35 protein-coding genes, 1 tRNA gene and 1 pseudogene are annotated in these 40,846 nt (G+C 37.3%); 32 read left to right on the forward strand and 5 right to left on the reverse strand.

The annotated features are described in order from the left end of the window. Both E0946_RS07245 and E0946_RS04495 read left to right on the forward strand, forming a co-directional pair. Positions 1-687: pseudogene (locus E0946_RS07245) on the forward strand (hypothetical protein); the annotation flags it as partial. Positions 688-771: 84 nt separating this feature from the next. Further along, a complete protein-coding gene (locus tag E0946_RS04495; RefSeq protein ID WP_165942084.1) occupies positions 772-1,479 on the forward strand; it encodes a phosphatase PAP2 family protein in 708 nt (235 codons plus the stop codon). A gap of 67 nt (positions 1,480-1,546) precedes the next feature. On the opposite strand, the gene E0946_RS04500 is transcribed toward E0946_RS04495, so the two are convergent. Beyond that, entirely contained in the window at positions 1,547-3,415 is a 1,869-nt protein-coding gene (locus E0946_RS04500) for an ATP-binding protein (protein WP_133201278.1), read from the reverse strand. 397 nt (positions 3,416-3,812) lie between these two features. On the opposite strand from E0946_RS04500, the gene E0946_RS04505 reads away from it, so the two are divergent. The 15 genes from E0946_RS04505 (at position 3,813) to E0946_RS04575 (ending at position 21,569) form a co-directional block, all read left to right on the forward strand. Beyond that, the gene (locus tag E0946_RS04505) at positions 3,813-4,289 is read left to right on the forward strand and encodes a ribosome maturation factor RimP (RefSeq protein WP_133201279.1); all 477 of its coding nucleotides are present in this window, start codon (positions 3,813-3,815) and stop codon (positions 4,287-4,289) included. Continuing rightward, the gene (nusA, locus tag E0946_RS04510; RefSeq protein ID WP_133201280.1) at positions 4,286-5,521 is read left to right on the forward strand and encodes a transcription termination factor NusA; all 1,236 of its coding nucleotides are present in this window, start codon (positions 4,286-4,288) and stop codon (positions 5,519-5,521) included. The genes E0946_RS04505 and nusA overlap by 4 nt, the downstream gene beginning before the upstream one ends. Next, positions 5,521-5,820 (forward strand): YlxR family protein, encoded by a 300-nt coding sequence (locus E0946_RS04515; protein WP_133201281.1) that lies wholly within the window; start codon positions 5,521-5,523, stop codon positions 5,818-5,820. Before nusA ends, E0946_RS04515 begins: the two co-directional genes overlap by 1 nt. Further along, positions 5,810-6,133, forward strand: a complete 324-nt coding sequence (locus E0946_RS04520; RefSeq protein ID WP_133201282.1) for a L7Ae/L30e/S12e/Gadd45 family ribosomal protein — start codon at positions 5,810-5,812, stop codon at positions 6,131-6,133. The genes E0946_RS04515 and E0946_RS04520 overlap by 11 nt, the downstream gene beginning before the upstream one ends. Before the next feature lie 15 nt (positions 6,134-6,148). Beyond that, entirely contained in the window at positions 6,149-8,833 is a 2,685-nt protein-coding gene (infB, locus tag E0946_RS04525) for a translation initiation factor IF-2 (protein WP_133201283.1), read from the forward strand. Between the two features lie 3 nt (positions 8,834-8,836). After that, positions 8,837-9,337 (forward strand): 30S ribosome-binding factor RbfA, encoded by a 501-nt coding sequence (gene rbfA / locus E0946_RS04530; RefSeq protein ID WP_133201284.1) that lies wholly within the window; start codon positions 8,837-8,839, stop codon positions 9,335-9,337. A gap of 85 nt (positions 9,338-9,422) precedes the next feature. Next, positions 9,423-10,436 (forward strand): DHH family phosphoesterase, encoded by a 1,014-nt coding sequence (locus tag E0946_RS04535; RefSeq protein ID WP_133201285.1) that lies wholly within the window; start codon positions 9,423-9,425, stop codon positions 10,434-10,436. Continuing rightward, positions 10,429-11,295, forward strand: a complete 867-nt coding sequence (gene truB, locus E0946_RS04540) for a tRNA pseudouridine(55) synthase TruB (protein WP_133201286.1) — start codon at positions 10,429-10,431, stop codon at positions 11,293-11,295. Before E0946_RS04535 ends, truB begins: the two co-directional genes overlap by 8 nt. A gap of 1 nt (position 11,296) precedes the next feature. Beyond that, entirely contained in the window at positions 11,297-12,205 is a 909-nt protein-coding gene (locus tag E0946_RS04545; protein WP_133201287.1) for a bifunctional riboflavin kinase/FAD synthetase, read from the forward strand. Then, the gene (locus E0946_RS04550; protein WP_133201288.1) at positions 12,193-14,103 is read left to right on the forward strand and encodes a T9SS type A sorting domain-containing protein; all 1,911 of its coding nucleotides are present in this window, start codon (positions 12,193-12,195) and stop codon (positions 14,101-14,103) included. The genes E0946_RS04545 and E0946_RS04550 overlap by 13 nt, the downstream gene beginning before the upstream one ends. Positions 14,104-14,109: 6 nt before the next feature. Beyond that, entirely contained in the window at positions 14,110-15,060 is a 951-nt protein-coding gene (locus E0946_RS04555) for a 3'-5' exoribonuclease YhaM family protein (RefSeq protein ID WP_133201289.1), read from the forward strand. 3 nt (positions 15,061-15,063) lie between these two features. Further along, on the forward strand, positions 15,064-15,849 hold the full coding sequence (locus E0946_RS04560; protein WP_133201290.1) for an MBL fold metallo-hydrolase: 786 nt from the start codon (positions 15,064-15,066) through the stop codon (positions 15,847-15,849). Between the two features lie 597 nt (positions 15,850-16,446). After that, positions 16,447-18,345: a DNA topoisomerase (ATP-hydrolyzing) subunit B gene (gene gyrB, locus E0946_RS04565; protein WP_133201291.1), complete on the forward strand. Its 1,899-nt coding sequence runs from the start codon at positions 16,447-16,449 to the stop codon at positions 18,343-18,345. A gap of 13 nt (positions 18,346-18,358) precedes the next feature. Then, a complete protein-coding gene (gene gyrA / locus E0946_RS04570) occupies positions 18,359-20,953 on the forward strand; it encodes a DNA gyrase subunit A (protein ID WP_133201292.1) in 2,595 nt (864 codons plus the stop codon). After that, positions 20,907-21,569 carry a hypothetical protein gene (locus tag E0946_RS04575; RefSeq protein ID WP_133201293.1) on the forward strand — a complete coding sequence of 221 codons (663 nt, stop codon included), beginning with the start codon at positions 20,907-20,909 and terminating at the stop codon, positions 21,567-21,569. Before gyrA ends, E0946_RS04575 begins: the two co-directional genes overlap by 47 nt. A gap of 1,213 nt (positions 21,570-22,782) precedes the next feature. On the opposite strand, the gene E0946_RS04580 is transcribed toward E0946_RS04575, so the two are convergent. The 4 genes from E0946_RS04580 to E0946_RS04595 form a co-directional block, all read right to left on the reverse strand. Next, positions 22,783-23,223: a thioredoxin family protein gene (locus E0946_RS04580; protein ID WP_165942085.1), complete on the reverse strand. Its 441-nt coding sequence runs from the start codon at positions 23,221-23,223 to the stop codon at positions 22,783-22,785. 98 nt (positions 23,224-23,321) lie between these two features. Then, the gene (locus E0946_RS04585; RefSeq protein WP_133201295.1) at positions 23,322-23,750 is read right to left on the reverse strand and encodes an OsmC family protein; all 429 of its coding nucleotides are present in this window, start codon (positions 23,748-23,750) and stop codon (positions 23,322-23,324) included. Next, positions 23,747-24,205: a MarR family winged helix-turn-helix transcriptional regulator gene (locus E0946_RS04590; RefSeq protein ID WP_133201296.1), complete on the reverse strand. Its 459-nt coding sequence runs from the start codon at positions 24,203-24,205 to the stop codon at positions 23,747-23,749. The genes E0946_RS04585 and E0946_RS04590 overlap by 4 nt, the downstream gene beginning before the upstream one ends. Beyond that, a complete protein-coding gene (locus E0946_RS04595; RefSeq protein WP_133201297.1) occupies positions 24,189-24,458 on the reverse strand; it encodes a glutaredoxin family protein in 270 nt (89 codons plus the stop codon). Before E0946_RS04595 ends, E0946_RS04590 begins: the two co-directional genes overlap by 17 nt. A 175-nt stretch (positions 24,459-24,633) precedes the next feature. On the opposite strand from E0946_RS04595, the gene radA reads away from it, so the two are divergent. The 15 genes from radA to E0946_RS04670 all read left to right on the forward strand — a co-directional run bounded on the left by radA (position 24,634) and on the right by E0946_RS04670 (position 40,815). Continuing rightward, on the forward strand, positions 24,634-25,977 hold the full coding sequence (radA, locus tag E0946_RS04600; RefSeq protein WP_133201298.1) for a DNA repair protein RadA: 1,344 nt from the start codon (positions 24,634-24,636) through the stop codon (positions 25,975-25,977). Between the two features lie 30 nt (positions 25,978-26,007). Then, a complete protein-coding gene (locus E0946_RS04605; protein ID WP_133201299.1) occupies positions 26,008-28,122 on the forward strand; it encodes an HD family phosphohydrolase in 2,115 nt (704 codons plus the stop codon). Further along, positions 28,119-28,580: an rRNA maturation RNase YbeY gene (gene ybeY / locus E0946_RS04610; protein WP_165942086.1), complete on the forward strand. Its 462-nt coding sequence runs from the start codon at positions 28,119-28,121 to the stop codon at positions 28,578-28,580. The genes E0946_RS04605 and ybeY overlap by 4 nt, the downstream gene beginning before the upstream one ends. Further along, the gene (locus tag E0946_RS04615; RefSeq protein ID WP_243713751.1) at positions 28,561-29,838 is read left to right on the forward strand and encodes a hemolysin family protein; all 1,278 of its coding nucleotides are present in this window, start codon (positions 28,561-28,563) and stop codon (positions 29,836-29,838) included. Before ybeY ends, E0946_RS04615 begins: the two co-directional genes overlap by 20 nt. Before the next feature lie 26 nt (positions 29,839-29,864). Beyond that, positions 29,865-30,272 carry a VanZ family protein gene (locus E0946_RS04620; RefSeq protein WP_133201301.1) on the forward strand — a complete coding sequence of 136 codons (408 nt, stop codon included), beginning with the start codon at positions 29,865-29,867 and terminating at the stop codon, positions 30,270-30,272. Continuing rightward, positions 30,244-30,990, forward strand: coding sequence for an ABC transporter ATP-binding protein (locus tag E0946_RS04625; protein WP_133201302.1), 747 nt, complete (start codon positions 30,244-30,246; stop codon positions 30,988-30,990). Before E0946_RS04620 ends, E0946_RS04625 begins: the two co-directional genes overlap by 29 nt. Position 30,991: 1 nt before the next feature. Further along, complete coding sequence (locus E0946_RS04630) at positions 30,992-31,522, forward strand: Gx transporter family protein (RefSeq protein WP_243713752.1); 531 nt, start codon at positions 30,992-30,994, stop codon at positions 31,520-31,522. Next, on the forward strand, positions 31,515-33,575 hold the full coding sequence (locus E0946_RS04635; protein WP_133201303.1) for a penicillin-binding protein 1A: 2,061 nt from the start codon (positions 31,515-31,517) through the stop codon (positions 33,573-33,575). The genes E0946_RS04630 and E0946_RS04635 overlap by 8 nt, the downstream gene beginning before the upstream one ends. Positions 33,576-33,598: 23 nt before the next feature. After that, on the forward strand, positions 33,599-34,804 hold the full coding sequence (locus tag E0946_RS04640) for a putative sugar nucleotidyl transferase (protein WP_133201304.1): 1,206 nt from the start codon (positions 33,599-33,601) through the stop codon (positions 34,802-34,804). After that, positions 34,797-35,672: a PSP1 domain-containing protein gene (locus tag E0946_RS04645; RefSeq protein ID WP_133201305.1), complete on the forward strand. Its 876-nt coding sequence runs from the start codon at positions 34,797-34,799 to the stop codon at positions 35,670-35,672. The genes E0946_RS04640 and E0946_RS04645 overlap by 8 nt, the downstream gene beginning before the upstream one ends. Next, positions 35,666-36,712, forward strand: coding sequence for a dual-specificity RNA methyltransferase RlmN (gene rlmN, locus E0946_RS04650; RefSeq protein ID WP_133201306.1), 1,047 nt, complete (start codon positions 35,666-35,668; stop codon positions 36,710-36,712). Before E0946_RS04645 ends, rlmN begins: the two co-directional genes overlap by 7 nt. Continuing rightward, complete coding sequence (deoC, locus tag E0946_RS04655) at positions 36,709-37,482, forward strand: deoxyribose-phosphate aldolase (RefSeq protein WP_133201307.1); 774 nt, start codon at positions 36,709-36,711, stop codon at positions 37,480-37,482. The genes rlmN and deoC overlap by 4 nt, the downstream gene beginning before the upstream one ends. Positions 37,483-37,493: 11 nt before the next feature. After that, the gene (gene thyX / locus E0946_RS04660; RefSeq protein WP_133201308.1) at positions 37,494-38,927 is read left to right on the forward strand and encodes an FAD-dependent thymidylate synthase; all 1,434 of its coding nucleotides are present in this window, start codon (positions 37,494-37,496) and stop codon (positions 38,925-38,927) included. A 30-nt stretch (positions 38,928-38,957) separates the two neighbouring features. Continuing rightward, positions 38,958-39,034: transfer RNA gene (locus E0946_RS04665), tRNA-Arg, on the forward strand. Between the two features lie 11 nt (positions 39,035-39,045). Further along, positions 39,046-40,815, forward strand: coding sequence for an ABC-F family ATP-binding cassette domain-containing protein (locus E0946_RS04670; RefSeq protein ID WP_133201309.1), 1,770 nt, complete (start codon positions 39,046-39,048; stop codon positions 40,813-40,815). Positions 40,816-40,846: the final 31 nt, after the last annotated feature.

Raw genomic sequence — 40,846 nt, forward strand, 5'->3', positions numbered from 1 at the left:
TTCTTCTCTCGTGACCCCAGATTGCAAGAAGAATATATTGCTCTACACGAACAGTATATGCGAGATCGCATTGCTAAGTTATTGAAGAAAAAAGCAGAGCATAAAACCAGAGAAAGAAAACGCAGTCCCGCTCAGGGTGAAACCACCACTCCAGCAGAAGCAGCAGGGTCTGAAAAAGAAGAAACTGAGACAATCACAGAAAGTCCTGAAACTACAAAAGAATCACCAGAAACAGTAGATTCTGAGAAAGAAAAAACTGTCTCTGCATCAGAAAGTGCTGAAAATACAGAAGAAACAAAACCTTCCTCAGAGGAAGAAAATATACCTCCTGCTGAAGAATTAGAAAAAAAGGAAGAAACAGAGATACTAAGCAGCGTTGCTACAGAAGAAACAATATCCGAACCAGATCTTAATATAGTTTCAGAATCAAAAGAAGTTCCACCTTTTACTGAGGAAACCGTTTCCATTCCCGAACCTAATCCTGAAGGTATAGATGAAGAAGAATTGACCAGCTATGAAGAAGAGATAGAAATTGTTTCTGAAAGCGTTAACTTAGAGGAACAACCACAACCTGAGACTTCAGAAAATCCAGAACCTACTGTTGAAGAAGAAGCTGAAAGTGTTATTACTAAAGAAACTGAAACAGAAGAAAAAAAAGAACAGGATATAGAAACTAAATCTGAATAGGACTGTTTCTTAAACTATGTTCAGAAAGAACTTTAATTAAAGATTAAATTATGCTCATTAAAGACTATGAGAAATAAAATAAATATGGCGGTTCTTAGGGACCGCCATATAGTTTTGTGGCTGGATTTTCTTATTCCGGTTGCTATTCTGGTAATCGGAACTTGGCTAATTCGTAACTACTTTTGGGACCTCAAACTCTCAGGATTGTTTTATTTGGGTAATAATAATTGGTGGGGAATGCATAATGCCTTGTGCACTTTTATGTATCGCTATGGCACGATTCCAGCTCTTGCGCTCTCTATTGCAGCTCTCGGATTCTTTATAGTTAGTTTTTTCGCTTATAATTTCTATAAGTGGCGTCGCATCTGCCTCTTTCTAATGCTGGTAATGTTATTAGGACCGGGATTACTCGTAAATGGAGTTTTGAAAGAATATTGGGGTCGTCCCAGACCAAGAAATATAATTCCATTCGGAGGGAAATATGTCTATGAAAGACCTTTAGAAATAGACCTTTCCAGTCCAGGAAGTTCTTTTCCCAGTGGTCATTCTGCTATGGGGTTCTATTTCTTCACTCTATATTTCCTGGTGCGCGGGAAAAGAAAAAAATGGACCGCTCTCGCATTTATTATCGCTATCCTCTATGGATTTTTTATGGGTTTTGTACGCATCGCTCAAGGAGGTCATTTCCTCTCAGATATATTATGGTCCGGAGGGATAGTCTACCTTTCTTCCGCTCTCTGTTATTATCTATTAAGAATCAATTCAACCTTAGATTTAACCTCCTCTCAGTAATATTCATCTCCCTTTAAGGTATGGTTATATTATAATAAAAGGTTAAGGGAAGCTTTAATATCATAGCTCAATTTCTAAATCCAATTTTTTTATTCCTCTTATCCAGATTGCTACTGGATTCCATCCGAGCATAATAATATAAAATATCATAGGTTAACTCTTTTAAGTCTGGATTAGATATTAAGTGATGACAGGCATTAAGGACAACATTTCTTATTTCTCCTCCCGTGAGAGAGAATTCCTGAGCTAAAGAAGTTAAATCAATTTTAGCAGAACCTGGAATTTTTTCATTTAGATGTAAATTCCAGAGTTTTAAGCGACAATCATAATCAGGAACAGGGATCTCTAGTTTATAACGGAAACGACGAAATATCGCATAGTCAAGGTTTTCTCTCAAATTGGTAGTTACTATTAAAATTCCGGGGAAAGTTTCCAATTCTTCCAGAAATACACTTTGCAGAGCATTTTCTTCACTATCAACGGTAGTTGTTATATAAGTATTTCGGCAGTGCATCAGACTATCACCTTCGTTGAGTAAAAAAACAGGCGCTATTTTCTCATGTAGCTGTCGCATATTTTTAAACAATTTCCTGGCGGATTTTTCTGTATCACTATAGTAATGGCTTCTAACTGCTTCCGTATTAATTTTTAATAGAGGCTTGTTCAGTTCGTTGGCAATAATTCCAGCAATATAAGTTTTTCCCGTACCAGGTTCACCGTACAACAGAATATTACATCCATTTAGAGTTTCTTTTCCATCCGATAAGGATGCAGTAATTAACCCCCAGCTGGCTAAGGTATCTAAATCTGGATTTTTCAACTGATTTATTATAGAAACTACACTTTGAAAACTATCTGCAGGTAAAATGAGTTGATTTAGGGTCTGCTCAGGTGAAATGAGCGAAAAATAGGGTGAAGAACTAATATAAGTCCTGATATCTATATCCTCATAATGGTATTCAAATAACTCTTTTATAGCAGAATTGCTCAGAACAAGTCCGTTTGAGCTAAATAATCCCGGTTTTTTCAGTAATTCCGCTTGCTGCAGCGGGTTATTATGTAGCATTTTCTCTGTAAAGTGGTTAAATTGCTCTTTATTCTCTGAAAGCAAAGCAGATAATATTCTATAATCAATGATTTTCTCGGATTTGTTATATTTGTATATTAAGAGCAGACACTTTTGCCAGAAAGAATCTAATCCATAGGTATGAACAAAAATCTTATAGGGATTATCCGATTTAAGTTTATGGGAAACCCTCAAAGCTGTAGATAATAATTTATTTATGGTTCTACCATAATACATAGTACATTCACTATCAACCAGATTTAATTCATTATAACTATCAAATAAATGGTTTAGTGCATAACAGACTGTTTCAATAAAGGGTCGCTTTTCATAATCAATGAGAATAATATTTCTGGCTTCTTTGATGGGGGATTTTCCCAGCAGAATATGAAAAATTAGGCTATTTAAACTGTAATGTTTATAAAGTATTAAATTTATATCTTCAGCTGAGCCATATAAGGGATTATTACTAAAACTCAGGATTTCTCTATATATCAGGCTTTGAATGAATTCAATTTGCTCTCTAAAATCCCAATCTTTATCAGGGAAAATTCTGATTATTTCTTCAAAAGAAAATTCCAGTTGATATTCTTTAGAAATTTTATAGCAAAAGAATGAAATTACTGCTATATCATCACTATTTAGATTATATGACTTTAATTCTGGATGTTCATATATTATTTGAAACAAGTTATTAAAGACCAGCTGGCTATCAATAGCTGGTTGTTTTTCTTTAATATTCCTTACTTTTGAGGTTCTTTCTCTCCTGTAATCACGAATTTGATAATTCTCCTCTTCCCTTTTTTCTACTTTTTGAAGAGTTGTGTAATAAAGGCTAAGCTGAGTAATTAGATTATTTGTATTGCCCATTATTCCTCCACTTATTTTTTTCTACTATACCCTATTATAACAAGAAAAAAACGAAATAGCGGAAAAATTTTAACTTTTTTTGGATTTGATGCGCTAACTGCTTATTTATGATTTGATTATGACTCTAACTAAGCTCTCCCTTAGCGGACTTAAACCATAATTTATCTATTTCCAATTTATTACTAACTTTAGCCACTTAGTTTTAGGTAAGATGTCTTATAATTGTGGGAAGAAATTTCTACTTGACAGATTAAATCCAGATTAGAATTTGACTTTGCATACAGAAATGAATATAAATCATTTCGGTGAAGAGAGTTTATTGTTTAGAAAGATAGCTAAGAGAATTAGCTATTTTTTTTAGCATAATATGTATATAAGGTGAGGAGAAAGATAGAAGATGGTGTATTATCGGTCACAAGTAGAAAATATAGCGAAAAAGCTATGTGCTGAACAGCATCTTGCCCTTTATGATATAGAGGAAAAGATGTCTGCAAAGGGAAGAATTATAACCGTTTACCTGACCAAAATTGGTGGTGTGACCGTGGATGATTGTGCCTACTTCAGTCGTGCTCTAAGTGATGAACTGGATGAACTGGATATCATACCAGAGCGCTATTTCCTGGAAGTGTCCTCACCAGGGTTGGAAAGGGTTCTTAAATTGAAGAGCCACTATGCAAGTGCTATTAATGAAAAAGTGGCTGTACAATGGACAGAAGGCGATGAAAAGCACTCTGCTATGGGAACCTTGATTGAAGTTAATGCAGACACTATTACACTGGATGACCGTGGAAAGATAGTGGAAATAAACTTCAAGGATATTAATCGTGCAAAAACCGTCTTTCTTGATAAAGAAAGGAGTGAAAAGAAAAGATGAGTACAAATATACTGGACGCAGTGGTCAAACTTGCAGCTATCAAGCAGTTAGATAAGGAGACTATCCAGGCAATAATATTGGAATCTATATATAATATATTGAATAAAAAACTGGAACCTGAAAATCAACTGGAACTTATAGTAGATGAAGATACTAATGCCATCAAGGCAAATTTCCTCTGTAAAGTGGTGGAAGTAGAGAAAAATCTGGGTGAAATTTCTCTGGATGAAGCCCGGAAAATTTATGGAAAAGATGTGGAAATAGGACAATATGTGCCCAAAACTATGGCAATGTATGAATTTGAACCCAAGTTGATTAAAACTGCGCAAAAAGCTATTCAGGATAAGATACACCAGCTGGAAGAAGAAAAAGTCCGCAATGATTTTGATAAGCAAAAAAATACCATTGTCAGTGGTAAAATTAAATCTATTGATGATAATGGAAACTATAGAATTGATATTGGTTATTCTGATGCTATCTTGCCCGTAGATGAACAAATAGAAAATGAGTATTACCGCGTGGGTGATAACATAAAAGCCTATGTGGTAAATATACAGGTGCATAAAAATAATAATGCCATCATTCTTTCTCGCACTAATCCTGAATTTGTGAAAAAGCTGTTTGAAACTGAAATACCCGAGATTTATGATGGAACTATCAAAATTTTGAAAATCGTTCGTGAACCTGGTGTTAGAACTAAAGTAGAGATAGAATCAACCGACCCCAAACTTGATCCTGTAGCTGCTTGTATCGGAATCAAAGGAACTCGTATTGATAGTATTCGGAGAGAACTTCACGGTGAACAGATTGATTTGGTAGTTCATGATGAAGACCCTGAAAAGATGATAGTTAGAGCTCTCGGTTTAGAAAATGTTAAAAGGGTTATATTAGAACGCAATAGAGCTGCCAGCGTTATTGTAGATGATGAGGATAAGGTTATGGCTATCGGAAAAGGTGGTAAGAATGTTAAACTTGCTGCTAAATTGACCGGAATGAAGATTGATATTTACACTATGGATGAATTTGAAGAAAAAATGGCAAAAGAACGCAGGACTATCAGTCACATAACCGAACTGGATGGAGTAACTCCCAAGATAGCGGAAATACTAAGACATGCAGGATATACCTCAGTGCAAGACATCTATGCTGCATCTATTGAAGAGCTCTGTAATCTTGAAGGTGTGGGTGAGAAAACTGCCCAAAGGCTGAAAGAGGCAGCCAAAGATTTCTAATGCCCAATAAACATAGTAAAGCTCAGCATATGCCGCAGAGAACCTGTGCTATTTGCAAGTCCAAAAAAGACCTGGATGAGCTCTATGCCTTCATTATTATGCCTGAGGGTATCATTATAGACCCCAAGAGAAGATTACAACGACGCAGACATTATATATGTAAGAATATAAATTGTCTTTCCAATTTAGAGGATTGGGAAAAGCGTTATTTTAAAAAACATTTTGGAATCAAAAAAGATTGGTCAGAACTGGACCTGCAGAGCAAGAATTCAGTTCAAGGAGTAAACAATGGACAATGAAGAAAAAAAATCTCACATAATTAATTTAATGCAGTTTGCTCGTAAAGCAGGTAAGATGGTTTCTGGCACGGATGCTTGTCTTCGGGATTTACGGAAAAATAATCTTAAATTGATTATTATTGCCGAAGACACATCACCTAAGACAGTTAAAAGGATAACTGATGCAAGGAATGTTCTGGAAAACTTCGTTCCCATTATTCGCTGGGGAACACAAAAAGAACTAAGTATGGCTTTAGGACTACCTGTTTCCGGAATATTCGGAATTAAAGACGGTCAATTTGCCGCCAAATTGTTGGAATACTATTCCAATTAAAATTAGAGGGAAAAAGTGCAAATAAGAGTACACGAATTAGCTAAGGAACTTAAAATAAGCAATATGGCTTTAAGGAAACACCTTAATGATATGGGGGTTAATGTTAAAAGTCATATGAGCCTTATTGATGAAGAAATAGCCGATAAAATTCGGAAAAAATATTATGAGCAAGTGGACGCTGAAAAAAGAGCTGAAAAAGATAGAAAACGCTTGCAGGAAATGAGACAAGCAGCAAAGGCTAATAAAACTGAAAAAGCACCTCAGGAAAAACCAAGGGAAACTCCAGAGACTAAAGCTGCTAAACCCAGCACTAAAGAATATACTAAAGCAGCAAAAACTCAACCTGCTCACGAAGAAGAGGTTAAAAAAACTGAAGCTCTTGAAGCAGTAGCTCCTCCTGATACAACTGAACCCGCTCCGGTCCCTGAACCTAAACAGGCTGAAACAGTAGAACCAGCACCTTCAAAGCCAAGACCTGAGGAAATGCTGCCGAAAGGAAAACCACCCACTCGTATTATTGTTCCCCATCAGCAAGCTACACCGGTTATTAGCAAAGGGAAGAAAACTACTCCTAAACCTAAACCCAAGCCTGAATCCGTATCAAGAGAGCGAACCACCACTTTTAAAAAATCTCCAAGAGAAGAAAGAAAAAAGGAAGAACCGCGGAAAAAACCTCCTGTTGCGATTACTCCTTTACCTATTGAACCAGTTGAAACAGAAAAAGAACCCGAGATTAAAAAGTTTGGTAAAGTTAGGGTTAATCATGAAGAATTAGGTGAAAAAAGTAAACATAAACGAGCTATCGTTAGCTCAGTTAAGAAAAGCAAGCAAAAGGAAGAGTTCCCCATTGATGTGGATGAAGCGGAAATTTCACGCAATATAAAGAAAATACTGCAAAAAACCAGGAAAAAGAAATATCATAAGGAAGCACAAGCAACCAGTGAAAACACCGAAAATAAGGTTATTATCAGGGAATTTACTTCTGTTAGTGAGCTCGCAAAGATTCTTAATGTTCCTCCGGCAGATATAATCTCCAAATTCTTTGCTATGGGTCAGCTGGTCACAATGAACCAGAGATTGGACCGGGATTCACTTGAAATGATTTGTGATGAATTCAATGTGGACTTCCAGTTTGAAGATGAATATGGAGTTGATATCTTGGATAAAGAAAAGGAACTATATGCTGATGCAGAATATGAACCTCGTCCTCCAATTGTGACCATTATGGGTCATGTAGACCATGGTAAAACTTCTATTCTGGATTATATACGCAATACCAATGTAGTAGCAGGTGAAGCAGGTGGTATCACTCAACATATTGGAGCTTATCAAATTGAGATTAATAAAAATAAAATTACCTTCATTGATACTCCTGGACATGAAGCATTCACGGCAATGCGAGCACGTGGGGCAAATGTAACTGATATAGCTGTCATTGTTGTTGCTGCTAATGAAGGAATGAAACCTCAAACTAAAGAAGCCATTGACCATGCTAAAGCGGCAGGAGTTCCTATCATTGTCGCTATCAATAAAGTAGATTTGCCTGATGCTAATGTGAATAGAGTCATTGCACAGCTTCTGGATTATGGCGTTATGCTGGAACAATATGGTGGAGATGTACCCTGGTGCACTACTTCCGTTGTAACCGGTGAAGGTATCCTGAATCTCATAGAGTTGATTCTTATAATGGCAGAAATGATGGAACTCAAAGCCAGAAGAAAAGTGCCTGGTTCTGGTGTGGTTTTGGAAGCTGAAAAAGACCCACGTATGGGTTCTATCGCTACTATTCTGGTGCAAGAAGGAACAATTAAGAAGGGTGATATTATTGTTTGTGGTCCCACTCATGGAAGAATTCGTAGAATAGAAAATGAGAGAGGACAGGAAATTAAGCAACTTTATCCTTCTGATGTGGGACGCATCTTTGGCTTGAATGATGTACCTAAAGCAGGAGACTTGGTTAATCAGGTTGATTCCGAAAAAACCGCTCGTGCTATTAGTACAGAAAGAAATCAAATCCGATTGGAACGAGAAAAATACCAAAATCAAGCCTCACTACAGAACATCTTTGAACGTATAAGGGATGAACAATTAAAGGAACTAAATCTTATCATTAAAGCAGATACTGACGGTTCCGTGGAGGCACTGGCAGATTCTTTTGCCAAGATTTCTCATCCGCAAGTGATTCTTAATATTATTCATAAAAGTGTCGGTGGTATCAATGAAGCCGATGTAAGTTTAGCTGCTGCTTCTGATGCTGTGATCATCGGTTTTAGAGTTAGAGCCAATCAACAAGCTAAAAAGATGGCAGAAGAAGAAAAAGTTGATATCCGGCTTTATCAGGTGATTTATGATGCTATTGAAGATGTAGAAGCCTCTTTAGAAGGAATGTTACAGCCCGAGTATAAAGAACATATTATTGGGACGGCATCCGTGCGTCAGGTGTTCAAAATTAAAAAAGTTGGCACTGTAGCAGGTTGCCAGATTGAAAGCGGTTATGTCAGGAAAGGTTGTAAGGTTAGAGTCTATCGTAATGATGTGATGATTGCAGAAGATGACCTTGCCACCTTAAAACACTATGCCGAAGATGTGGAAGAAGTTAGAGCTGGCAGTGAATGCGGCATTACCTTAGAGAATTTCTCCGACATCAAAGAAGGCGATATCCTTGAATTCTATGTCCTGGAAGAAAGTGCTAAGAAATAAACTATGAAATCTTATAAAATCCCCCGGCTTCAAGAAGAGTTGCGTAAAATCTTGAATATAACTTTAACCACCAAGATTAACGACCCTTCGTTAGCCTGGGTAACCATTACTGATGTGGTGCTTTCCCGGGATTTAAAGTATGCAAAACTATACTTTTCCCATTATAATAACCCCGCTTCCCATGAAAATATCAGGGAGCGTTTAATAAAAACCTCTGGTTATTTCAAAAAACAAATTGCAGGAGCACATATAATGAGAACAATACCCGAACTATCTTTCTATTACGATGACACAGAAGACCGGGCAGCTCGTGTTGAAACCTTACTCGCAAGCCTCAAAGATAAGTATAATGATGAGGAGGACTACGAAAACTTTGACGAAGATTTTGACTGGGATGAGGAATATGAGGACGAAGATGACGACCTCTTTGACCTTGATGAAGACGATGACGATATTTTTGATGACATAATTGATATCGATGAAGATGAAGGGGAAAACAAATAGGCGTAATCTATAGATTAACTTTGATTCACCTTATCTTCTAACTAAATTAGTACCAAATTAGGCTAAAGGAGGGTTATTATATCCAATGAAAAACCTTAATAATATTCAAGAACTAAAAGATATCCTTAATGGCTTTCTGAATGCTTCCAAGTCGGTCGCTATTATGACACATACCGAACCAGATGGCGATGGATTCTGTGCAAGTTTGGCTTTACAACGACTATTGAGTTATCAAGGAATTGATAGTGAGATTATCATTGATGCTGATAGTCAACTGGAACGCTTCAAATTCTTAATGGAAGGAGCAAAACTGAGTATATTTGAAAGCGGAAATTACTACGAAACTCTCATAGTTCTGGATTGTAATAGCTACACCCTTTTGGGAAACAGAGATGAATTGCTCAGGACCGCTCGTAAAAGATTAGTTATTGACCATCATATTCCTACTGATAAGGAATTAGACAGCGATTACACTTTTGTGGATATCACCGAAGTTTGTACAGGCTCTATCATTTATAAAATGTTTAAATCTGAAATTAATAATCTGCCTCCTGCAGAACAAAGATTTATAGCTAATAACTTGTATATCACCCTTATAAATGATACCAATAACTTTACTAATTCCAATACGGATGCAAAATCGTTATCTCTTGCAGCTGAATTAGTTGACCTCGGTATAGTCCCTTCCGATTTATATAAAGCTTTTTTCCTTAATAATACCACCAGCCAAATGAAATATCTGGGAGAAGTGCTTTCGGGAATGGAACTCTATAATGAGGGTCAGATTTTGTTTTTATATTCTTCACTGGATATGCAAAAGCGCAATCATTTATCTACTAATGCTATTAGTGTGCCTCGTTTTGTCCAGGGTATTAAAGGTGTGGAAGTAATTGCTTTTCTTCGTCAGGATGATAAAGAAGCCTACAATCTCAGTCTCCGTTCAGATACTGTTGATGTTAATGCCATAGCGGTTTCTTATGGGGGTGGTGGTCATAGAAGTGCTTCCGGTGCTATGCTTTATGGGGAACTGGAGGAGCTAAAATCTGACCTGATATCAAAGCTGAAACAGGCTCTAACAGAATTCCCAAATAATGTCTGAAAATCAAGGTTTCCTTCTGATTGATAAAGCTTCCGGCAGTTCTTCTTTTGCCTTAGTGAAACAATTGAGAGCTCTAACCGGAATCTCCAAAATAGGACATACCGGTACTTTAGACCCTTTTGCTTCTGGATTATTAATTTTCGCTCTGGGTTCCTACACACGCCTTTGCCAGTTTCTGGAATTGCAGGACAAAGAATATGAGGCAGTTCTTAAGCTGGGAGAACAAACAGAAACCGGTGACCTTGAAGGAAAAGTGATAGCAGTAAGTGAAAATATACCTAACCAATTAGATAAGGAAGCACTTAGAGAACAAATATTACAAATCAAATCTCTTGCCACTCCAGCTTATTCAGCTGTAAAAATTAAAGGAAAACCAGCATATTCCTATGCCCGTAAGGGAATTAAAGTGGAACTGGAAGACCGCCCTGTTCATATCTCCAAATTTGAAGTGACAGATTATTCTCCTCCTTATTTAAGTTTTTGTTGCAAAGTCTCTAAAGGAACCTATATCCGGAGTCTGGGAGAACTTATAGCTCAACTCTTAGAAACAGTAGGACATTGTGTTAACTTGCGAAGAACCGCTATAGGTCATCTCAGCGTAAATCAAGCCTCTAAAATTGAAGATATTACAAAAGAAAATTTCACTTCTCATTTCTTTCCCATAGAAGAGCTGTTTCCAGACTTTGAAAAACTCTACTTATCCGAAAAAGAGCTAATTCACCTTAGTAATGGCAATCTCATACCCAATACTGGAAAGGACTACGAGAAAATACTGGTATTTGATTCTCAAGGCAGCTTGCAAGGCGTGGCAAAGAGAAAAGATGGCATAATTATTCCTTATATAAATCTGAAGAGTTGATATGAAAACTGTTTTAAGTATGGGCAATTTTGATGGTCTGCATATTGGACATAAAAAACTTCTTTCCAGAGTTAGGGAGCTGGCAGAAGAGCGTAATCTTAAATCTGTGGTTATCACTTATGACAATCATCCTGCTCAGACGCTGAATAATAATTCCTATCCCTATATCCTGCTCCCACCAGAGCATAAAAGAACTAAAATTTTAGATTTGGGTATAGACGAGGTTCAATTGCTGCATTTTGATGAAAAACTGGCAAAAACTTCAGCAGAAGATTTTTTGCGAGAGTATCTGATGGCTAAATACAATCCTGCTATCATTGTGCTGGGTTATGACTCTCATTTCGGTTATCAAAGAAGAGGAAATTACCAGTTTCTCCTGGAGCAGAGTAAAAACTATGGATTTGAAGTGGAATATGTAGAGCCCGTCCTATATAATAATCGCATTGTTAGCAGCTCATTAATCAGAGAAATGCTCATATCAGGTAATCTTTATGTGGCAAATCGCTTACTTGGTTATCCTTACACCCTTTATGGAACCGTGGGAAGGGGAAGAGGAATTGGCAGGGAACTGGGATTTCCAACTGTAAATCTTCAATTGGAAGACACCTGTCAGCTTGTTCCTTATAATGGAGTTTATTTTAGTATTGCACAAACCGGAGATTTAGTTTTTTATGGATTGACAAATATAGGCATCAGTCCAACTTTGAAACATAAGGATAAAGCTGAGATAGAAACCTATCTGTTAGATATAAAAAGATATTTTAATGACTATACTTTTGCCGTATCATTGCTACATTATCTACGAGAGGAAAGGATGTTTCCTGATAAAGATGCCCTGATAAGAGCTATTGAAAAAGATGTCGCACTCGCTAAGAAATTGGTGGATAATAAAATATTATGCGATTTCTAATAACTTTTGCTGTCCTCTTATTTGTATGCTTTTCCTTTGCTCTGGACTTTGTCCCAGGTTCTGGTTCTCAAGTGATTCCAGAGGACAGTAAAGAATATAATTTTGCCTATCATCAAGGAACGGATGATTATCACTTTTATGGCTCAGATAAGTGGGCGGTATTTTTTGATTTTGCATCTGTATATCCCGCTGCTGAAATCTCACAATTTCTTGTCTCTAAAGCCTTAATCTACCTTCCTCAAATAGGTGATTCCATTAAGGTGGAGCTTTTTACCAATGGATATAATAGTCCCGGCACACTTTTAACCTGGAATAAGGTACCGGTCTCTTCCAACTGGTTAGAAATAACTTTCCCTCAAACTGTTCAAGAAAGCTCTTTGTGGATGGTAGCAACATATTCTACCAGTTTTATTGGAACTTTTGTTTCCGCTTCCTATGGTTCTGGAACGCATAGTTATTATTCTAATACCAATGTGCCACAATCTCCTTATTATCAAAGTTTTGCAAATGCAGGATTTAGTGCCGAACTACTGTTCGGACTCACAGGAGAATTTGTGCTGGATTCACAAATAATTGACCTGGAACTAACCTATTTTAACCTGGAAGGAATAGTTGAACCAGGACAAACGGTAGCTCCAACCTTTGCTATCTATAATCATTCCAGTATTCCCATTTCCGATGCGGCTATCCATTTAAATGTTTATTCGCCAGACCCAGACTTTGCCTTCTTTGATGAAATTCCTATAACGGAAACTATTGCTCCTCATTCTCTTTATGAATTTAATGACCAGAATCCAGATTTTCTTGAGCATCAATTCACACTTCCTGAAAGACCTTTACAGTTAAAATTGAGAGCTGCCTTGGTTAGCAGTCATAACGATAATGACCCTCAGGCAAATAATATTAAGTTAATACATCGTTTTAGCTTTGCCGATTCTTATCCTATTTTCCTGATAGAGAATTTCTTACGCTGGCAAAATGCTTCCCAGATATCCTGGTCGCAAGACCAATATAATCTTCCGCAATTTCATATTTTAAACTATTTTCCTATCCTGGGTGATTCTCTTTCCAATCTGGCAGCGCAAAATAGATTTAATTGGTATCATTTCAATTCATTACCTCGTACTGTTATCAATGGAAACCTTAAAATTAATGGTTTCTCCTCTAATTATGGTAATCAGTTTACCCAATTATGCACTCAAGCTCAGAATAGTAAGACTTTCATATCTTCTGCTGATTGTCGCATCATTAGTGAGGAAAATAGTGACCAACTTTCCGCATCTTTAACCCTGAATAATGCACATACTCAACTATATTCTTCTGCGGTGGAGTATGATATCGTCAATCTGTCGCGGCTATTTGTAGGTTTGTTCAAAAAAGAAACTTTCAATAACAGTGAACGCTGGGTGATTGATCGCTGGATAGTGCAAAATCAAGCTTTAAATGGAAGCCTAAATGCCGCTCAAAGTCTCACTTTAGATTTTTCTATTCCTTTAAATAATATTCCTTTAAATGAATTAGAAGAATCCTACCGTCTTTACTATTGGTTGCAGATGTCAGATACCGGAAAAATTCTTTATTCTTCCTTTGCGGAGTTCAGCAATTTCGTTCCAGTCAACGATATTAACTATAGTATCCCCCGATTAAATATCACTTCCAATCCTTTACGCCGGGGTGAACAGATGAAGATAACTCTCAATAATGGAAAGCAATTAGGACGAGTGCAGGTCTATAATCTGAAAGGTCAAAAGATTAAAGATTTTTACACCACTCAACCTGAAATTGTTTTCACATCTGATGAATTTCCAACCAATGGTATCTATTTTCTCCGATTTCCCGAGCTTCCTGCAGCTAAAGCGGGTAATCCTACCACTCATAAAATTATTATCTTAAAGTGAATAACTATGTTTGAACACATTAATATATCCGACCTGAAAGAACATCTGGGAGAAGAAGTAGTCAGTTTTTATCTGGTGACTTCCAAAGAAATTCGTCAGGGAAAGAATGACCGCTATCTATATCTTCGCTTGCAAGACCATAGTGGAAGTATTAATGCCTATGTCTGGAAAGATTTCCAGAAAGCAGCGGAAGAGTTCTCCGAAGGAGATGTGATAAAAATCAAAGCTATGGTCAATAATTACAAAGACCAGGTGCAGCTGAATGTAAGTCAATTACGCTATGCAGATAAATCGGAATATAATATTGAACATTTTATTAGTTCCAGCAGTAAACCTCCAGAATTTCTGGCTGAACAGTTCTTTTCTTTCGTTGATAAAGTAGAAAACCTCTGGATTAATAAGCTCCTACACCTGATTTTTGATGACAAACAATTCTTCAATCTCTTTCTTAATGCACCGGCAGCTAAAAGTTGGCATCACAATTATCGCCATGGACTTATAGAACACACCGTCAATGTAGCTACTCTGTGTGATTCCGTTTGCACTCTTTATCCTGTGCATAGAGACCTGATTATCGCTGGTGCCTTGCTTCATGATGTGGGTAAAGTATTTGAATATAGTCCTGCTCCCAATATTGATTTTACCGATTTAGGTAGATTGGTCGGGCATCTCAGTCTGGGAGACCAGTTTGTATGTGAAAAAGCTAAGGAAATTATAGGTTTCCCCGAGGAAATTCTCTTGAATCTGCGTCATATGATACTTGCCCATCATGGCGAATACGAAAAAGCTTCTGTTCGTCTACCTCAAACCCTTGAAGCCCTTGTTCTGCACCTTTGCGATAATCTTGATGCTCAAAGTGTCGGAGTGGCACAACTTTTAGCGGCTGCTCCAGATGATGCAGTCTGGACTGAATACGATAAATTAAATAATCGTTATTATCACCTGACTAAAATCTGATTGATGTTCCAGCTCGCTGTTTTGGTTAGTAGTTCACAGGGAAATGCCAGCTTCATCCGAACAGATGAAACTGCCATATTACTGGATGCTGGAACCCCTGCTAAAACTATATTTAACGCTCTACAAGACCTTGGGATTGATAGATATGAAATAAAAGGAGTGATACTGAGCCATGAACACTCCGACCATATCAAAGGAGCTGGTGCAGTCCTCCGTTATCTTAAGGTGCCTCTTTATATAAATGAAGAAACTTATCACCAATGTCAGTATCGTTTAGGAAATATTCCAGCTGGCATAAATTTCTTCCAGACGGGAATTCCTTTCCGCATTAATGACCTCGTTATCCATCCTTTTTCTTCTTCTCATGACGCTGTAGAAAGTTGCAATTTTACCTTCCATCGTCTACACAATCAGGAACGAAAACTGGGAATAGCTACCGATTTGGGATTTCCTACTACTCTGGTAGTCAATAAATTAAAGGATTGTACTACCATCGTTCTGGAAAGTAATCATGATGAAAAAATGCTGATGGAAGGACCTTATCCCTGGAGCCTAAAACAACGAATTAAAAGCCCGCAAGGACATCTTTCTAATCAGCAAGCGGTGGGTCTATTGAGCCAAATTATGCACTATGGGTTAGAAAACCTTATCCTGGCTCATTTAAGCGAAACAAACAATAATCCTCAACTCGTATGGGATACGATGAATGACTTTCTACAATCCATACGCAGTAATGTTAACCTCCTGATTGCTGAACCTTATAGGCATACTCCACTGATAAATATTTAAGAAGCATAACTTTTATCCCTTAATTCTTTAATATATCCTCGGTAAACACATTAAACTATAATTTAGCCTCCCTCTCTTTGCATAAGTCACAGTGCTTAAATAGTGAATTACTAATGGATAAATAAGTGATAATGTATTATAGTATATGCAGTTATCCATTACAAACCATTTCCTAAAACATTTAAGTGAAGTCATAATCACCTATTTATCTCTTTCTATACTTTAAGAAACTCAGGTTAAAAGGACAGAAAAATTAATAATTATTTGTAGGATAATGAAATATAGAGTTTTAAATAAGGGTTCTGAATTAAATGAAATAAAGAGCGAATAGAAGAGGATAATGCAATAGTGCTAACTTACTGTTAATCATATAGATAAATTAAATTTTTGTGTTTTTCGGAAATTTATTCTAAGGATGCAGATAATATATTGAAAAATAATAAGATATAATTCAAAAATAATTCACGATTATTCTTGACAAAAAACCCATATTTTATATTCTGACATATAGATATGAATATTATTTTTCTAAGTATGGAGCACCATCCTCTGGAAAAGAAAGATAAGATTAGTTAATATCCAAGGAGACAATGAATTATGACAGATAATAATTATACCTCTAAAAATATTAAAGTTATGAAGGGGTTGGAAGGTGTTCGTGCTCGTCCTGCTATGTATATAGGCAGCACTGGAATACAGGGTCTGCACCATCTGGTTTATGAAGTAGTGGATAATTCCATAGATGAGGCATTAGCTGGATTCTGTGATTATATAAAAGTTACTATAACCACTGAAGGCGAAGTTGAAGTAGAAGATAATGGTCGTGGTATACCAGTGGAAATGCATCAAGAGATGAAACTTCCCGCTTTACAGGTAGTGATGACGATGCTGCATGCTGGGGGTAAATTTGACCAGGAATCCTATAAAGTTTCTGGTGGACTACATGGTGTAGGCGTTTCCGTGGTAGTTGCTCTTTCGGAATATCTGGAAGTTAAGGTGCATAAAGATGGTAAGATATATTATCAGCGTTATGAAAGAGGGAAAGCGGTTACAGATGTTATAGAAATAGGTGAAACTGACCGCTCCGGCACTATTATAAAATTCAAACCGGATAGCACTATCTTTGAGACCACGGAGTTTAGTTTTGACTATCTAACTGCTCGTCTAAGGGAATTAGCGTTTTTGAATAAAGGAGTGCGCATTATCCTTAGAGATGACAGAACTGGAAGAGAACACGATTTTAAATATGACGGTGGAATCGTTAGTTTTGTTGAATATCTCAATCAGAATAAAAAACCTCTCAGTCCTAAGCCACTTTATATAGAAGCAAAGCGAGATGACCTTGAATTTGAGTTGGCTCTGCAATACAATGAAGGTTATCAGGAGAATATCTTCAGCTTTGCCAATAATATCAACACCTTAGAGGGAGGCACACATCTCAGTGGCTTCAAAAGTGGTCTTACCAGAGCAGTAAATACCTACATTAAGAATGCTGACCTGCTAAAGAATGAGAAGGTAAGTCCTTCTGGTGATGATATTAGAGAAGGATTAACTGCGGTTATAAGCGTTAAATTAAAGAATCCGCAATTTGAAGGTCAGACCAAGACTAAGTTACAAAATTCGGATTTGGAAGGAATTGTCAACTCTGTGGTATATGAGAAATTATTGACCTATTTTGAAGAACATCCAGCTGAAGCTAAAGCGATTACGATGAAAAGTATTATGGCTGCACGTGCTCGTGAAGCAGCTCGTAAAGCAAGAGAATTGACTCGTAGGAAATCTGTTCTGGAAAGCAGCTCTCTTCCTGGAAAATTAGCAGATTGCACTATCACTGACCCCAGCAAAACGGAATTGTTTTTAGTAGAAGGAGATTCCGCTGGTGGAAGTGCAAAACAGGGAAGAGACCGTTCCTTTCAAGCTATCTTACCACTTTGGGGGAAGATGTTAAACACGGAAAAAGCGAGAGTGGATAAGGTCCTGAATAATGATAAGATACAGCCCATTATTTTAGCTATTGGAGCAGGAGTAGGACAGGATTTTGATGTCAGTAAAATCCGCTACGGAAAGATTATTATTATGGCTGATGCTGATGTTGATGGCGCTCATATCAGCACATTATTACTCACTTTCTTCTATCGTTATATGCGTCCATTAATAGAACATGGTCATGTCTATATAGCTAAACCACCACTATTTATGGTTCGGAAAAATAAACAGGTAAAATATGTTTTTACTGAAGAAGAAAGAGATGAAGCTATCAAGGAATTTGGTGAAAAAGGAGTGTTTGTCCAGCGATATAAAGGGCTGGGAGAAATGAATCCTGAACAATTATGGGAGACCACTTTAAATCCTGAGAATAGACTTTTAGTTGCAGTAAAAATGGATGATGCAATTGAAGCAGATAGAATCTTTACTATTCTGATGGGAGATGAAGTTGAACCACGCCGAGATTTTATACAGACTAATGCCAGATATGTTCAGAATCTGGATATTTAATTGGGAGTTATAGATGGAAGATAAATCAAGAATTATTGAAGTACAAATAGAAGACCAGATGCGCCAAGCTTATCTGGATTATTCAATGAGTGTTATAGTGTCCAGGGCATTACCAGATATTCGGGATGGATTAAAGCCTTCCCAACGACGTATCATATATGCTATGAGTGAATTAAATCTGGTTCCTGGCGGACATTTTCGTAAATGTGCTAAAATAGCAGGTGATACCTCAGGAAACTATCATCCTCACGGTGAACAGGTGGTCTATCCTACTTTAGTGCGTCTTGCTCAACCCTGGAATATGCGATATCCATTGATAGAAGGACAGGGCAATTTCGGTTCTATAGATGGAGACCCACCTGCAGCAATGCGATACACAGAAGCAAGATTGCAAAAAGTTACAATGGAACTATTGGCTGAATTGGATAAAGATACTGTCAATTTCCGTAGTAACTATGATGAAACACGGAAAGAACCAGAGGTATTTCCTGCTCGGATACCTAATCTGCTAATTAATGGCTCTTCAGGTATTGCAGTAGGTATGGCAACTAATATGCCACCACATAATTTAACAGAAATATGTAATGCCGTGATTGCACTTATTGATAATCCAGATTTAGAGATATTGGAACTGCATAAATATATTAAAGGTCCAGATTTCCCTATGGGAGGATATATCCTTGGCACAAAAGGAATAATGGATTATTTCTTAACTGGTAGAGGGCAATTGCTCATAAGAGGTGAAGCTGAAATTGAAACTAATAAAAATGAACAGGAACAGATTATTATTCGTTCTATCCCTTACCAGATAACTAAGACTGCCCTTATTGATAAGATTGTAGAACTGGTAAAAGATAAAAGAATTGAAGGAATAAGCGATATTCGTGATGAATCTGGCAGAGATGGAATGCGTTTAGTTATTATGGTTAAGCGCAATGCGGATGCTCAAACCGTCCTTAATCAGTTATACAAATACACTCAATTACAGACCACTTTTGGTGTGATTAATCTCTGCCTGGTTAATGGCGTCCCTCAAGTGGTCAATATGAAGGATATGCTCAATAACTTCATAGAATTTCGTCATGAAGTGATTTTGCGTCGCACCAATTTTGAACTAAGAAATGCGGAAGAAAGATTGCATATCCTGGAAGGTTTAAGAATTGCACTGGACCATCTGGATGAAGTTATTGCCACTATCCGTGCATCACAAACTCCACCTGAGGCTAGTGAACAATTACAAGAGAAATTTGGCTTATCTGAAATTCAAGCCAAAGCTATTCTGGATATGAGATTGCAAAGATTAACAGGTCTGGAAAGAGAAAAGATTGAAACTGAATATGAAGAGCTACTGAAAGTAATAGACCATCTGAAAGATTTATTGGAACATAAAGAAAAGAGAATGCAACTCATAAAAGAAGAAACTGCTGAAATAAGAGATAAATATGGAGACCCACGTCGTACTCAAATTCTGGAAAGCTACAACGGTATCTTAAATCCAGAAGATATGATAGCTGATGAACTGGTGGTCGTAACCATTACTCACGAAGGCTATGTAAAGCGTATGCCCATAGATACATATAGAGTCCAGGGCAGAGGGGGAAGAGGTTTAACCGCTGCTAATCTGAGAGAAGAGGACTTTATTCAGTATATCTTTGTGGCTTCTACCCATTCTTATATCCTGCTCTTCACGGATTTAGGTAAATGTTACTGGCTAAAAGTGTATGAGATTCCTGAAGCTGGAAGAACAGCCCGGGGGAAAGCTATCGTTAATTTGGTTAATCTGCAGGATAAAGAAAAAGTGAAGGCTTTTGTCACTCTCAAGGATTTCAATCCGGAAGAAAATATCGTGATGTGCACCAAGAATGGTATGGTCAAGAAAACTCCTGTGGCAGCTTTCAGTCATCCTCGCAGTTCTGGAATTCTGGCTATAAAATTGTTACCAGGAGATGAATTAATAGATGCCAGAATAACCGAAGGCAATGATGACCTCATTTTAGCCACACATAATGGATATTGCAATCGCTTTAGTGAGAGAGAGATAAGACCTACTGCTCGTTTCACTCAGGGTGTTAGAGGCATAAGATTGCGTGAAGAAGATTATGTTGTTTCTATGGCTGTAATATCTCAGGATTTATTGATGGAAAATGGAAATGCGCTAACTAAGACTATTTTAGCGATTAGTGAAAATGGATATGGAAAACGCACTCGGATATCTGCCTATTCTATAACAAGAAGAGGAAGCAAGGGGGTTATTACTCTTAAGACAAATGAGAGAAATGGACATCTCGCAGCTCTAATGCTGGTAGACGAAAACGATGATTTGGTAATAATCACCCAGGAAGGAATGATAATCCGTCAGAAAGTGAGTGATATCTCTATCTTTGAAAGAAACACTCAAGGTGTGCATTTGATTAATCTTCGGGAAAATGATAAGGTGGTAGATATCACCATAATTCCTAAGGAACCTGATGAAGAAGAACTGGATAGAGAAGTGGAAAAGGCAAAAAATGCCCCTTCTATGCAAGCATCTAATACAATGGAAGATGTTACGGAAGAACAAGATGAAGAAGAAGAATTCAAGGATGAAGAATTTCCTGAAGAAGAATGATTTAATATGCCCCCTTCAAAAACGCAAGGGGGCTTTTTATTTTAGGGTAATAAGTTGCTGGTTTATTTTCGTCATCTCTATGCTACTTCTATCTGGATGTGCAGTAAAACCATATGTTCCGGTCCCAGGGGATTTCTATACCCAAGAAGCAGATTGGGCAATTATCAATACCGATAGCCTGAATATTTTTGTCCATCCTCAATCTTATTACGGCGTTGCCCAGAATACTGCCACCAGCTATTTTACTCTCTATGTGCGAGTGAAAAATAAATCTAAAAAGAATATCTCTTTAAATCGTTCCAGTTTTAGCATTTTGGCAGGAAATCAACAGTTTGATTATATCCCTCTGGAAATCATCTTAGGCAGCTTGCAGAATTATAGTCTGTTGCGTTATTACCAGGACCCTTTTGCTTCACCTATTCCAGCTAATTATGATAAATACTTACAAGATATTCAGCAACAATACCTTGAACTGGTTAATTCCTACTTCAGTTTTGGTGAACTACTTCCCGGTGGGAGTAAGGAAGGTTATCTTTTCTATGATAAAAAGATAGAACAATATAATAGTTTTGAATTAGATGTTTGGGGAACAAAGATAAAATTCGTTAGAAAATAGCAAATAAATCCTAAAATATCTCCCACCCGAGCTTACATTATCTTCTACCCAAATATCTAATAAACCGAGGGGTCATTCTCCTGCTTCTTTAATAAATTCGCATAAAATTTAATAAATTCGTAGCCTGTTTTGGACATATATTGCACTTATCTACTTCATTCATATAAACTTATAACATTTATGCCTCACCCTTATACCCCCCTTATCTGTCCCTTATCATTTTAGCTAAGAAAGAGCTAAGGGAGAGCTAAGATAGACTTACTAATTACTTATATTTTAGTTAGTTAAACCTAAAGGGGGTAGTATATATACACAATTTGGGTTAAATATAACATACTAAATGTTTTAGTTCATTATAATATACCTAAAGCTTTGGGTTATATAAATCAATCATATACTTAAAGTTTTTAGTATATATTATACTTAATATTTAGTTATATATTATACCTAAAGGTTTAGGTTATATTTAATATCTAAAGTTGTAGTTTATATTTAAGAAAGTTGTAGTTTATATTTAAGTAGTAGTAGATAATAAAGATAATATGCCTAAATTAGTATAACAATTTTAGTTATGATAACATCAAAATACTATAAGATTAGCTGGGGGGTATAAGGGTATAGCATAATTTCTCTAACTACTTATATAATAATCTTATAACTATATATTATGTCCAAAACAGACTACGAATTTATTATTTTTTTTACGAATTTATTATGGTGGAACGAAAATGGTGGAAGGAGGTCCTCCTCATAAAAGATGGTGGAAGGAGGTCCCCCTCCTTTCAAGCTCCGCAGGAGTTTTCTTTAAAAATAAATAAAAGCCTTACGGCTTTGTGAGATGAGGACATCTCACACCCCATAGCGAGGTCATAAACGTCCTCGTTTATGAAGCTCCGCAGGAGCTTTCTTAATTGAAGGGAAAATTATACTTGTTCTTTATATGGTAATGATGAGAGCTTATATGTTTTTTTATAAAAGCCTTACGGCTTTGTGAGATGAGGACATCTCACCCCCCCCTCCTAATAAGCCTGACGGCTTGGCGAGACGGGGACGTCTCACCACCATTACTAGACGAGGACATTTCACCACCATAATCACTCACCACCATTCTCACCATCTCACCACCATCTCCATAAGCTTCACAGAAATGATTAAATTTCCCCCCTTTTCCTCTTTCAGGAAGTTAATATTATCTAACTAATGAATAATCTATTTATTTCTTAGCCAGTAAGTCCTTCAAATGAGCCACATAACTTTCAGCGCCGCCTTCTTTATAGCCAGTGCGTGCTATTTCTTTTCCTTCCGCATTAACTATAACAACAGTGGGATAGCCTTCAATCCCATATTTTTCTTGCAAAGCTTGGTTAGCTTTAACTTGTTCTGGAGGCAGTTCTTTACGCATAGGGAAATCAATCATTAAAAGAATCAAGTTTTCTTTTGCAAAGTTAATAAAGGCATCTTGAGAGAAGACTTCGTCACGCAAACGAAAACACCAGGGACACCAATCTGAACCAGTAAAATTAATGAGCACAGGTTTACCAGATTCTTTAGATAAACGGAGAGCAAGATTATAATCGGTAAGCCAGGTTCCAGGTTCGTATTTGTCCATTGCTGTTTGAGCAGTTTTTAGAGAATCGGGAGCTTCTGCTTTCATTACCTCCTCCTGGTTTAATTGATCGGGATTGTTCTTAGTGCTGCAGCTTAAGAAAGAAATAGAGCATACGGCTATTATAACGGGGATGATAATGTATTTCATAGCTTAACCTCTATCCTATTGATAAAAACACGGCTAATGATTTCTGTTGCTTTTGAGAGCATAGCATAGACCGGGCAATAGTCAAATGATAGATTAACTGCTTGTGCTATTTTATCTTGAGGTAAATTATCACCGCCAAAATGGAAATTTAATCTAATTTGTTTGTAGACAGCTGGATGTTCAGACACGGGGTCCGCTTCAGCTTCAATAGAGAGATTATAATTTTCTATTTTCATTTTTTTCAGGAGATAGACTATTTCCATTCCGGCACAGCCACTAAGAGCGGCAAGAAGCAAGGGTTTGGGACGAGGTCCCAAATCCTTTCCTCCGCCCTGAGCGTCAGTATCCATAATTATTTTATGGCCATTGACATTCGCCTCAAAAGCCATATCTCCCAACCAATGTGTGGAAGTGCTATGGGTCATTCCATCTCCATTTTAGTATTCTTCAATACTTCTTCATACTTATCAATATAAACTTTTAAAGCACTGAAAATATCTTCCACCTCTTTTTCAGGAAGCATACTCATTATTTTTTTCTGGTGGTCAAGAACAGTCTGACGACTATTTTCGGCTAATTTTTTACCCTTATCAGTTATAATAGCATACCAGCAACGACGGTCCTCATCGGAAGGTTTACGGATAACTAAATTCTTATTTACCAAGTTGTCCATAATCCTGGTTATACGGCTATGTGAGACATTAAGTTCCTTAGCCAGCTCATTCATATTAACCGGTTTTTGCACATTATAAAGATAATTTAGCAGCTGGCACTCCATTTTCCCTGCTTGCAGACAAGCTTTTTGCGCATAATCAATCTCGCTTAAAACGATTTGTAAACGAGTGATTAGATTGTGAAAATCCTCAGGCGTTACTTTCATGATTGTTCTCCTTATTTTTTATATTGAGTAGCCGGTCAATTTTTTCCCGGTCAAAACCGACTACAACTTTATTATTTATCCAGAGTTGTGGTACTCCAGTGTGTCCAGATTTTCTTTCCATATCTTGCAAAGCTTTACTATTTGAACTAACATCAATATATTTAAACTTAAAACCATTACTGGTAAGATAATCTTTTGTTTTTTTACACCAGGGACAAGTTGGAGTGCCAAAAACAATTATATTATTTTTCATCTTTTATGAACCTCTTAAAGCAATAATAATGCAGTCCAGAAAAAAAGCAAGAAAATTTTCAAGGGCATATACATTTTTGTCAGATAAAGTATAAACTTGAAAACTATGAGTTAGAAGCAAGAAAAGACTTGTCATTTTTTTGACAGAAGAAAATATAGATAAAGAGGTAGAAAAGATGGCAAGTCAATTTTTTTGCACTGATTGTGGATATGAAACAAATAAATGGAGTGGAAAGTGTCCTGCTTGTGGAAGTTGGGGCACAATTATAGAGAGTACGCGCATAACCGGAAAAAATCAATCAGGTAAAATTCCTGATTTACAACAAGCAAAACCGGAATGCATCAAAGATATAAAAACCACAGAGATTTCTCGTTGGAAAACCGGAACAGCAGAATTTGATTTAGTTTTAGGTGGTGGAATAGTTCCTGGAATGGTTGTTTTAATAGGTGGCGAACCTGGAGTAGGGAAATCTACTTTGATGTTACAGCTATCGGAATGGATGGGTAAACAAGGCAAAAAAGTGCTCTATGCCACTGGAGAAGAAAGTGCCGAACAGATACAATTACGCAGTACACGGTTAAATATTTCAAGTGAAAATATCTGGTTACTTTGCACCAATGATGCAGAACATATACTGAATGAAGTAGCAGAAAATCATTCTGACCTTCTTATCATTGATTCCATTCAATCAGTCAGTTTGCCCAATCTGGATTCTCTTCCTGGTACGGTTACTCAACTACGAGAAACCTGCAATCGGATTATAAGATGTGCAAAGACAATGCATCTACCGGTATTTTTAGTAGGGCATGTGACTAAAGAAGGGTTTGTTGCCGGTCCTAAAATTATAGAACATATGGTAGATACAGTTTTATATTTTGAAGGAGAGCTCCAGGGTCAATATAAGATTTTAAGAGCAGTGAAAAATAGGTTTGGACCGACCAATGAGATTGGTATATTTGAGATGAGCAATATAGGACTGGTAGAAGTTCCTGACCCCAATCAGATTTTTCTTTCCGAATCAGGAAAGCATAATGGTACAGCCATAGGCTGCGTTATGGAAGGTTCTCGTTCCTTTATTGTAGAAGTTCAAGCTCTGGCAACTAATTCTAACTATGGGACACCGCAAAGAGTGGTATCTGGATTGGAACAGAAAAAGCTGGCAATATTACTGGCAATTCTGGAGAAGAATTTAGCACTCTATCTTCGTGGCAGTGATGTATTTATCAATCTTGCAGGAGGAATTCGTTCCACCGATCCTGGTTTAGACCTTGCCATTTTGTCTGCCATTATTTCCAGTTTAAAAGATAAGCCAGTGCCCGAAAGGTCTGTTTTTATTGGAGAAGTGGCATTAAATGGTGAAATTAGACCCGTGTCACAAATAGAACCTCGCATTAATGAAGCGCTAAAACTTGGCTATGAAAGAGTTATTATTTCAGGACATTCCAAAGTGCGTCAAAAAGCAAAAGTATTAAAGCTTTTCAATGTGCGAGAGCTATATGCGTTTCTGGACAAAACTTGACATTATAACCGATTATATAAATTTAAACTTATGGAAACTAAATATATATTAATAGCTATAATTACTGCCCTTTGCATTATAGGACTATTTCAGCTGGTTAATGAAGGGGAAGGATATCCGGAATATCATCTAAGCGTCGGTAAAATTGCAGATTTTGAATTAGTAGCTCCATTTGACTTTCAGATTTTAAAGAGTGATGAGCAATTGCAAGAAGAATATGCTCAAGCTTTAAGGAAAGCGGATAAACCCTACACTTTCAGCCCTGATATTGAGTTTGAAGCTTATCGCAATCTTGACCAATTATTTAATTATATCTGGGAAGCAAGAGAAAATCCTAATCCTGAATCGGTGATACTAAAAGCAAGAGAGGAAGGTTTTCAATTAGAAAATATCTATTCTTTGCTACACGCTAATGAAGATATGATTAATTCTCTATATAACAGTGTAAGAAATATCTTAACTGAGCTTTATAAGGTGGGAATTTATCAAGGTATTACTGGAGATAGTGTTCTGGTGGTAACCCCAACTGGTAATAAAAAATTTCCCCGAACCAGATATTTTGAAGTGGAAGAAGCAAAAAGATTAATGAAATCCAGGATGGGTCCAATGGCTCAAAATCTCCTACTGGAGAATAATCTTAATAAATTGGTTATGCCTAATCTGGTGGTGGATGCAGTTCAGTATGCTAAACTACAAGAAGAGATAAAAAAACAGATTAATCCTGTGGCAGGAATGGTGCTGCAGAATGAAATAATAATTAGGAAGAATCAACGCATTACGGAAGAAGATATAAACAAAATAAATTCTTTAGTCCGTGAATATAAAGCACGAGGCGAACGAAGAACCTCCTTAATGAAATGGCTAAGCTTTATGGGATTACTTATATATATCTTAGCCTGTCTCTTCGCATTCAATTTGTATTATTGGCATACTCCCTATAGAGAAACCTACGGCAATAATGGCACTTACATTTTAAATCTGGGATTTGTTCTTTCCGTTTTAATGACAATTATTACCTGTAAAATGCTAAATTTAAATGCAAGTCTCATACCGCTGGTAATGTTTAGTGTCACTGTGGCTATTATAATTGGTTTTGATTTTGCCATAATATATTCAATCTTTAGCATCTTAATGATTACTCCCTTTGCAAATTGGGATGCATTTAATCTGGCACTGCTATTAACTTCCATTTTATTGCTTTTATCCTTAATGAGAAATTTCAAGTCCCGTCATGATTTTCTTCGTATTGGAGTGTATTTCTTTTTAATCTTGAATATACTTTCTTATGCTCTGGGAATGGTCTCCTATTCTGGAAATGATCTTGGTGAAAAGTTTCAATCTCTACTGCAGAATACGGGCTATTCATTGATTTCTATCATTATTGCAATTTTAGGAGCTATGGGCTTAGTTCGTTATTTTGAAAGAAAACTTCATCGTGCTACGAAGCAGGTTCTTCTTGAATTGCAGGATTTTAATCACCCTCTTTTAAAAAGGCTCGCCACCAATGCTGCGGGAACTTATCATCATAGCTTGATAGTGGGAAATCTTGCTGAACAAGCAGCTGCTGCCATAGGAGCTAATCCTCTTTTAGCAAGAGTTGGTAGCTATTATCACGATATTGGTAAATCTGTACATCCGGAATTATTTACAGAAAATAATGAAGATTCTTCTGAGTTCCATGATAAATATACTCCCGAAGAAAGTGCTGATATCATTAGAGACCATATTAAAGAAGGAGTAGTTTTAGCCCAAAAATATCATCTTCCTCAACCTGTAATTGATATTATTAATCAACATCATGGGACCAGTTATATTCGGTTTTTCTTGGATGCTGCCCAACGAAAAGGTGAGGTCACAGATTTATCCGCTTTCCGTTATCCTGGACCTTTACCTCAAACCAAAGAAGCAGCTCTGGTGATGCTGGCAGATATAGTGGAATCTACCATAAAATCAAAAAAAGATGTCACTGAAGAAGAGATAGAAAAGATACTTGATGACACTATTCAAAGACTTATTAGAGAGGGACAATTCAATGAAGCTCCGATTACTCTGAAGGACCTGGCTAAAGCAAAAGAAGTTATGCTGCCCATCTTAGCTGGAATCTATCGGAAAAGGATTGAATACCCAGAGGAGATTTCTCCTTGAACTACATAGACTTTAATTTAGTCAATGATACAGAATATTTAGTGGATGATAAACTTCTCCTATCCTGTGCTGAGAAAGTCTTAGAAGAAGAATTACCTGGAAAGAGAGCAGAATTGAATTTACTTCTATGTGATGACGAGGTTATGCAAAATTATAATAGAATCTTTAGAGGTGATAACTCTGTAACCGATGTGCTATGCTTCAATTATTATGATTCTATCTTGGATACGGAAGATGAAGCTTTTCCCAGCCCTTACTGCGATATTATCATTGACATAAAACAGTTAGAACGGCAAAAGGGAAATAAAAGTATGGAAGATGAACTAATTGAAGTTTTTATTCATGGATTATTACATGCTCTGGGTTATGACCATATTAGATTAGAAGATCGCACGGTGATGGAAGAAAAAGAAAAATATTATATTAATAAGATAGTAGGTGATAAGACAAGTGGATGATGGTTCAGCGTTATTAATAATACTTTTACTATTATTATTATCTGCATTCTTTTCTGGTTCTGAAACCGCTTTCTTTTCCCTACCTCGTCTCTATCTAAAGAAGTTAGAGAAGAGTAAGAGCTCAAGTGCCAAAAGAATTCTTAAGTTATTGAGTAAGCCCCGCCAACTTTTAATTACTATCCTCTTAGGCAATACCTTTGTTAATATGGGGATATCCTCATTAGGAGCCTTGCTGGCTATTGGAATTGCCCAAAAACATAATTTTAACACTTCAACCGCTTTGACCATACAAGTCATAATCACTACCATAGTGATTGTCATTTTCGGTGAGATTATTCCTAAGCTTACAGCTCTTGCCACAGCGAATAAATTTGCTCAAATAACCAGTTTACCTCTTCAATTCTTTAGCTATATTTTTTACGGTCCCGTATGGTTAATTGATAAATTCAATTTATTGCTTTCAAGAAAAAAAACGGTTGATAGACATATGGCAGAAAAGGTAACTACAGAAGAGATTCATAACCTTATCCAATCTGAAAGTTCTAAACATACCCTGGATGAACATGAAAAGAAGATGCTGGTAGGTTTGTTTCGCTTTAAAGATGCTAAAATATCCGAAATCTATGTTCCACGAGTGAAAGTTAAAGCCATAGAAGAAAATAGCAGTCTGGAAGAATTAAAAGAACTCATTGTAACTACTGGATATTCTCGCATTCCCGTGTACCGAAAGACCATAGATGAAATTGTCGGAATAATATATGTGAAAGACTTGATTCTCTATCCGGAGAAGAAAACTATAAAAGAATTGATGAGACCTGCCTGGTTCGTGACAGAAAATATGAAGGTGCAGACACTGCTTAATCAATTCAAACAAAAGAAAATGCAGATGGCAATAGTGGTGGATGAATATGGAGGAACCTCTGGAATCATATCTCTGGAAGATATACTGGAAGAAATTGTAGGAGAAATACAGGACGAATATGACCAATATGAAATTCCGGAGCTAAGTCAAATTGACGAAAACACTTATCGCATGCAAGGAACTGTCAGTATTCGCCTTTTCAATGAAGAACTGGATGCTTCTTTAGACGCAGAAGAGTATGATAATATTGCAGAGTTTTTACTCACCCAATTCAATCATGTTCCTGCACCTGGAGAGACCTTGGTCTGGGAAGATTCTTTGCAGTTCAAGGTGCTGGATAGCAATGATAAAAGCATCAAATTAGTAGAGGTGACCAAACTTTCAAAGGAATCATAAATCAGGAGAGGATAAGTTCTGGATTAATGGATAGTAAAACTATGGGAAAACAAAAATCAAAGCGTAAATCTGAATTAAAATTATGGGCATCAGTCGGATGGTTAATTATTATCTGGATTGTATCTTCTATCCCTTCAGAAAAATTTCCTACTCAGGAAATCTTTAGCTTTGATAAAGTTGCCCATTTTGGCGAGTATTTGTTGCTTGCCTTATTAGTAAATTCCAGTTTTAGAGAAAGTAAACTGAGAGGAAGAAATATCTGGTGGCTTTACTTAATCCTATTTATTATCGCAGGATTGGATGAATATCATCAGCGTTTTATACCGGGTAGAACCGTCTGTATAGAAGATTATCTTGCTAATGCTTCGGGGTTGGCTGTAGGCTTGATATTTTTCTGGATACTTTATGATAGAAGTAAAGAACCTGTATCTTAGATTAAATGGCCAGCTTATCTTGGAGGACATTGATTTTGTCCTGGAAGATGGTCATAATATGATTATCTTAGGAAGAAGTGGTGCAGGGAAGACTGTATTAATTAAGACTTTAATGGGTTTTTTCCCCCCGGATAAAGGCTCGGTCTTTGTAGATGGGGTGGATGTTTATCAGGATAAAGATTTTCATAATTCTGGGTTGAAGCACAGTTTTGCTATGGTTTTTCAAAATGCGGCATTGCTGGATTCTTTCACCGTATTCCAGAATGTGGCTCTTTCACTCTATGAACGGGGTGAGATGGATTTATCTGAAATAAGAGAAAGGGTTAGGAAAAGCTTAGCATTGGTAGGTTTGGAATCTGCAGAAAATAAATACCCTTCTGAACTTAGTGGAGGTATGCGAAAAAGGGTGGGCATTGCTCGTGCTCTGGCATATGAACCACGATATATCATTTTTGATGAACCTATATCAGGTTTAGACCCTATAACTGCTTCTGAAATCTTATACTATATAACTCAGATAATTGAGCAAGGCGAAGTTACCACTATCACTATAACTCATGATATTAGTAATGTTCATCAGTTAGGAGACCGGGTATTATTTCTGGAACAAGGAAAACAACTTTACTATGGCAATCTGGAAGGTCTGTATGCCAGTCAAGACCCTATCATTCAAAAATTCCTGAACCTTCATAACAATAAGTATAATTTCAATTCATAAAGTGAAGAAGCAATTAGCCCTGTCTTCTCCTATAACTTTAGCTTTTCTTACGGCTACAGCTTGCACCATCCATATTTTTGAAAGCCTAATTATGCGTCTTTTGCCGCTTCCATTTCTTAGACTCGGATTATCAAATATCATTGTAATGTATTTAATTTTAAAGGGAAAACCTCTTCAAGCGGTATTGGTTAATGTGACAAAATCCCTAGTTGGTGGTGCAGTAACCTTTACTTTAATGACTCCTGCCACACTATTATCTCTGGGTGGTGGTTTATTTGCCATTTTTGCAATGTGGTTGGCTTGTGTTTCCAATCTTGGTTTTACAGAGATAGGTATTAGCATTTGTGGGGCTATTGCACATAACATTATGCAACTTTTCCTGGTGAAAACAATAGTGCTACCAGGAACAAGAGTTTTTGTATTGACACCATTATTGTTATTTTTAGGGTTGTTTACGGGTATAATAACTGCATGGCTTTTGTTGCTTGCCGAAGCCAGATTTAAAATAATTAAGACGGATAGTAATGAATGAAATAAATAAGCAAAAGTGGAACTCGGTGCTCAAAGTTATCGGGATAATCTTCTGTATATGCGTGGGACTATTTTTTGGTATCCTATGGTATTATCAAGATGATTTACCTCCAACCAGCGAGCTAAAAAATTACACTCTTCGCACGGGAAGTGAAGTGTATGATTGTAATGGGAAGATGGTCTATCTTTTTGCCTATGAACGTCGGAAACTGGTATCTTTGAAGGAGTTACCTCAGCATCTGATAGATGCTCTGCTGGTTACTGAAGATAAAAGATTCTATTACCATTTTGGCGTAGACCCTATAAGAATGGTTAAAGCCTTAATAACAGATTTGAAAACAGGAGAATTCTCTCAGGGTGCAAGCACTATCACTCAACAACTTGCCAGAAATATGTTTCTTACATTGGATAAAAAGCTTTCCCGAAAATTACAGGAGATAGTGTTAGCCTTTAAAATTGAATCTACCTTTAGTAAAGATGAAATCCTGGAGATTTATCTCAATAAAATTTTCTGGGGCTCTCAAAATCACGGTATTGAAACAGCCTCACTTTACTATTTCAATAAACATGCACGGGATTTAAGCCTACCAGAGGCAGCTCTTCTGGTAGGAATGATTCAAAGACCTAATTACTACGATCCTTTTAAACACCCGGATAGAGCAAAAAGCAGACGAGACCTGGTGCTGGAAAGGATGTATAAAGCTAAAAAGATTAGTAAAGAAGAATATCTGGAGGCAATTGCTACTCCGCTTAATCCTCAATCAGGAGGAGTTTATGCTCGTTTTGCTTCCGACTATTTTATTGAATATATACGCATCTACTTGGAAAATAAATATGGAACTGACCGTTTATTTGAAGGTGGTTTAAGAATTTATACCACTCTGGATGCAGACCTATCTTCTGCCGCAGATTCTATTCTAAATGCCTATCTTAGAAATGTTGAGAACAGTGGAGGTTTCCGTTATAAATATTCCTCTGTGCCTAAGGATGCTCAGGATATTGATACTAAATATATCCAGGGTGGCTTGGTTCTAATGGAAAATAAAACGGGTTATGTCCGAACTCTGATTGGAGGAAGAAACTTTGAACATAGTAAGTTCAATAGGATGACTCAAGCACGACGGCAACCCGGTTCTTCTATCAAACCTACTTATTATACTCTTGCTATAGAGAGAGGTTACACTCCAGCCACCATTTTAGATGATGCACCAATAACTATCGGAAACTGGAGTCCTTCTAATGCTGATAATAAATATCATGGACCTACCCGAATGCGAGTTGCCTTACAGTGGTCCTATAATGCCTGGGCAGTTAGATGTGCGCAAGACCTTGGATTGAGCACTCTTAACGAAGCCTTTAAACGCTTTGGTTTAAATATATACGCCCAGGATATGACTGCTTCCTTAGGAGCATATGAAGTTGTACCCATCAATCTTATTTCTGCCTATACTGCATTTCCCAATGAAGGAATGAGAGTGAAACCTGTCTTTATCACTAAAGTAGAAGATATGAAAGGGAATGTTTTGGAGCGAGGTTCAATCCAAAAATATTCTGTATGTTCTCCCCAGGTAGCTTATTTAATGACCAGTATGCTCCAAACAGTAGCTTCATCAGGAACTGGTGCTGCGTCCCGTAATGGCTATTTCTGGGATAATGCTGGTAAAACAGGGACTACTGATGCCAATAATGATTCCTGGTTTATAGGATTCAATAAGGCTTATACTCTGGGAATCTGGATGGGATTTGATAATAATAAAATAAAAGCAGGTTCTGCACAAGCAGTGAGAATTTGGGGACCCATTATGACTCAAGCTATCAAGAATGATAATAAAGGACGCACTCCCAAACCAAATGACTCAAGATATTCTTTTACTGTTCCCCCCAGAATAGTTCAACTTAATATAAATCCTTACACGGGCTTAGTCGTCAGTAGTGGTGGTATACCTGAAGTCTTTATTGAAGATAATATACCACCCACAGCTCCGGATTCTTTACGATATGGTAAAACTCCAGGCACTCCTTATTTTAAGGAAGAACTGGAACAGGAATTATAAAAACTAACAATACCGAGGAAACAATGATTATATTTGATGATAAAAAGCAAAACTTATTCTTTCCACTAACCCTGAACCGTAGTGTAGGGGATTTACGTTGTGGAATCTTAAAACTTAGACAAAGATTGGAAGAACTTTTAGACGCAGAGGATACTACTTTCTGGATAGACCCTGATTTACAAGACCTTTATAAAACCAGACATCCTGATTGGAAAATTAATGAACCTGCTAATCAAGGAACTCTGATGGTAAACTCGCGTTTGAAACCAAGCTCTGAATCTATTAGTGCTATAAAAGACTTAAAACCGAATCAAGGTCTGGTCCAAGGAGATGATTTAATTGCATTCTATGCTCCTAAAACAATTTCTGAACTGCCTACTGCTCTTGAATTAAAAGCTGCAGGAATAGAACTCATCCCTTCTCAATTGACCCTCTATCAAAACCTTAGTGAACTCATTAATGATAATGAAAGATTGATTCGTCTTGATTTTGAACAATTCTTTTATGACCAGGATAATTACTTTGAAACTGAACCAGGAGTAACAGTTCTCAATCCTTATTATATCTGGATAGGAGAAAATGTCTCCTTGAACCCTGGTTGTGTCCTTGATGCTTCAGAAGGTCCCATAATTATAGATGAAGGCACAACTGTCCTTCCCAATGCAGTTATCTGTGGTCCTGCTTATATCGGTAAAAAATCTTTAATCAAAGTGGGAGCAAAGATTTATGAAGGAACATCCATAGGACCTGTCTGTAAAGTTGGAGGTGAGGTTGAAGAAAGCATTATACAGGCTTATTCCAATAAGCAACATGATGGTTTTCTGGGACATAGCTATATAGGAGAATGGGTCAATATCGGTGCTGGTTCATCTAATAGCGATTTAAAAAATACCTATAAAAATGTTAAATTTTATTCCTATGCCTCTGGCGAAAAGATAGATTCTGGCACTATGTTTTTGGGTTCTATGGTGGGAGATTATGTAAAATTGGGTATTAATACAAGTGTTAATACAGGTTGTGTGATAGGTTTTGGGTGCAATCTCTGGAGTTCAGATTTGATAGCAGATTTTATTCCAGATTTTTCCTGGGGAAGGGCTTCTCAACTTACCAAATATCGTTTTGAGGCTTTCTGTGAAACTGCTAAACTAGTAAAAAAACGTCGTGGACTTGACCTGTCTCCAGAGGAGATTGCACTTTTTAAAAAGATATGGGAGCTAAACAATGGTTGAACCATTAGATTTAGATGAAGAAAACAGCCCTGAATATCTGGAAGTAATATTTCGCACGGGACGTCTGGGTTATTATCAAAACACTTCTCAACTTCCCTTAAAACCTGATGATTTGATTATTGTTGAAGTAGATAGAGGTGAGGACATAGCACAGGTCATTCATCTTAGTGTTAGCGATGAAGAGGTGCTGGCGCAGATTCCTCAAACTCCTAATCCTTTCAAGATAAAACGAATAGCCACAGAGGAAGATATTGAAAAACTGCGTCATCTACCAGATGAAGAAAAAAAAGCTGCTCAAATCTTTGCCGAAATCCTGAAAAGATATTCCTTTGAAATGAAGCTAATTGATACTGTCTATCAATTTGACGGCAATAAAATTACTTTCTTCTTTACGGCTGAAGGAAGAATTGATTTTCGTGTTTTTGTTCGTGAACTTGCTAATGTCTTCAGAACCAGAATAGAACTACATCAGACCACGGGAAGAGATGAAGCTCGCAGAATGGGTGGTTTCGGGATGTGCGGATTATCTTATTGTTGTGGAAATTTCCTGAAGCATTTTAATCAAGTGACGATTAAGATGGCACGAGACCAGAATCTGGCAGGAAATCTCGCAAAAATATCTGGTCCCTGTGGCAGATTGCTCTGTTGTCTCAATTTTGAAGAAGATTTCTATATGGAAGAGGGAAAACTTCTCCCTGTTCCTGGCACCTGTGTGGAATATCAGGGCATAAAAATGTATGTCTTGAAAACTGATCCACTGAAAAAGAACATCCTCCTTTCTGACGATGATGAAAATATAACTGAGCTTGATTTAGAGACTTTCCTAACTCTGAAAATTCTTTCCTCTCCAGACCTGGAATTATGTTAAATAGCATTTATGGCATTATGCCTGAACAGCTAAGTGCCTTTTTGTCCTCTGAATATCCTGCTTATCGTTCGCAGCAGTTGTTAAAATGGATTTATGAAAAAAAGGTATTTGACCCTTCTAAGATGACCGATCTGCCCGCTACTATGCAAAGCTATTTATCACAAGCCTTTGATTTCTCTATGCCACAAATCGTACAAACTCTTAAATCTATGGATGGGAGTCAAAAGTTCCGGTTATTATTATCAGATGGAGAGCAGATTGAAATGGTCTTGATGCCAGAAGAGAAAAAACTTACGCTTTGCGTTTCTTCTCAAATTGGTTGTGCTCGTGATTGTTCTTTCTGTGCTACGGGTAAAATGAAACTACACCGTAATCTGTATCCTCATGAAATTGTGCAACAGTTTCTTCTGGCATCCCGAGAGACCACTGAACGGATTACCAATCTGGTCTTTATGGGTATGGGTGAACCACTGGATAATCTGGAAAATGTTCTCAGTGCCCTGAAATTAATTCAGGATGAACGAGCTCTTGCTTTTAGCCCTCGCAGAACTACTATTTCCACCTGCGGAATCGTCCCTGGAATCTATGCTTTAGCTGATTCTGGTGTGAAAGTGAAACTTGCGGTATCTCTGAATTCTGCTCGTAATTCTATCCGTGATAAACTTATGCCGGTCAATCGTAAATACCCTCTTTCTGTTCTGAAAAAAGCTTTACTCTATTTTCAGAAGAAGAACCCTTTTCGTATTACCCTTGAATATATCCTTATCTCCGGAGTTAATATGGAAGATGAAGATTTGAAAGCCTTGCGTCAGTTTAGCGGAGACCTTTCCTGTAAGATTAATTTCATACCCTTCAATACCTTACCATTTCTCCCTTACCTCTCTCCTGGCGAAGAAGAGCTAAAATCCTTTCTCCTAAAGGCTCGTGGAGCTTTGCCTCAAACTATAACTCTAAGACGAAGCCGTGGGATAGACATTCAGGGTGCTTGTGGACAGTTAGTTGTGGAATCAAATAAAATATCTTTGAGAGGTGCTGTATGAATGAAATAGAATATATTGCTCGTAAACTTTTTGGAGATAATCCTCCTTGTAAATGTGGTGGAGGACATAATATCTGTCTCGGGTGTAATATCTGTCGTGCAGATCAACCTGACCAAATTTATGACCCCTTAGCTGATATTGCCTCCGTTATTGATGCCACATTACTGAAAGCAGATGCCACGCAGAGTGAAGTTAATGCTCTTTGTGACCTTGCTAATGAATATAAATGTGCTGCAGTATGCGTAAATTCCCACTTCTCTCATCCTCTGCAACTTAGACTTAATGCTTCTGTGAAATCCTGCACCGTTATCAATTTTCCGCTCGGCGCAAGCTATATCTATGCTGTTGCTGCAGAAGCTCTTGCTGTCATTAATACGGGCATTGAAGAACTGGATATGGTGCAAAACCTGAGTGCAGTTAAGAGCGGTCATCCTCTTCATTCCTATCAGTTAATCAAAAATATCGCTGAAATGACTCATTCTAATGATGTCCTGCTTAAAGTTATTCTGGAGACTTGTTATCTTTCTAAAGAAGAGATTATCACCTGTGCTCTTTACGCAAAGAAAGCAGGAGCAGATTTCGTTAAGACTTCCACCGGATTTGGAACAGCAGGAGCAACCGTAGAGAATGTGCGTCTTTTGAGAGAAATAGTTGGTCCTAAGATGGGAGTAAAAGCAGCAGGAGGAATTAGAACCAGAGAACAAGCACTGGCAATGTTGAATGCAGGTGCTAATCGCATCGGTGCAAGCAATGTGAAGGCGTTGCTTTAATTAGATTTACTATGCAGGTCAATCTCGCTGGCTATAATATTGATAGCTCTTTAATTCGTAAACTACAAACTGAGAGTGCAACACCAGAAGTAATCTCTGCTGCTTATGCACGAATCTCGCGTAGTGAAAAATCCATTGCTGAACTTCGGGAACAGGCACTAAAAGAGCTGGAGAAAGCTCGGCGCTCCAATCAAAAAATTATCTTTGAACTTGGTCATTCTTCCGTTGCTGAACATTCTGTGTTTAACTTTGACCTGATTGGCATTTCTCGTCTTGTAACTGAATTAGTGGAAATTATCCGATTTGCTTCCTTTACCGAAAAGTCCCAGCGTTATGTAGCTTTTTCTGACGACTTTGTTATCCCTGAAGAACTGGAAAAACCAACACTGAAACCTCTTCGTGAAGAATATATCCACATTATGCAAGCTCTTTTTAACGAATATAAAGAAAGCCTTAAAGCTATACAGGAATATTATAAAAAGGTTCAACCTCAGTTAAAGAAGTCTGAAATTGAAGGCAAAGCTAAAGAAGATGCTCGTTATATCTTACCTCTTGCTACCAAAACTCAATTGGGAATGACTATCAATGCCCGCAGTCTGGAAAATTTATTAAGGAGGTTGATTACTTCTCCTTTAGCGGAAGCTCACGAACTGTATAACCTTCTGTTGAAATCAGTAAAAGAATTATGTCCCTCTCTTATTCGCTATATTGAAAAAGAAGATTTTAAAGGCACTTTTGATGTGGCAAAGATTAAAACTGATATTATTGAAAATTCATTTGATAAATCCCCAGTTAAAATACTTGAATTTTCTGTAGATGCTGATGATAAAATCTTAGCTGCACTCCTATTTGAGCAATGTTCCAATTCTTTTTCTTCCTGTCTGGAAACTATAACTAAACTGGATGAAACTAAGAAAAAAGAGTTATGGGCAGAGATTTTTGAGCATATCCAGCCTTGGAGCAAAATGCCTCGTGCTTTTGAACTGGTAGATTGTAGCTTTGAACTTGCTATGTCTGAATGTTGTTGGTCTCAATTTAAAAGGCATAGGGTGGCGACTCTTCTTAAACAAAAAGCCTACTCTCTAAATAATTATATCTTTCCTCCGATTATCTATACTCTGAAACGAGAAGATAAATGGTTAAAGCTTTTAGAGGAAACGAATCTTTTAAAACAAAAACTGACAGCAGTCTCTCCTGAGCTGGTTCATTATGCTCGTCTGAATGCTGAACAAGTGCGAGTTCTGGTAAAAATGAATCTTCGTGAAATCTATCATTTTATCCGACTGCGTGCTGATATAAATGCTCAATGGGAAATCCGTAATCTTGCTTGTAGTTTTGCTGAATATATTCATCCTTTAGCTCCTTTTGCCACCTCTTATCTATGCGGGAAAAGTGAACTGGACAGCTTAGTTCAATCCACGGGAAAGGGATTGACAAAAACCTGATTAAATTAATCTATGGGTCTACTATCCTGCGTCCCTGTAGCTCAGCTGGATAGAGTGGCACCCTCCGAAGGTGAAGGTCAGGCGTTCGAATCGCCTCAGGGACGCCATATAACCATTTATGCCCTCTGAAGTTATTCTCACCGTAGAAAATCTTTCCCTCCAGCTGGGAAGTAAAGTCATATTTGCTGAACTAAATCTCGGAGTGCATAATGGTGATAAAATTGGGATTGTGGGGATAAATGGTTCCGGAAAATCAACTCTTCTAAGATTACTGGCGGGGAATCTTGAACCTACTACAGGAACGATTGTTAAAAGAAGAGACTTAACTCTCGGATGGCTTCCCCAGAATGAACCCTTACCTGCGGAAGAGACCATCCTTCAATATGTTTTAAATCAGAATTTATCCAGAACCTCTGTTCCTGAAGAACATCGCTATAAGGCTATGCTTTCCTTACTTAACCTCTCCGATTGGAATAAACCTCTTAATCTACTTTCCGGTGGAGAAAGAAGAAAAGCAGGTCTGGCTAAAGTTTTAGCTCGTGAACCAGATCTCATCTTACTGGATGAACCAACCAATCATCTTGACCTGGATACGATTGAATGGCTTCAAGATTATCTCACTAAATCCAGAAAGACACTTCTCTTTGTTTCCCATGACCGCTATTTTCTGGATGCAGTCTCCAATCGCATTCTGGAAATAGAACACAGCCATTGCTACATTACCGAAGGGAATTATACAGATTATGTGGAACAAAAACTTATCCGTCTAACCGACCAAAAGAGAAAAGAAATCCGGCGTCAAGCACAGCTAAAGAAAGAACTTGATTGGTTAAAAAGAGGTGCTAAAGCTCGGACCTCAAAACCTAAAGACCATATCAATAGAGTGCAAAAACTCATCTCCCAATCCTATCTCATTTCAAAGCCAGAACTCAAAATCTCTTTTCTTATGGAGCGTCAGGGGAAAACTATCCTGGAACTCCACAATATCAGTAAAAGCTTTGAAGGAAAACTATTATTCCAAAACTTGGAGCATATCTTTCAAGCAGGTGAAAAAATCGGTATTATTGGACCCAATGGCTGTGGAAAAACTACTCTTCTAAAGATTATAGCAGGTGAGATAAAGCCCGATACAGGAACAGTCAAAGTAGGAGTTAATACTCGGTTTTCCTTTTTCAGTCAGGAAGTAGAAAACTACAATCCAGATCTTTCCGTCTTTGAATATCTGACTCAATATTCTGAGGTTATTCAGACTCAGTCAGGATTGAAATTGACCGCTAAAGAGATGCTAAAACGCTTTCTCTTTGATGATAAGATGCAACAACAAAAACTTGCTTCTCTTTCTGGAGGAGAACTGCGTCGCCTCTTTCTTCTGAAATCACTTATGTTTGGTGCAAATTTTATTATCCTGGATGAACCTACCAATGACCTGGATATTCAAACCCTGGAAATACTGGAAGATTATCTGGATGATTTTAAGGGATGTCTGCTGGTTGTTTCTCATGACCGTTTCTTTCTTGACCGATGTGTGGAACAACTTTTTGTCTTTGAAAAAGATGGAATAAGGAAGTTCCCTGGTAGTTATTCGGACTACTTATTGGTTCGTAATTATCAAAAGGAAGAAAAAGAAAATAAAAAACCTACTTTTAATATTGCTTCTAAATCTCAGCGTCAATCCAGGGGTATAAGCTATAAAGAACAGCGAGAATTGGAATTACTTACCCAAGAGATAGAAAACCTGGAGACTCAGATTAAAAATCTGGAAGATTCCCTTAACTCTACTCCTACTCTTACTCATCTTGATTACCTTCGTATAAGTGAAGAACTGGAAAGCTTGAATATGCTCTATCAACAAAAACTCCAGCGCTGGTTTGATTTATCGGAAAAATGAGAAGGGTGGGGGTGTGAGACGTCCTCGTCTC

The organism is Candidatus Syntrophosphaera thermopropionivorans, assembly GCF_004353895.1.
In the GTDB taxonomy this organism is placed as follows: Bacteria; Cloacimonadota; Cloacimonadia; order Cloacimonadales; family Cloacimonadaceae; genus Syntrophosphaera; species Syntrophosphaera thermopropionivorans.

Excerpts from the sequence above, each read along its gene's own strand:
- E0946_RS04495 (WP_165942084.1), top strand. The coding sequence starts at position 772 with ATGGCGGTTCTTAGGGACCGCCATATAGTTTTGTGGCTGGATTTTCTT.
- E0946_RS04500 (WP_133201278.1), bottom strand. The coding sequence starts at position 3,415 with ATGGGCAATACAAATAATCTAATTACTCAGCTTAGCCTTTATTACACA.
- E0946_RS04505 (WP_133201279.1), top strand. The coding sequence starts at position 3,813 with ATGGTGTATTATCGGTCACAAGTAGAAAATATAGCGAAAAAGCTATGT.
- nusA (WP_133201280.1), top strand. The coding sequence starts at position 4,286 with ATGAGTACAAATATACTGGACGCAGTGGTCAAACTTGCAGCTATCAAG.
- E0946_RS04515 (WP_133201281.1), top strand. The coding sequence starts at position 5,521 with ATGCCCAATAAACATAGTAAAGCTCAGCATATGCCGCAGAGAACCTGT.
- E0946_RS04520 (WP_133201282.1), top strand. The coding sequence starts at position 5,810 with ATGGACAATGAAGAAAAAAAATCTCACATAATTAATTTAATGCAGTTT.
- rbfA (WP_133201284.1), top strand. The coding sequence starts at position 8,837 with ATGAAATCTTATAAAATCCCCCGGCTTCAAGAAGAGTTGCGTAAAATC.
- E0946_RS04535 (WP_133201285.1), top strand. The coding sequence starts at position 9,423 with ATGAAAAACCTTAATAATATTCAAGAACTAAAAGATATCCTTAATGGC.
- truB (WP_133201286.1), top strand. The coding sequence starts at position 10,429 with ATGTCTGAAAATCAAGGTTTCCTTCTGATTGATAAAGCTTCCGGCAGT.
- E0946_RS04545 (WP_133201287.1), top strand. The coding sequence starts at position 11,297 with ATGAAAACTGTTTTAAGTATGGGCAATTTTGATGGTCTGCATATTGGA.
- E0946_RS04550 (WP_133201288.1), top strand. The coding sequence starts at position 12,193 with ATGCGATTTCTAATAACTTTTGCTGTCCTCTTATTTGTATGCTTTTCC.
- E0946_RS04555 (WP_133201289.1), top strand. The coding sequence starts at position 14,110 with ATGTTTGAACACATTAATATATCCGACCTGAAAGAACATCTGGGAGAA.
- E0946_RS04560 (WP_133201290.1), top strand. The coding sequence starts at position 15,064 with ATGTTCCAGCTCGCTGTTTTGGTTAGTAGTTCACAGGGAAATGCCAGC.
- gyrB (WP_133201291.1), top strand. The coding sequence starts at position 16,447 with ATGACAGATAATAATTATACCTCTAAAAATATTAAAGTTATGAAGGGG.
- gyrA (WP_133201292.1), top strand. The coding sequence starts at position 18,359 with ATGGAAGATAAATCAAGAATTATTGAAGTACAAATAGAAGACCAGATG.
- E0946_RS04575 (WP_133201293.1), top strand. The coding sequence starts at position 20,907 with ATGAAGAAGAAGAATTCAAGGATGAAGAATTTCCTGAAGAAGAATGAT.
- E0946_RS04580 (WP_165942085.1), bottom strand. The coding sequence starts at position 23,223 with ATGAAAGCAGAAGCTCCCGATTCTCTAAAAACTGCTCAAACAGCAATG.
- E0946_RS04585 (WP_133201295.1), bottom strand. The coding sequence starts at position 23,750 with ATGACCCATAGCACTTCCACACATTGGTTGGGAGATATGGCTTTTGAG.
- E0946_RS04590 (WP_133201296.1), bottom strand. The coding sequence starts at position 24,205 with ATGAAAGTAACGCCTGAGGATTTTCACAATCTAATCACTCGTTTACAA.
- E0946_RS04595 (WP_133201297.1), bottom strand. The coding sequence starts at position 24,458 with ATGAAAAATAATATAATTGTTTTTGGCACTCCAACTTGTCCCTGGTGT.
- radA (WP_133201298.1), top strand. The coding sequence starts at position 24,634 with ATGGCAAGTCAATTTTTTTGCACTGATTGTGGATATGAAACAAATAAA.
- E0946_RS04605 (WP_133201299.1), top strand. The coding sequence starts at position 26,008 with ATGGAAACTAAATATATATTAATAGCTATAATTACTGCCCTTTGCATT.
- E0946_RS04620 (WP_133201301.1), top strand. The coding sequence starts at position 29,865 with ATGGATAGTAAAACTATGGGAAAACAAAAATCAAAGCGTAAATCTGAA.
- E0946_RS04625 (WP_133201302.1), top strand. The coding sequence starts at position 30,244 with ATGATAGAAGTAAAGAACCTGTATCTTAGATTAAATGGCCAGCTTATC.
- E0946_RS04635 (WP_133201303.1), top strand. The coding sequence starts at position 31,515 with ATGAATGAAATAAATAAGCAAAAGTGGAACTCGGTGCTCAAAGTTATC.
- E0946_RS04640 (WP_133201304.1), top strand. The coding sequence starts at position 33,599 with ATGATTATATTTGATGATAAAAAGCAAAACTTATTCTTTCCACTAACC.
- E0946_RS04645 (WP_133201305.1), top strand. The coding sequence starts at position 34,797 with ATGGTTGAACCATTAGATTTAGATGAAGAAAACAGCCCTGAATATCTG.
- rlmN (WP_133201306.1), top strand. The coding sequence starts at position 35,666 with ATGTTAAATAGCATTTATGGCATTATGCCTGAACAGCTAAGTGCCTTT.
- deoC (WP_133201307.1), top strand. The coding sequence starts at position 36,709 with ATGAATGAAATAGAATATATTGCTCGTAAACTTTTTGGAGATAATCCT.
- thyX (WP_133201308.1), top strand. The coding sequence starts at position 37,494 with ATGCAGGTCAATCTCGCTGGCTATAATATTGATAGCTCTTTAATTCGT.
- E0946_RS04670 (WP_133201309.1), top strand. The coding sequence starts at position 39,046 with ATGCCCTCTGAAGTTATTCTCACCGTAGAAAATCTTTCCCTCCAGCTG.